Here is a 57671-nt window from a genome sequence, read left to right on the forward strand (position 1 = left end):
ATTGACCGATATTTACTTACAAAGTTTTAGCTTCTTAAAATTTTAAAGGTGCCAATTCCCTTAGCCAAGAGCTTCCCCTCGTAATTCCTAATCTCTCCTTCAGCCGAAACAATTTTATAACCTTGTTGAAGTATTTTGGCAGATGCAATAATTTTTTCACCTTCAACAGCAGTGGCGAAATAACTAATATTTAAATTAACTGTTACCAAAGGATGACCTGCAAGATTACGAATATTCACACCCATTACAATATCTAGAAGTGAAGCGTAAACCCCTCCATGTAGTGTTCCATTGGGGTTCAAGTTGGACGAAGAAACAGGCAGCTCCAGTATTATCTCCCCTCCATCTAATTGAATCATGTCAAATCCCAATGAAACATCGAAACTATTACGAAGTTCCGCCCTTTTCATCCAATTATTAACAAACATGGTATCCCCTCACTTTATTCTTTAGTTCTCCTCAATCTGTTTTGATCAACCGTGAAATATACAAGATAAAAATTTCCTGTGCAGCTTTATTTGAAATGAGATTCAACTCATTGATTTCTTAATTCAATTAGGTATCACTAACAATTATCTCTCAATAATTTTCTACTAATATAAAAGGAAAAATATCCAAACGTTTATAGAATCTATAGAATTTATAGAATCTATAAACGTCTGGACATTGAAAGATACATTAGGAAAAAACATAAAATGATACATGGATTTGAGTATTTTAATACATGGACTATTCCTCTTCCTCATCATGCAAAGCATAGTAAAGCATTTCGGTAATTTCACCAACAGCGTTTAAGTGTTCGTACTTTTCCATGATTATCCCTCCTTTTTATTATTTATTTTGTTGTAACCAGTTGCAAGGAGTTAAACCTCGGAAGAAAAAATAATCCATGTGGAACATTGAGGGAAACATTAGGAAAAATATAAAACTATAAAAGGAATTGCAGGTTTTAATGAATCCCATATAATCAGTAATGAATAAAGACCGTAATTGAGTACCGTGAAAGGTCATAGTTGTACCAAATTTCACATTACTCAATACGGTCAATTTAGAAAATTAGATGATTTACTAATTTCTAGACGGTAGTGTCGCTTCAAAAATTCCTGACACTTTTACTTCGCCTTCGCTATTCTTTGCGAATACTTCAGCCACAACAATGTTGTCTGCTTTTTTCTCTAACACCTTCCCCACAATCTGGATCGATTCACCAGGAAAAGTCATTTTACTAAAACGAACTTGTAACTTCTTTAGGTTCTTCCTGGAAACCCATGAAGTAACTCCTTGAGATAACATGCCCATAATTAGCATTCCGTGTGCGAGTATCTTCATGCCGGCTTTCTCAGCAACTTCTTCAACCAGATGAAGTGGATGGAAATCTCCTGAAGCTCCTGCAAACCTTACAAGTTGAACGCGGGTGATTGGTTCCTTTTCAAGAACTGGGAACTCATATCCTTCCTTTACATCCTCATAAAACATCCTGCATTACTCCTTTCTAATTCTATTAAATTAATGTCGATGAATGAGTGTATTTCTCGAAATAGCCACCAATTCGTCTCGTTGATTTCGGTATTGATTCTCTGTTACCACTATATCCATGGCACCTGTGCTTCCTGGCTTTATTTCAGCTTCTACCAATCTACTAGTGACGGAAAGGACATCTCCTGCCACAATATCGCCAAAAAATTCATAGGCTTGCTGACCATGTAATACTCTAGTAAGCTTAAATCCAAGCTTTTCCACTTTTTCCACTGAGCCTAAGCCGCCCCATAAGTCAATCACTTGTAAAAATGTTGGCGGAGCAGGTATATTGTCATATCCTTCTTTTTTTGCTGCTTCTAAATCATTGTAAATTGGATTATCGTCACCAATTGCGAGAGCTAATTCTTTTATTTTTCCTTTTTCCACTGCCAAGCTGTACGGTTGAAACTCAAGCCCGATTAAATCTTTCACGTTTGCCATCTTTTTTCACCTCTTATTATTTGCTCCTTCTATTTTTGAAGATCTTCCTTCCACTATTAAGAGAAATATTACGTTAAAGAGCCTCCGTTTACACCAAGTACTTGGCCATTTACATAATTGGACAATGGTGAAGCAAGGAATAAAATACTTGCAGCGGCTTCCTCAGCGCTACCCACACGTTTTTGTGGAATTTTGTTAATTAAAATATTTCGTACCTTTTCAGGGATACCCACTACTTCTCCATTGATAACTGTCCCTTCTTCTTTTGGACGAGTTAGACGTGTATCAATGAATCCAAATGCTACGGCGTTACTGTTAATGTTAAATTGTCCCCACTCTTGTGCAACAACCTTTGATAGTCCAATGACTCCGGCTTTGGCAGAAGAATAGTTTGCCTGTCCCATATTTCCTCTTTGTCCTGAACCAGAAGAAACGTTGATAATTTTTCGGTGATGAACAATCCCTTGCTCGATTTCCTGCTTCGCCACATCACGCATGTACGGAGATGCTGCACGAATGAGACGGAACGGTGCAACTAAATGGATGTTCATAATTTCCACGAACTGTTCATCTGACATTTTATGAATTAAACCGTCAAGGCAATAGCCTGCATTATTCACAAGAATATCCAGTCGACCAAAGGCAGCTATAGTTGCTTCAACAATTTGCTTCGGAAATTCTGGATCTAAAAGGTTTCCACAGATAGAAACTGCATCGCTTCCAAGTTCCTTAATTTCTGCCACTGTTTCAGCTGCCAGTTTTTCATCAAGATCTGCTATCATAACGCGAGCACCGTTTTCAGCAAACTTTAAGGCAGTTGCTTTCCCAATTCCTGATCCAGATCCTGTAACAATTGCTACTTGATTTTCCAATAATTTAACCATTTAATATCTTCCCCTCTATTTTTAAAATTATAGTTTCTTCATCTCTTCAAAACTAATGAGTTGGGTTTTCTATTACCCCATACGATACATCGTTACGACGCAAGCACCACCGAGACCCAAGTTGTGTTGAAGTGCGACCCTCGCATTTTCTACTTGACGTTTCTGAGCTTGACCTCGAAGCTGCCAAACTAGCTCTGTACACTGAGCAAGTCCAGTTGCCCCAATCGGATGACCCTTTGACATCAACCCACCGGAAGGACCGACCACCACTTGCCCGCCGTATGTGTTTTTTCCGTCATGAATAAATTTCTCTGCTCCACCTTCTTCACATAAACCAAGGCCTTCATATGTAATGACCTCACTTGGTGTGAAGCAGTCATGCAGTTCTAAAACATCGATTTCATCAGGGCCAATTCCTGCAGCTTCATACACTTGATTGGCCGCACGTCGGGTCATGTCTGCTCCTACTAAATTCATAATACTATCGTTAGTTTCGCTCATATCGGTTGTTAATGCTTGAGCTACAATTTCAACAGCTTGGGAAATACCATGCTTCTTGGCGAATTCCTCACTACATACAATCGCAGCAGCAGCTCCACAAGTAGGCGGGCAGGCCATGAAACGTGTCATATTTGGCATTAACTTAGGAGAATTCATCACTTCTTCGAGTGTCAAAGGTTTACTGAAAAGTGAAAATGGATTCTGAATCGCATGATTTCTTGTTTTCACCGCAACTCTTCCAAAAATGTCTGGATTTGCCCCGTATTTCTCAATATATTCCTCAGCAGCAGATCCAAAAAGTCGGATCGCTCTAGGTGTCTGAGGCACCTCAGGCCACAACTCCACTACTCGTTCTTGAAGCCATTCAACCGGTGAAATCCGGTCATCCCAGTGAGATTTTAATGCCCCAGGCTGCATTTCTTCAAATCCAACCGCGAGCGCACATTCGACTGCACCAGACTCAACCGCTTGTCTTGCCAAGTACAGCGCTGTGGAACCAGATGAACAGTTGTTATTAACATTTATAATTGGGATACCTGTCATCCCCACCATATATAATGCTTTTTGACCACAAGTACTATCTCCGTAGATGTAACTTGCATACGCCTGCTGAATTTCGGAATAATCTATTCCTGCATCTTCCAATGCTCCCTTTACTGCTTTAGCTGCCATCACTGGATACGATTCTTGCAGACCAGGCTTTTTAAAAGGGATCATATTTACTCCGATTACTTTAGCTTTTTTACTCATATAATCTCCCCTCCTCATTTGATTTTTTAAGTTCATTTATTAAGATTCCTAATAATACGAATCTTTATAATTATGATAATTTTAAATGAAGATTTATAAAAGGTTTGAAATATAAAGGTACGTTAGGTAAATATTAATGGTTTGATATTGCCAACAAAAAAATACTCATAAAAGCACCGGTAACTTTAAATAAAAAAGCTACAATCAAGTTGCCCAACTGTTTCAAACAATGAAAACCCAAGTCGTGTCTTATAGCTTTTAGGAAATAAACTTCTACACAATTCAAAGGCTGTCATCGTTCTTCCATATGCAACTCTCTTACCTTTAGTGAACGTTCATACTGTCTTTTCAACCGAAGATTAATTAATTCTTTAGGAATATTAATATCCTCCCCATGTCCAGGGAATACTTTATGAATATCTAATTCTAATAACCTTTTAGGTATTAAAACATACATAACAATTAAATTTGTAATGGCACACAGAATAAAAGCTGGTGAGATCACTCACCAGCTTTTATCGATTGGAATTAAATAGAACTATTCTTTTATTAAGCAGTCATCTCTTCAGACACAGTCGTTTTTTTAACGTTATCAGGTCTAACAATCAATAAATTGAGAATAGCAATTAGGAGAAATAACCCAACCATGACGTATATAGAATAATTGAAACCAAGCGCAAGATTTGCTCCGGCAGCTTGTACTAATATACCGGTAATAATTGGTGCCGCTAATTGCGCAATATTGTTACCTAAGGTCAAGATGCTTGCCATAAAACCTGCTCGTTCTGGCATCAGTTTTATCATGACTTGAACAGCCATCGAAACATTAACATAGGTGGACCCTTTTGCCACGCACAAGGCCACGAAGATCCATTGGATTGAATTCCCTACGAGCGGAATAATCGCGAGAGCTAATGCTCCAATGATAGTACTTATACATGCGACCCATACCCTCGCCATCCTATAACTCTGGGTTTTTTTGAATAAACGGTCTGAAATTGTTGAAATTAAAAATACCAATACTATGGCTACCATACCTGTACCTGAGATGGTATAGGCCATCTTCATGGGTGCTAATTTTACGACTTTTGTTAAATAAACAGGTGCCCATAACGCCACCCAAATAATAAGCCAATAAGATGCAGCTGATAAAGCAATGGTTAATACGCAAGCTGGATTACGAAGTACAGGAGCAATATCTGACCATTTTAATTTTTTGGACTTTATGGCAGTGACATTTTGATTATTCTTTGATCGATCAACTAGAGCCCAGATTACTAATAACACCAAACTGACAAAGCCCAATATCACAAAAGTCCCTTTCCAGCCAAATTTCCCAATCAATCCGACCAGGAGCGGAGCGCAAACAATCCCGCCGATAGATGCACCAGCAATAAAAACGGACACTGCAAATCCTCTTAATTCTGCAGGAAAGATTTTAGAAATGTGACTCATTCCAATTGGATTCATCGGCCCCTCAGCAGCGCCCAGCAATACTCGATATACGATAAGCATTGGCAATCCGATAATAGCAAACGATCCAAACTGTATGATGGACAAACCTGCTAAGACAATGAAAATCATTTTGGTTGTTCCTATACGATCCGACCAAGTCCCTCCAATTAGGCTTGTAAAGATGTATAAGATGAAGAAACAGCTCCCTACCATTCCCCACTGGGAACTATTTAAGCTGTATTCCTTCATAAGTGGCTCTGCTGCAAAACCAATAACCTGCTTATCTGCATAGACAATAAGACCAGCAAAAAATAATAGTATAAGATTAATCCAACGCATGAAAAAGACCCCACCTTATTTTGGTTATTCCATTTTTATAAAGAATAAAATTGAATACCTATTACAACACAATACAAGATTCTATTGTGTAATCAGCTTCTTTTCATTTGTTCTAGATTTTCCTCAACCAATTCACGACGCAAAATTTTCCCAACTCCTGATTTTGGTAATTCATCCCTGAATTCTATTACTCTAGGTACTTTGTATTTGGCCATCCTCTCTCTGCACCATTCAACGATTTCTTCTTCCGTAGCTGAATGCTGTGCCTTTAATACGATAGCTGCTTTTACTGTTTCTCCACGATAGGGATCAGGAATACCAAATGTACAGGCTTCGGCAACCGCTGGATGTTGGTACAGTACTTCGTCAACCTCGTTAGGATAAATATTGTATCCTCCAGCGATAATTATTTCTTTTTTCCGGCCGACAACGTATAAGAAACCATCTTCATCCAGCGTGCCTAAATCACCTGTATGCAGCCAACCATTTCGTAGAGTACGTGCTGTCTCTTCTGGATTTTTCCAGTAACCCTTCATAATTTGCGGACTCTTTAAGAGTATCTCACCAGGTTCACCAGTGGGCATTTCATTCAAGCCTGTTTCGAGATCAACGATTTTAACCTCAGTGTTAGGAACAGGTATGCCTGTACTCCCTGTTTTGATAACATCTTTACTAAATGTTCGAATGCAAATAGCGTTGGATTCCGTCAATCCATATGTTTCAGAAATTCGAACACCGGATTTTTGTTCAAAAGCTTGCAGCACTTCTAGGGGAATAGGAGCAGAACCTGTTCTGCATACTTTCAAAGAGCGTAAGTCATCCTCCCTAAAATCAGGATGATTTAACAATGCAACAAAGACAGTTGGTGGCACAGAAATTTGAGATGGACGATACTTTCTGATCATGTTTAGAGCATCGTCAGGACGAAAGTGCTTGATTGGAATATAGGTACCTGCATAGAAGATACAGGACAACATCAACATCAAACCCGCACCATGAAACATCGGGAAAATACCAAAAAAACGTTCCCCTGGGCGATTAAGTGCACCATCGTCTGTAAGATACGTATGATAAACGGAGGCCACAGTATTATAATGGGTAATCATAACTCCTTTTGGTGTGCCTGTTGTTCCCCCAGTATACTGGAGAACAGCAACATCTTCTCTACTATTGATTTGCAACAAGGGAAGATCATCGTTCTCTTCATCAATCCAGCCGTATAAATTTGGGTTACCATTATAATCCGTATCAATTGTAACGATTGAAAGATTTCTTCTATAACTAATACGGTCCAATTTCTCAATCTGATTACTCTCACAAATTAACCACGATGGTTCCGAATCACCCAGCATAAAATTCAATTCGTGCTGTTGATACATTGGATTCACCTGCACGACAATACCGCCCAATCGATGAACACCGAAATAAGCGATTATGTATTCTTTGCAGTTGTACAGCATAATGCCCACTCGATCGCCCTTCTTAAATCCTCTCCGATGCAAAGCAGCAGCAACTCGATCAACAGCTTGTTTAAGTTCAGTATAGGTGAGCTCCACGTCTCCATCGATGATGGCTTTATGATCAGGAAAATCTTGAGTAGCACGTTCCAGAAAATGGTAAATAGAACAATAGGGTATTTCTACTTCGAACGGTATAGTTTTCGGATAAAAGGCTTGCCATGGTTTTTTCATGATATTAACTCCCCCTAACAAATAAGATAAATGACTAGAACTAATGACGGACACAATCTATTTGTGCCAAAGGTTTTTTTGATTTGAGTAATCATTTCCCCAATCTTCCAGTAACCCTCTACTATTTTAGCTACAACCACTTATAATGGTTCATCCAATTCCTACTAAGTAAACGCTTTCCAAAATTAAGTCGATCTTAAATCTTTTCTCCCCTCTGATGTTTCGACTCGGTAATCAACTAAAAATTAAAATAGTAAGAATCTTTACAATTATAATAATTTTTTATCTCCATTTTTAATAGTTCAGGAATTCAAAGGTAGGTTCATTAAATTTTAAGAACTATACATACACAGGGAAAATATTAAATAATTAATTTTATTTTATGAATTTTGGTTATTAAACCAGCTGTGAAAACTAACTGCATTATCAGCAATTTATATTACTGATATAACAATAACTGGAATTTCCAAGAGTACGTCTAACCAATAAAAGTGTGTGGAGAGTTTAGGATATTCCTCTAAACAAAAGAAGGGATTCACTATAAAAGCGAATCCCTTCTTTTTGTTAAATTATTTTTATATTCAATAACGATCAGTTCACTGAAATTATTATTGTTTTAGATTTTTATTATGTTTAAAGTGTTTTAGAAGTAGATTTACTATCTCGATTTTTTATAATTCCTTGACTTTTTAAAACCCCTATCTGTTGGTCAGAATACCCAATTTCGGACAGCAATTCAATTGTATGTTCCCCGGACTTCGGTGCTAAGGTACGAATTACACCAGGAGTTTCTGATAACTTAATCGGCGGAGAAATTAGTTTGACCTCACCAAGTTCTGAGTCTTCTATGGTTTGAAACATTTTTCTATCAATAAACTGAGGATCTTTCTCTAAATCTCCAAGACTATTTACTGGGGCTACACAAGCCTCAACTCCATCAAATTTATCCATCCATTCCTGCCTTGATTTTTGGATGATAATGGATTGGACTTCTTCTCTCAAGTAGTCTTGTTCTTCCATTGGTACATACATTTTTTGTATTAAGTCTTCTCTTTCTATGATTTTGCAAAATTCCACCCAGAATTTAGGTTCGCCTGCTCCAACTGACAGATAAAGACCATCTTTTGTTTCGTATACGGTGTAATAAGCTTTTCTTCCAGTTAAATTTAAGTTTCCACGTTCTGGTTGTTGTCCTGTTGCAAAATAAGCTGGCAGAAAGAGTTGTAACCAAGAAAGAGCTCCATCCAACATCGAAACATCAATAAACTGTCCTTTTCCAGAACGGCCTCTTTCAATAAGGGCCATTAAAATTCCTATCGTACTCATGAGTCCGCTGCCAAGATCTGCGATTTGGACGGATGGAACCACAGGTTTACTGCCACTTACACCCATATATTCAAGAATGCCTGCATAACTAATATAATTTATATCGTGTCCAGGCATGTTGGAATAAGGGCCTGTTTGTCCGTATCCTGTTATGGCGCAATAAATTAGTCTAGGGTTAATCTTTTTTAACACCTCATAGCCGACACCGAGGCGGTCCATAACTCCCGGACGAAACGATTCTACAACAACATCGGCTTTTTCAACAAGCTTCAAAAAAATTTCTTTACCTTGTTCTGTTTTTAAATCTAAACAAATACTTTTTTTGTTACGGTTTACTGAATGGAAAATAGCGCTATCCTCTCCAATTTTGGGACTCATTGCTCTTGCATAATCGCCAGGTCCAGTGTCTTCGATCTTAATCACTTCTGCACCATAATCGGCAAGAAGCATTGTGCTAAAGGGACCTGGTAACAATCTTGTTAAATCTAATATGCGTAGAGATTCTAATGCTAATGACAAACTAATCATCCTTTCCTTATAGGAAATAACATTCTTGAACACTTTTTTAATTTTTAATAAACAAACTTTTGCTTTTCTCTCACCACTTCTGTTTTACATAGATTGTTCATAATAATTCTTAATAGTACAAATATTTATATTTATGATAATTTTATTTAACCATTTTTAAAAGTTCAGGAATTGAAAGGTATGTTCATTAAATATAAATGGTTAGACGCCACTTTATCATTATTCAAAATAAGATAGAAATCCCCCTTAAAGATAGATTTGATTAGTGCAGTCAATTTATATTATAAGAAAATTCTAAAAATATATAAAAAATAAAACTTTAATACTATGGCCATAGTAATATTTTCCTTGCCATCCATTTTACCTTCTTGTATAATAACGTTAATATATGTATTTAACATATAAATGCAATATACATCTAGGCTTAAATACTTATTAAAATATACTCCTCTGAATAAACAGTGTTTAAGATTTTTGCAAATTGGCAATAAAATCAAACATATCAAATTTAGGAGGTAATAAGTATGAATGAAGCAGTTGTTAGCCAAATCAAGATGCCTTATTTACGGATGGGAAGTGGGGAACCATTAGTCCTTCTTCACGGTCTCTCGGAATGTAAAGAAGGTTGGTTCAAACAATTTGAGTTGGCGAATCAGTATGATCTAATTATTCCTGATTTTAGAGGACATGGGAGTAATACCACACTGGAAGGAATTTCAATTAAAAATTTTGCAAGTGATGTAATTGCTTTACTTGATTTCCTCAATATTGAAAGCGCACACATTTGTGGATTTTCAATGGGGGGAGTTGTGGCTCAAGAATTGTATAATCAAGCTCCCGAGAGATGTAAATCATTAGTTTTAGCATGTACTACCCCGTATTTTTTTGATGTTATAGGTAAAATTGTCGGCAAATTATTTAAAGCGAGATCCGCCATACTTTCTGCAGAACACAGAAAAACGATTGTAGAAAGAAGTTGTTTTTATTCATGGAACAAGCAAAATTTCCAAGATTTAGAAAAAACTTTAAAACCCAATATAGAAGGCATGTTTAAAGCGATTGATGCCCTTGTAGAAAGTGATTACCGTTTTTTGTTATCGAAAATTCAAGTACCCACACTTGTAATTGCCGCTAGATATGATATATTAATCCCACTTTGGATTCCCATCTATTTGCACAAACAAATCCCAAATTCTGAATTCGTTATTTTAAATAAAGCTGGACATATTGCTAAGCTTGAAGCAGCAGCAGAATTCAATCAAAAATTGCTCCAATTTTTAAGGAAGCACACCAATATATCGAAAGTGAGTTAAAAGAAGGAGGAGGAGGTTCGCCCCCCTCCTTTTTTTCTGGTTTTTATATTTTTATTATTTAGCTTTGGACCATCAATTTAATCTATGAGCGATGACATAACCATTTATCTAATTCAAGACCAAGCTTGCCAGATAATGCGATATTAAGGTGACCAGCTTTCACTTCCTGAAACGTTTTATCTTCGCTAGAAACTAAATCCATGATGGGTCTGCTTTGATCTTGATGAACTAAAGTATCGTATATTGAGGAGATTACCAATAAATTCTCTTTAATATTCCTAAAATCGACTTTTTTTCCATGAACAGCAAACTCACCTTTAACAAGCTTGTTGTCTTTAATACAATCATTTGCAAATTGTTTATATGCTGCTCTTGTAAAAGGAACTGTATCAGTCAAATAATTATTCATCGTACACCATTTTTTTACGAATCGTTTGTCATCTGCATGATTTAACAGGTTTATATATGGAGTATAGCTGATTGGTGAATTCACAGCTTTAAACATTTGTTCTTGATAAAATTTGGGAATAATTCCATAACCATCTATAAATCTGTCTAAATTAAGTGTTCCATTTTTTATCCCTTCCAACCATTTGTCAGGAATAAACGTATTAACATCCCAATCAATTGGAGGAGTCACTAATACAAGATTTCTTATAGGTTCTTCTGCAATGGCGGTATATACAGCTGCGAGTATTCCACCCAGACAGTATCCGACTAAAGAAATGGATTCAGCACCCGAATGTCGTAGTGCACGCTGGACACCTTTTCTTAAATAATCATCTATATAATCTTCTAAATTGATATCTTTATCTTCGTATCCTGGAAATCCCCAATCTAATAAGTAGACATCATATCCAGCATTTACTAAATTTTCAATAACACTCGCACCAGGTGTAAAATCAAAACAATAAGCTCGATTCACTAACGAGTTTATTAAAAAGATTGGAACATCATATTTCTTTTCAACAGCGGGATAAAGCCATAAAGACGCTTTATTTTTTTTCCAAACCTCCTGTTTAGGAGTCTGATTTATACTTAGCGTCGGTTGATTAGAAATATTTAACACGCTATTCCAACGATTTATTTCTTTTTCTAAATCTAAATCTGGAATTATATTGTAAAGGGTAGCTCTTGACAAATTTTTTCCTCCTTTTTGTATGATCATTTAGGCTGTGATGATGCTAGTTCACTTTCTTCTTGATCTTTTTTACCTATATTTTTTTCGCTCATTATTTGTAAAAGAATTGAAATTTCTTCTTTTAAACCTTTTACATCAGCTAACTCATTTTTAATTACTCTTAGTTCAGAACGCAGCTCTTTTGTTTCTGTTAATTCTAATTTCGTTTTCGATAATTCTGTTTTTAATTGTTTTGTTAGTTTTATAATGTCATTAGAAACTCCTACAATACTTTCAATTTCTTTGTTTGTAGAAGAAACGGAGTCTTGTAGATTCCAGATTTGTTCCTCAAGTGAATCAAGTTTTTCTTCCGTTTGTAAAGCTACTTTCGCCACATTTGCAACATCATCCTTATTAGGTAAATGTAACTGATTTCCTAAAAGCTCCTGACTTTTCTTAAACATTTCTTTATACATTGCAGAAGTCTCTGTAGATTTTTGTAATAACCGAGTGAACCTAGGATTATTTGTATTTGTCATAATAAGATCATTTACTTGTTTTTCCCATTGAGTACTAAATTTATTAAACAGATCATATGGATCGAATGATTTCTGATTTGACATTTGTCGGCCTCCTAGCAATTGGTAGTTATTTAGTTATTTCGTTTGATTGTTCAATATATCTATTAAATGGTAGAAACACATTTCTAACTTGTTTTGTTATTATTTTAAAGAAGTTGTATTGATTAGTTTGAATAATAGATGCTGTTTCTTTTACATTTTTAATATACCAATTTCTATTATTTCTTCTAAAGTCAATATATTTTTCAATCGCAGCAACATATTGATCTACATATTTACTATTTTCAAATTTGGTTAAAGGACTTGTGATGAACTCTGAAGATTTATTGTGTAAATTATCAAGTTCATCATTAATTTCCTCATATGATTTAATAGGTAAAAAGGTCTGTAAGTTTATCGTTGCTGTTAATAATTCTTCTCTTGAAGTTTTTTCCCAATCAGATAATTCCTTTGAAAATTGGTTGACAAGTTCTTTTAAATTAGATTGATTCCGTTTAGCATTTTCAGCAAAAAGTTTTGCAGTTTTTAGTAGATTGTCCTCACGAATATTCTCACGTTCGACCCATGCATCCAAATTTTGGAATTCTTGATTCCAAAGAAGTTCTAAACTTGAAACATTTTTTTCTATTTCCTTCGTTTCTACCATTTACTTTTCCTCCGATTTAATAGATTTTAATCTATTTTAATAGTGACTCTATTTTTTTATTTCATCCTTTAGCAGACTTATTTTATTCTTTTTATTTTCATCTTGTTCCACTCTCAAAATCATCCGCAACTCATTCAAGTTATCAATCATGGAAGCAAGTGATTGTTTTTTTTTGTTCCAATTTTGCGTTATGCTATATAAACTGTCGTCAAAATCATCAAGTTTAGCTTCTATTGAAATATATTTTTTCGCCACGTCAGCTATCTGTTCTTTATTAGAATATCCCTTGGAATCCAACCATTTTTTCACAATAAATCTGTAAATACGGACTCGTTTTATATGGTATCTAAGTAACTTATCTACAAGCACAACGATTCGATGACAATTGAAATAGCTTTTAATTTTTCTATTTAGCATTTTTTCAAATATTTTGTATGCAATAGTGGATTCGTTGTTAATTTCCGGCATTCTATTCTCCTTATTGCATTTGCTAAATATCATCCTATCGTCATCGAATGAACTGTGCTTTGGGATTAAATTACTTGTGCAATGGTGCCGCCATCAACTGCCAATACATGTCCAAAAACATAATCAGATGCTTTAGAAGCTAAGAATAAAGCAGGACCTTTCATTTCAATATCTGAACCGAAACGACCAGCTGGGGTTCTTTCAAGTACTTTTTCACCAACATAATCTAATCCTGCTTTTGTCATCTTTGTAGGGAAGAAGCCTGGAGCAATGGCATTTACATGGACATTATATTGAGCAAGCTTAACCGCTAAATCTTTAGTAAAATTAATAACAGCACCTTTACTAGTTGAGTAACAAATAGAATCAGCTATCTTTGGATCTTGACCTCCAAGACCAAATAACGAAGCTATATTAATAATTTTTCCTGAGCCTTGTTCTACCATTACTTTTCCTACTGCTTGGGAAAATAAGAAAACACCTTTTAAATTGATATCCATAATGCGATTCCACTTATCAATTTCCATTTCTAATGCAGGTGCAACCCATGAAGCGCCACTATTATTGACCAAAATATCAATGGTTCCGAATTCTTCAACTGTTTTTTGCACAACATTTTGAATATCATCATAGTTAGATACATCGCATTGTAGTGCCAGTGACCGCACTCCAAGCTTCTCTAATCGTTCACTGACTTCTTCGCAAGCCTCTACATTTCTGGAACAAACAACAACATTAGCTCCCGCTTCTGCATAAGCGAGTGCAATTTGTTCACCAAGTCCTCGGCCGCCGCCCGTAACGATAGCTGTTTTTCCTTTTAAGTTAAATAGATCCATGATATTCATATATTTCTCCTATACTATAATTGATATACTTTCTTGAGAAAGCTTAGTAAAAAACAAATATTATAATCCTAGATTTTTAGCGATAATATTTTTCATTATTTCATTTGATCCTGCAGCAATCGGTAAAACAGCAATGTCGCGATATCGACGAGCTATTGGATACTCTTCCATAAACCCATAACCACCGTATAGCTGTAAGCAACGGGCAGCCATCCGTCTCGCCATGTCAGTAATCCACCACTTCGCCATGGAAACTTGGGTTACGATATTTTCACCTTTCATGTGCTGATTAGCTAGATTATCAAGGAAAGAGCGGGCCATTGATAATTCTGTTGCCATTTCTGAAATTTCAAATTGTGTGTTTTGGAAAGAACTAATCGGTTTACCAAATGCCTGTCTTTCTTTAACATAGGCAATCGTTGCCTTTAACATTTCTTGTGCTTGAGCAAAAGCTCCATTTGCAGCCATAATCCGCTCTTGCTGTAATTTATCCATCAAAATATAGAAGCCTTTGCCTTCCTCTCCAAGCAAATTGGAAACAGGCACACGAGCGTCCTCAAAAATAAGTTCAGCAGTATCAGAGGAACGCATACCCAATTTCTTCAATTTACGTCCACGCGAAAAACCCGGGGTATCTCCTTCAACCATGATGAGGCTAACTCCCTTGTGGGCTGGAGTTGCATTAGGGTCTGTTTTAACTACGACAAAAAATAATTCAGCATTAATCCCATTTGTAATAAACGTTTTTTGCCCATTAATAACGTAATGGTCTCCATCACGCACTGCTGTCGTACGAACGCTGGCCAAGTCTGACCCAGTTCCCGGCTCTGTCATGGCAACAGCTGTTAGGATTTCCCCATTCACACACTTAGGTAAATATTTTTTCTTCTGTTCTTCTGTTCCGTATGCCTCAAGATAAGGAACTACTATGGAACTGTGTATGGTTACCCCAGCAGTACCTCCTCCAACTCGTGACATTTCTTCAGAAAGGACTAAATTAAAGCCAAAATCAAGACCAAGACCGCCATAGGCTGGATCCACTTGTGGGCTGAGAAAGCCTTGATCGCCCATTTTCTTGTAAACTTCACGAGGGATTGAACCTTTGTCTTCCCACTCTTCATAATAGGGATTCACTTCTTTTTCGATAAATTTTCTTAGTGATGACCTAAACATTTCATGTTCTTGGCTACAAAATGGCCGATCAGTATTAAACAAGTCAAATGTTGTTTTCGTTGATGAATTTGTTGTTTTAACCATTGCTTTTCCCTCCCAATAAAATGATTATGATTCATAAATTGTGTCTGTAAGTATATTTAGATTTCAATAAACCTTTTTATACACAATTGAATTGCTATACTAAAATTAACAGCTGGATACATAAAAACTGTTTTTACATAGCTCAATTGTGAAACAGAAATTCCATAACCCCTGAAATCAAAATAATATTAATATTTACACATATCATAATTTCATATTATAATTTTTTAAAGTTCAGGAATTAAAAGGTACCTTCATTAAATATTAAGATAGCCATAAATATGGAAGGGGATAAAAATATTGAGATTCATTTTCATACTTGTGAGATAACAAATAAATGTTATACTCAATTAATCAAGACAATAATGTTAGCGCTTACTAAATAAAAAAGAAAATTTGATAAACCAACATGAATTTCGATTCGTGGACAAGGGGTTAAACTATGCGTATTGATCAACTTTTATACATTACTGAAATAGCAAAAACTGGATCTATCGCGAATACATCTGAACGACTTTTCGTATCTTCACCTACAATAAGTCAAGCGATTAGAAGCTTGGAAGAGGAACTTGGTGCAAAGATATTTGAACGCTCAAGAACTGGGTTAGAGCCTACCGCCACTGGAAAAAAAATAATTATAATAGCACAGGAGATTATAAATCGTATAGAGGATTTAAAAAATGAGGCAAAATCGGATTCAGCTGAGATTGAAGGACATCTAACGATCTCAGCAGTTTCTAGCTTTTGTAAAGAGATTATCCCTAAAACATGTGCAGAAATCAAAGCCAGATTCCCAAAAATAACCCTTGAAATTAATGAAACTAAAGCTAATCAAGTCCGAAAAGATGTCCTAAACGGCAATGCTGATTTAGGAGTAAATTTTTATCCTGCCTCAACTCTAGAAGAAAATCAGCTATTTGCTACAACACATCTTATCGATAGCCAAATGATGGTTTGTTTTAGAAATGATTCAGAATTGGCAAGTTTAAAAAATATTTACTTTGACGATGTAACTAAACATCCAATTGTTTTATCATATAAAAAAAATGATACAATAAAATATTATTCGAAGATATTTGGGAAAAATAGAGAATTAAATACTTTTATACAATCACAAAATTCAGATACAAAAAAATATTTTATTTCACAGGGAACAGCAATTTCACTTGAAACTGACTTAACTTATAAATCTGATCCGTTTTATCAAAGTAACGATATTATCGTAAAGCCAATTTTAGGAATCGAATCAAAACTCTCCTATTACTGTATTAGGCTAAAAAACCAACATTTTTCAGCTGCAGGACAGGAATTTTTGAAAGAACTTCGTGTTCAAGCAAATAAATTCAAAGAATGATTTAATAAAAATGGATTTACAGGAAGAAATACACAAAAATATAAACCAGATGCTGAAAATTATAAAAAGCAGAGATAAAATGGAGTTTTCCAGAAATCTCTGCTTTTTTCATTTTTCTTTCAAATTTATTGAATTGTATTTTTCAGGAAGACCTTTAAGTGAACCCGGATTATCTGACATACACCCTTTCGTTATCATAAATTGGAAGTTTAATAACAAATTCTGTTCCTTTTTCTAGCTCACTTTGAACTTCTATGGTCCCTCCATGTGCATAAATAATCTCTTTTACAATCGATAAACCTAAACCATTACCTGCCTTTGATGAATTCCTTGCTCGATCAACACGATAAAATCGATCAAAAATATAAGGCAAATCTTCATGCGGAATTCCCCAGCCGTAATCCCGTACTGACACGACAATTTGAGTTCGATCACTGCTCACGTTAATCACAATAGGAGTATTAGAATTTGAATATTTAATAGAATTCTCAACTAGGTTTAAGATGGCACGTTCCAAATATTTTATATCTATTTTAAGAGATGGGAGTTTTTCCTCCACATAAACATGAATATTTGAATCATGTTTGAGGAGATCTTCTACATGCATAAAAAATTCATTTGCCTGGACAATTTGATAATGAAATACTTGCTCACTCATTTCCACATGATTTAGTTCATATACTCCTTTAACAAGATTATTAATGGAATAAAGATGCTTGTGGATTCGATGCAAATACTCGTCAATTTGTTCAGAATTAATCATTTTATCATTAATCGCCTCAATATAACCCAATACCACTGTAATAGGTGTTTTTAAATCATGAGCAATGTTTGCAAACATTGCTCTCCTTGTTTTCTCCATTGTGATTAATTTATCGTTCGTTTGTTTAAGTGTTTCATTGGCTATATAAAGCTTAGTAGTTCGATCTGACACTTTTTCCTCAAGATATAAATTTAATAATTTGTAGTTTGTGATTAAGTCATCTATTTTTTTTGCCATCATATTAAAAGACTGGGTAAATAACTGAAATTCTTCCAAACGTTGGTCTTTAATTCTTACTTGAAACTTTTCCGAACTAATAGAGCTAATACCCTGTAAAACTTCATTAAAAGGTTTCGAGTAATGTTTCCAAATCATAAAGGTTACAGCTACCAAAATACAAATAATCGTGATTAGTAAACAAATAAACTGAATGGTAAATGTCCGTATATAGGTTCCTAATTGATTCTCAATAGAAGATTTAACAGAGCTGATTATTTCCTTCTTCGGGATCACATAGACAATTTTCCCATTAGTTTCTTTAACGGTTGAAACAAGAATTATTTTTTCGCTATGATTGATTTTCATAAATAAAGGCTGTTCACTATCATATAATTTTTGTATTACATTCGTTGTAAAGTATCTTAAATCTTTCTGAGCCTTTTGTTGGCTTGCAATGATCTTATGATCAGGGCTACTAATTAAGATTGCATAGGCAGAAGGCTCTTTGAAACGGAAATTTAAAAATTTATCTAAGAACTTAGGAACAGAAATATCAACGCCAATAACACCTTTGAAATCACTTTTATTTTCAAAGATTGGCATTGAGAGTGTAAACATATTATCCACTTCATTAGATGGTTTTGTCCAAACTTCATGATTTCGCTTAGCACTTGCGGCTAAGGTATAGAAAGGCCAGGTTGTAAAATCATAATAAGGTTTATATCTTCCTTTTTCTCGACTCTCTTTTACATTTTCCTTTGGATATATCCGCCAATAGGATTGGGTACCCATATAATAAATGCGTGAAATACTTTTTTCTTGATTATAAATTTGAATAAATTCTTTTTCTAGTAATTTTGATTTTAATAGTTTGTATTTTATGTCCTTTGTCAGCTCAAGAGGTGAGCTCATTCCAACATTGGAAACATCCCCTTTTATATCCTCCCAATAGTATCCTTCTTTTTCTTTTTGTAAAGATAAATGATAATCTTTTGGTAATAGAGGATTGCTGAAAACATCTTCTGCTTCAGCTTGTACTACGTGAACTTGTTTTTTAATCGAACTAATTTTTTCATTTATTATTTCAGTTTGTTTTGTTAAATTTTCCCTATGAAGAAAAATGACATAGTCTAGAAGAATATTATTAATCCGATTACCTGAAATCGATAGGGCTTTCTCTGAACTATATATAGCGAAGAAAAAAATAAATATAAGCGGACAGATGGATAGAAGTAAAAATGTTCCAAGCATTCTCCCACGAAAAGTGAAAAATAGTCTCTTTAATCTAAACTTATATCTGTTGAACTTCTTCATTAAATTTATAGCCTGCCCCTCGAATAGTCATAATGATTGTTGATTCTTTTGAATCCGCACCGAGTTTTTTCCTTAATTTACCTACATGAACAATAACGGTTTTAATATCCGCGACAGAATCATAGCCCCAAACTTTTTCTAATAAATGTTCAGCACTAAAAACTTGTTGAGGATGCCTCATGAAAAAATGTAATAATTGAAACTCTTTTGAAGTTAACCAAATTAAATTATTCTGAAAATAACATTCGTATTTTTCTATATTTAAAGTGATAGATGTGGACCTTAAGATTTGAATATCCTTTTCTATAGGAATTGGTTGGACAAGGTATTGATGGCGTCGAAGATGTGCTTTAATTCGAGCAATTAATTCATGCATACTGAAGGGCTTTCCGATATAGTCATCTGCCCCAACACTCAGACCAGTCACTTTATCAATCTCTGAATCCTTACAGCTAAGAAAGAAAATTGGAGCATTCGTCATATTACGAATTCTTCTGCATAATTCAATTCCATCCAAATCAGGTAAATACACATCTAAAATAATTAGATGCGGATTTATTTTTTCTACTTGTTCAAAAGCTTCAGATGCATTTTTTGCCTCGAAAAAATTGTATCCTTCCTTCTCTATATAAATCCCGACTATTTCTCGAATCTCTTGTTCATCATCAACAAGTAAGATATTAGAATTGTTCAACCAGAAAACCACCCTTCATTGTATCTCTAAGTCCATTTTCTAAATTTTGAATTATGGAATTTTTTAAAATTATTCTATTATATGATAATTTAATTTTTACTCAATGCATATTTCAATTATTTTAAGGTAGATTTAAAAACTTTGGACTTTTACTATGACTAGAACTCTGATTCATTTTTTGTTAGCTGTGTGAAGAATGCATATTTATCATAAATTTATCTAAATTTTTCGAATTTTTATTAATTGTTAACTTGCGTTTTACCTTTGCATTTTATAATGAACTTAGATTTTACTTTTTCAATATAGACCCAAAAACGTTTTCTTTTATTTAAGAGAGGAGAATGAGTTTAGTTACCTAGTTCGAAATATTTTTAGAAAGGAAGATAAAGATGGTAAAAAAAGTAAAATCTTCAGAAGAGATCTATGATGTTATCATTATCGGTGCTGGCTTTGCAGGCATAACATCATCACGCGAATTAAGTAATCGGGGTTTTAAATCTTTAATTCTTGAAGGTAGAGATCGCATTGGCGGTCGAACATGGACAGACAATCGTTTGGGAAGAGATCTTGAACTAGGAGGTACATGGGTTCACTGGGGCCAGCCTCATGTATGGACTGAGATTATGCGTTACGGTCTGGAGCTTACTCCGTCACCAGATCATGAAGTTGCCTATTGGTTCGAAGATGGAAAGCCAAAAAAAGGGACTAAACTGGAATATTCCGGAATCCTGGGTGAAGCTTTATCACGTTATTTAGAAGATAGTCATTTGCATATACCTTTTCCTTTTGACCCACTTAATTCTCCAACCATGGAAGAAATAGATAAAAAATCAGCACTTGATCGCTTGAACGAACTCCATCTGGACTCTGTTACATACGACAATTTAAAGAATTTTTTAGAAATAGCCTTTAACGGTCCGCCAGAATTGGGTGGATATAGTACTCTTCTTCATTGGCGTTCTCTTGCTATGCATGATTTACAATTTTTGTTTGAAATTCTTGGGAAATTTAAATTAGCAAAAGGTACTAAATCGCTTATTGAGTCAATTGCTCGTGACTCAGCTGCTTATATACAGTTTACTAAGACTGTATCTCTTGTTGAAAAAGTGGATGATGTGTATAAGGTATACACGAAAAATGGTGAGATATTCATTGCAAAAGCAGTTGTTGTAACATCGCCACAAAATGTATTGAATAATATCGAATTCAAACCAGCTTTATCAGAAATTAAGCGAATGGCATCGGCTGAAGGACAAACGAGCCGCGGGATTAAATATTGGGCAAGACTACGTGGTAAGTATGATCCATTCTCGGCCTATTCCCCTTCTGGCAGTCTAATTAGTAGTTGCTATTATGAATATGAAGTAGATGGCGACAGTATAGTTGTTGGATTTGGTTCTGATGCTTCTCGTATCGATCCAAACGACTTGCCAGCTATTCAAAATGAAATACGGAAATGGCTACCTGAAGCTGAAGTCGTTGAATGTACAGGCCATAACTGGGTGGCAGACGAATTCTCTGGTCAGACTTGGAACATGCAAAAGAGTAATCAAAAAATTCGTTATATGGCTGAATTACAACGTCCAGAAAATGGAGTGTTCCTAGCAGGCTGCGATTATGCTAGTGGATGGCCAGGAATGATGGATGGTGCAATTGAAAGTGGTCTAGTAGTTAGCCGTAAAGTTCAAGAGTATTTAACTAAGAAACCTATTAATTTGAATAATCAAGCCCACTAATTCACAAGTCAGACTTGGCATACCAAAAATGTAGATATGAAACTAAATTTTTATCTGAATGACATCACTAAAATACGAGATGTCTTTAGCTTTGTGGAGATTATGCAAATGGTTTACTCAGGTACAATCGAAGGTGCTGTTGTATGCAGTTTCATCATTAACCAACCATATAGATTAAGTAAATATAGCGAAATGACTAAATAAGCAACAAATAAAAGGTCAGGGGGGATTTAAATGGCATTAACTTATTTATGCCTTGTATTAATTCAATTTTGCTACGCAATTCCACTAGTAGTGAGTCAGGTTGCACTTGAACAAATTCCGTTTTTATTATTTACAGAAATTAGTTTTATAGCAGCTTTCGTTTTCTTACTTCCTCTAGCTATGATGAAGGAAAAAGTAAAGTGGACAAAAATCGGCAAAAAGAATTATGGGAAGTTATTTGTTAAAGGACTACTAATAAATGTTTTACTAAATGTATTTTTACTATTAGGGATCAGTCATACAAGTGCAACAGCTACTGGGATTATTAATAGCTCTGCACCAGCAGTTATACTAATCTTATCTTTCTTTTTCCTTCAGGAACGCATTAAATCTCTTTCTTTCCTTGCGATCATTTTGGCAGTTGCAGGAGTTGCAATACAATCCTTTATTAGTCTAGGAGATAGTCCAAATTCTTCATTATTAGGTGATTTATATGTATTTTTAGCAGTGCTTACTCAAGCTTTCTTCCTTATTTTTTCGAAAAAATTCGCAGCAGATGTACCACCTATTACAACTGCTACTATAGTGATGTTAGTAGGGGCTATATTATTTTTGCCTTTAGGCATTATGGATGGTTACAAGTTTGATTGGGGCTCAGTTTCAACATCAAATTGGGTAATCGATATCATTTATGGAGTAGCTGGAAATGCATTACCTATCCTCTTATATTTCTTTGTTATTAAAAAAGTTCCTGCAACTATGATTGGAATTTTTGGAGGTCTTCTACCTATAATCATAACAGTAACTGCCGTACTAGCTCTAGGAGAGCCCTTCACAGTAACTCTTATCGTTTCACTTTGCTGTGTTGTACTATCCGTTTTGTTGGGCGTTTTAGCTGAGAAAAATAGTAATAAGTCAGATGCGATAGTACATGAAAATTATGCAGATACTAAAATAAGTTCCTAAAATAAAGCAGCTGGAGAAATACGAATCGTATTTTTCCAGCTTTTTTTGATTTAAGTGCCGATTTAAGTGCATTGATTCATCCCATTAATAAAACAAATTATTACATTTTTTTGTATACGATGATCAAAATAGGTTCTCTTCTTATATATTTCTACTGTTATCTTCATCGCACCCACTCCTACAAAACTAGATTTTCAATAAAATTTTTTTCTACCTTAGTCATTCCAGTTTGCTTATTCCTATAACATGTGAAATCTAATTATTGGTTTTAGCCAGTATTAGGCATGTTCAAAATGATTTTGATATACAGAAAAAGCCAGAAGTATTAAACCTCTGGCTTTTCAGACTATTATAATGGCTAAGCCATTCTTATTTAAAGTGTCTTCTTAAATGCAGTGATTGAATCATCAAATATAGAAATCATCTCTTCAATTTCATTTTTATTGATGACAAGTGGTGGAGAAATAATAAGTGAATTTCCTGAACCCCTTACAAGAAGTTTGCGTTTAAAAGCCTCTTCGCATACTTGGTATGCAGCCATCAAAGTTGGATCAAACGGTACACCATTGTCGCGATCTGCCATCAAATCGAATGCTGCCAAAAGACCTATACCTCTTGTATTTGTCACAATAGAATGTTTGATTTCCAAGTATTTTAAACCATTCATAAGTTCTTGTTCCATGTTTTTAGTATTGGCAACAAGATTGTATCGTTCGATAAGTTCAATATTTTTCAATCCAACTGCACATGCTGTTGGATGTCCACTATATGTGAATCCATGAGCCAAAGCTCCAGGATATTGAGAGATTTCTTCTTTAATATGATCTCTAATCAGTACGCCACCCAATTGAGCATATCCACTTGTAATCCCTTTGGCAACGCTCATAAAATCTGGAACAACATCCCAGTTCTCTACACCAAACATGGTTCCGGTACGTCCAAATGCACAAATAACCTCGTCTGCGATGAATAATACTTCATTTTCATCACAAAGCTTCCTTACTGCCTGTAAATAACCTGTAGGAGAAACATGTACACCACCAGCACCTTGAACAGGTTCTATAATAACTGCAGCAATCGTTTCCGCACCTTCTCTTTCGATGGCCGCACGAATTGAGTTTTCATAGTTAGGGTCTGTTTTATCTCCTAGCTCACAATTCGTAAGATGAGGTGCAGCATGGACGACGTCATATTGTTTTGACCCTGAAAAAACAGTAAAAGGCTCAATTCCTGTAAGCGTCTGCGCGCCAATTGTCACACCATGATATCCATTTTTAAGAGAAATAACCTTTAATTTTTGGGATTTTCCTTTTAAACTCCAATAAAATCTTGCTAATTTGACAGCGGTATCATTTGACTCTGATCCACCAGAAGTATAAAAGATAGAATTCAAATCCCCAGGTGCAATTTGAGCTACCTTTTCTGCCAAGCGAATGGCTGGTTCATTGGAAAATCCGAAGAAAGAAGAGCCGAAAGCTAATTTTGACATTTGTTCATGAGCAGCGTCAGCAAGTTCTTTCTCTCCGTGTCCTACATTGACATTCCATAGCATCGATACACCATCAATATAGGTATCCCCTTTGATGTCAGTTACTCGTACACCTTTTCCTTCCGAAAAAATAAGTTTCGGACCTTGTTGAACTTGCAATAGTGGAGATGAAGAAGGATGAAGATAATGTTTTTTGTCCAATTCGCTCAGCTTTTTAATATCTTGGGATAATGTAAGCATAATTTTTAACCCTCCGTTTTTTTAATAGTAAATAAAAGTAATACAAGCTAATTTTAAAAGGTGTAAGTAAAAATCAAGTTAACAAATAATAAAAATTAACTAAATGATAGATAAAAATTGTTAAATAACCCTCTAATGATCCATCAATTTAGCTTTTTCTCTGATGCTATCGAAAACATTCTCCACAATAATGACAACCTATTGACCTCCAAAAACAAAAAAACTCAGGCAACAAGTGCCCGAGTTATAAAGATGCTCGATAAATGGCCATGGTATCATCACGATTTAGCTTATTAAAAATGCCGTACTCACCATTCGCCATCGCTCTGTCCGCCATTAAATCAAGCTTGCTGTCATCAATATCATAATCGGCTAATCTTGCCGGTGCTCCAATACTGCTCCAATATTCACGCAGATTTCGTATTCCTTCTAGCCCTATCTCTTCGGAGCTTCTTCCTTCTGACTTTACGCCAAACACCCTAACCGCCAACTGCTTAAAGCGTTCTGGTTTTACGCTAAGATTATGCTCCATCCAGTACGGAAACAGAATAGCCAGTCCGCCGCCATGTGGAATATCATAAACTGCCGATACCGCGTGCTCAAGATTATGCGTTGCCCAATCGCCGCGATAGCCCATACTTAAAATACCATTTAAAGCCATGGTGCCGCAGTAAAGAATCGTAGCTCTGTGTTCATAATTTTCTAGGTCAGCGAGTAATTTTGGTGCCGTTTCCATGACGGTAATTAGAAAGGATTCACACATGCGGTCCTGAAACTCAGTATTTTCTTCTAGATGAAAATAATGCTCCAAAACATGTGACATCATATCAACAATTCCATAAATAGTTTGGTCCCGTGGAACTGTAAAGGTATTAATAGGATCTAAAATAGAGAATTTCGGATATGTAACCGCACTTCCCCAACCGTATTTTTCGTTGGTTTCCCAGTTGGTAATTACTGAGGCTGGGTTCATTTCAGAACCAGTTGCTGCAATCGTTAATACTGTACCAAATGGAAGAGCATCCATTGCAAAAGCCTTATTAGTTACAATATCCCAAGCATCGCCATCATACTTGACACCTGCAGCGATTAATTTAGTACAATCAATGACACTTCCGCCGCCGACTGCTAAGAGGAATTCAATGCCTTCCTTTTTACAGATTTCCACCCCTTTATGTGCAGTGGAGATGCGGGGATTAGGTTCTACTCCAGAAAGTTCAAAAACCTCTGCACCAATTTCCCTTAAAACAGCTGTCACCCTCTCATAAAGTCCGCTTTGTTTGATACTGCCGCCGCCATATACTAGCAAAACTTTTTTTCCATATCGAGGTACCTCATTTTTTAATTGATCCAGCTGATCTTTTCCAAAAATCAACTTTGTCGGATTAATAAACGTGAAATTTTGCAATAAAGACACCATCCTTTTCAATCTACAGTAATTAATGTTTTTATATGTTTTTGCAAAAAAATACCACCTGGATCCCTTAGACTGACTATTTGATATATTACTTAGAAAAAATAGCTATAGAGACTGTCCACTTTATTCAGTTGGGGATCTTGCCATAAATCTTAGTTTTATGTCCAATTAAATGCGCAATATCTTGGGGTAATTTATGCATAAACAGAACCGCTAAACTTTTTATAAAAAAGCAAAAAAAGTTTATGTAGTACATTTTAATAGGTGTAAGTAAACCCCAAGTTAACAAATAGTAAAATTAAACTAAATGTTAGATAAAAAGGACAATTTTATTGATGAAAAATGGATCAGAATTTATCTTCTGACCCCCATCAAAATTCTCTTTTATGTTGCTCCTGCTGCACTTCCTGAACAGTCTGTATCAACCATTTTGTATTATTGCCACTCTATGCAAGTATGGTTTTATTGTCTTTTATTCTAAAACTCAAGTGGAATATTAACTGTCAAGTATTTACATAAAAATAAATTCTTCATATCCATCACGTTCAACTAAATCACTTCATTAAAAGAACGGTCCTCAAATAAGGATCGCTCTTACCATTTGTACCTAATTTAATATAAATATAAATATAAATATAAATATAATAAATCAGTCCTTGAAAGCCCTTGCAATTATTTCCCATTGTTCCTCGTCGGTTAATTCTCGGTAATCAACTTCTACCCTATAAATTAAATTTTCCCAAAATTTAATGAAACATTTTCCAAATTTACCCATATCAAATTCTCCTCTCCCTGTACATGCCAAACGGTGTGTCCACTATTGCTTTCAAGTGGGAACCGCAACGGCACATAAATCCAATAAATTCCAATGATTCGTGTTTCTGGCCAATTTCACTTTAGTTTCTTTTATTCAATCATAACAATCAGTCAACTTTCATTTTTGATTCAATAACACGACCCAGTTCGTCAATAATATCGTTTAACTTCATCATGCTAGTATCTTTCCTTAAAATGATAGAGGTTTTATACAGTAAAATTTTTTCTTGATCACTCACAAAAATGCCTCCTCCAATTTTTTTAAGAATACTTAAATTTAATACTAAAAGGTAAACCCAATGTTTTCTTATCTTAACTCGCCAAAGGTAACATAATCTCGATAAAGGTTCCTTCATTTACTTTACTTTGATAGGTAATACTGCCATTGTGCTGCTTAATAATTTTATGACAGATCATCAACCCAAGTCCGGTTCCCTTTTCTTTTAAAGTGTAAAAAGGCTCACCTAAACGAGGAAGCAATTCTTCTGGGATGCCACAACCCTGATCTTGAAAAGAAATAATACACTGACTATCTGAACTTTTCCGTAGGTTAATATGGATCTTACCACCATCCTTCATAGCTTCAATTGCGTTCTTTATCACATTAACAAATACCTGCTTTAATTGGTTCTTCTCACAAGTTATTATTATTGGCGAATCTTCAACATTTAGTTTAAATTGAATATCATTCATAATGACCTGAGGGGAAAATAAATCAAGCGTACTTTCTATTAATTCTCTTATATTAGTATGTTTAAGTTGGATCGCTTGAGGTTTTCCCAAAAAGAGCAGTTCACTTGTAATCGTTTCGATTCGATCCAATTCACTAAGGAGCAAATCACTATAGTCAGCTGAATTATTTCCCATCTTATAAAGTTGAACAAACCCCTTTATGGTTGTAAGGGGATTCCTTATTTCATGTGCCACTCCAGCAGCTAACTCACCTATTATGGCTAGCTTTTCAGATTGCAAAAGAATTTCTTCTGATTTTTTACGTTCAGAAATATCTCGGCTAATAATGACGATATGTTCAATGGAATGGTCTTCCTTTTTTACAGGCATACAACTGGACTCTAACTCAATCCACTCCCCATTTTTGTGCTGGAAACGGAAATCAATCGATTTATATTGTTTATTATCAAACATCCTAGTCAGCGTATAATTAAACATACCAACATCGTCAGGATGAATAAACGTAGATAAATCGAGCCCTTCCAGCTCAGCTTCTTCATACCCGAAAACAATCTTATGAGAAGGTAGAAAATAACTAATTGAATTCTCTTTATCCATCACCGCTATTAGATCAAACGTATTTTCTGTAATTAGCCGGTACTTTGATTCACTTTCCTCTACCTTCTTATACTTATATGACAACTTATTATTCAATCTATACAGCTTGGCATATGACTCTATTAAAAAGGTTGCAAAGATCACCCCTGAAACCACAAATAGTAAATGCTCGAGATAAAAGAATGGATTATCATTAATTTTGTAAAAAAATGATACAAATAATATATAGATACAAACATATGTACCAATTAGGATTATCGCTTTTTTTATTGATGTAAGTCGAGAAATATATAGATGCATGAACGAAAAACCAAGCATAACGATTGTCCAACCCAATATGTCAACATACCAATTACCACTTACATACAGTCTTGCAAGTAGTGCAAATCCCCCGGTAATTAATCCTGCCAAGTTGCCAAGATACGCAAAAACAAGGATGACGGATGCAAATCGTAGGTCAAAAGAATACCCAAGTTGCTTGATAGATAACACAACAAGGATAAAGGTAAAAATCCCAGCATATAAACCTGCCCAGAGTCGAACCTTAGTAACTTGCTTATAATTGATGAAAGAATGGATGACTAATGGAATAATAACAAATAATGAAAATACTGAAAGATTTACAATGTATTCTAAAAAAACCAACCTAATTCCCACCTATACCTTAACGTTAAATTGTATTCTTTTATGAATAGAATTTTTAGGATTTTTTCAAGCAACCAAGCATTTCTGTACTTCTCTAAAAGCTGTAGCACTTGCATATATCTCTTACAGAGTGTTATTTAATATCTTTTAGTTCCACGCCCCCTCAAATCGAAAATAATCAGATTAAACTGATTTTTCAAATCAAATTGTTAAAACCAACCTTCTTTTTTCAAAACCTTGAAGTAAGACTAATGGATCACTACTCCCTCTAAGTAAAAATCGCATGGTAATATTAAACTATTTGATTCACATTGCTTAATCTAAGTGGTTCTATTAATAAATGTTTGAAGATTAAATTAATTATAACTTATATTGCTCATATATGTAAATTACATATACAAGCCAAATAAAAAAAGATCCAGTTAATTCCCCAAAAAAAGTAAGTTGCAGGGATTCGTCCCTACTACCTTATAAAAGAATATCGGTTATAGTTGGGGTAATAATAAAGTAATCAGACACCCCATTATGAATAACAAAGGAATGTCTGATTACTTTAGTTGATCTTTTTATGAGTTTACTAGGACTTTTTTAAATTCTTCCGTAAGCAATGGAACCACCTCAAACAAATCACCAACAATACCATAGTCTGCTACCTGAAAGATTGGGGCTTCTGGATCTTTGTTAATCGCTACGACTACTTTTGAGTTAGACATCCCAGCAAGATGCTGAATGGCTCCTGAAATTCCACAGGCAATATACAAATCAGGAGTTACGACTTTTCCTGTCTGTCCGATTTGTAATGAGTAATCACAGTATTCAGCATCACATGCACCACGGGATGCTCCTACCGCACCACCCAGTACCTCCGCAAGTTCCTGAAGCGGCTTAAAACCATCTAAGGATTTGACACCGCGCCCACCAGAGATGACTACTTTCGCTTCTGACAGGTCTACACCGCCAGTAGTTTTACGTACTACCTCTTTTACAATCGTACGTAAATCTTTGATTTCTACACTAAAACGGACAACCTCAATTGTTCCACCTATTTCTTTCACTGGAATATTATTCGGACGCACTGTCGCGAATGGGATGCCAGATACTACTTTCTTTTTCTCAAACGCTTTTCCGGAATAAATAGGACGCGTGAAGATTACTTCTCCGTTATCAATCTGAACATCAATTACGTCAGATACAAGACCAAGCCCAAAACGAGCTGCAATACGCGGGGCAAGATCTTTTCCGATAGCCGTGTGAGGCATTAGAATCGCTTCTGGCTCTACAGCGTCAATTAACTGGCGCAAAGCTTGTAAATAAGCATCCGTTGTATATACATCCAGTTCTTCGTTGCCAATAATATATACTTTTTTTGCTCCATGTTGACCCAAAACATTTGCATAATGAGTCGCATCACTGCCTATCGCAACAGCAATAATTTCCCCGCCTTCAGCGATACGCTGCGCAGCAGTCAGTGCCTCAAGTGAAACACCTCTTAAATTTCCAGCTTTCGCTTCAGTCAAAACTAGTACTTTTCTCATATTCATTCATCCTCCTATGTGATTAGATTACCTTCGCTTCTGTGCGAAGAAGTGTAGCAAGTTCAGAAACTTGATCTTTGACATCACCATTCAGGATACGGCCTGCTTCCTTTTTCTTCGGAAAAAATGTCTCTGTGACAGTCGTTTTTGCATCGGCATCGTCCTCTAAAGTTAAATCATCTATCTCTAAACGCTCGATTGGTTTTTTCTTCGCTTTCATAATGCCGGGTAGTGAAGGATAGCGTGGTTCATTTAAGCCCTGTTGAGCTGTGACCAATACAGGAAGTGATACCTCGATTACTTCTTTATCCCCTTCAACATCACGCTCGATAATGGCTTTATTGCCTTCGATGTCCAGCTTTGTAATGGTCGTTACTTGTGCAATGTCAAGTTCTTCTGCAAGTCGTGGCCCTACTTGTCCAGAACCATAATCAACTGCTACATTTCCACCTAAAATAATATCAAATTCTCTATCTTTTATTACGGCCGAAAGGATTTTGGTTGTACTATATTCATCAAGATCCATATCATCGTTATCAACAATAACCGCTTTATCTGCACCCATTGCAAGCGCCGTACGTAACGCATTCTCCGCACGTTCAGGTCCTATAGTGATAACAGTTACTTCACCATCGTGCAAATCACGCAATTTAATTGCTTCTTCAATCGCATATTCATCGTAAGGATTGATGATGAAGTTTACCCCTTCTTCACTAATGGTGCCGTTTTGGAGCACTATTTTTTCTTCTGTGTCAAAGGTTTGTTTCATCAATACTAAAATGTTCATTTTTTATATCCCCTTTTCAGATTATTTTTTAAAAGGCACTACGTTAATTGAACAAGTCTTGTGTTCACTCCGGAAATTTAGCTTGAATCACATACTCTTTTTCATTTCTCCAGCATTTCTTATACTTAAAGCTATTTTTTTGAAAACCTCAAAGAATAGTTCACTACGAATCGAACCTTTTATCATTCAAAATATATTGAATATTTATAATCATAGCTCTAATGTATTGTCTAGTAAATTTAGGGTTTTTAATGGTACGTTTAGCATAATTTAATATGCCATGAACTAAGGAATTTTGTTATTGGAACTATGTACACCTAATTAAGCAATATAAATACAAAAAGGCAGAATTTCTGATTCTTTAACTTTATTAATACATGCTTTTACAGCTTTTGAATGAGTAACTTATAATCTACGTATTTGAAATTGTTTCAAGGAAAATTTCTCATTGAAATAACTTGAAGCTTGTCTTGAACAAGATAGAGGATATAAAAAAACGTGTACGGAACCTTAATCCATTCGGATCAGGGATTCCAGTACACGTCCAAGAAATACGACAAACGGTTAAATAAATACGGAAAATTAGGAAGCACTCTCGGAAAGGATACTGCCTAGTTTAAAGCCTGCGTAGAGAAGTTCCTCCCCGTTTTTTCTCTATTTTATCTGTAAGTTTCCACATTATTCAGTTAAATAAAAAGAACGACCCTCAAATGAGAATCGCTCTAATCGTTTGTACCTTAATATAAAAATAAATATTTTAAATCAATATTTGAAAGCCCTCATTATTATTTCCCATTGTTCCTCGTCGTTTAGTTCTCGGTAATCTACTTTTACCTTATAAAATGAATTCCTCCAAGATTTAATCAAACAACTTTCAGCCTTACCCATATCAAATTCTCCTCTCCCAGTACAAATTAAGCAACACTAAAAATTCTTCTGAATGTGCTAAGTTGTTATTTGAAAGCTTTTTGATAGTCTAGGTTTGATTTAAGTAACATCTTATTGGGGAATATTATACATCCAATGTTTCCTGAAAATTAGCCCTTATTCAAGAAATCATTTTAGTATCAGCCCGACCAATGCTGTATTAATCAGATAACCACGTTTGCAATCTGCCTATTAACATTATATTTGAAAACGCTTACACATTCAACAAAAATTTATAAAATTCAGATAAATAAATTGTGTTAAGAAGAAATTTTAATTCTTTAAATGGAGATGAATTGTCTTTATGGAAATATCTAGTTTATTGCCTTGAGAACTATGTCAAAACAAACTTAAAACCTAAACCTTTTGAGGAATATGGAAAACTTCTAACGTTTAAGGGCTTTAGTGAATCTTCAGCCGTATTAACCCCTTCAGCGACGGGGGGGGGATAGCGGACGTTTCCAATGCGCCTGCTATCATATAAAGAATCTTACACAGCATGAGAGTAAATGAGATCCCTCCCCAGCGCAGTCCCTGTTTTTTCTGCTTTCATTAATTCTGTTTTCTGATAATATTAAATCTTTCATTCTATTTTCTATTTATCATTCATTTTACATTTTGTAAAATGCTTCTTCTTTTAAACTAAGTGTTTTAAACACTTTAAGATAAACCCACACTGCATTTATCAGTAACAATGCACTTGTAATAAAAAATACATATCTGATACCAAACAAGGCTGCCACTTGCCCGCCTAAAACTGAACCTCCAAATACGCCTAAATACCCAGCCGACATGGTAAAACCAAAAACTCTGCCTGTAAGAGAATCAGGTGTAATTCTCTTGACCAAGATATTAACAGAAGGAATCAACCCTGCTGCTGATAATCCTAATAAAAAGCGAAGGCCTATTAATTGCCAAGGATTTTTTACAAAGGCTTGTAGTATAAAAAGGATTCCTGCCACTACAAGGGCGGTTAACATAACTTTCTGTGCTCCAATTTTATCAGAAATTTTCCCCAGTCTTGGGGCGGCAATTATATTTGCCAGACCTGAGGCTGAGAATGCCATTCCAGCTAGCAGAGCAGCATGACTGGTATCACCGGACAACTGGGTGACATATACTGTTATGATTGGTTCTACAGAATATAACGCCAGAGTTAAAATAAAAAAGGTTACAAACAATATAATAATTAAACTTTTGTTAGGAATTGTAGCCCATATTTCCTTAACACTAAGTACCTTTTTATCTTGACGAGTAAAAGATTCCTTTACAAATAAAGCAGTAATAATAAATGCAATCAGCAGCAGTGTACCTGTTATAAAAAATACATTTTGTAAACCAAAATTCTCTCCTATATAACCGCCAATCATTGGTCCAAGCAAAGAACCTCCAATCGATGCTGTTGAAAGTGTACCTAAAGCCCATCCCGCATGTTCTTTATCCGTCTGTGTAGCAATCAATGTAGTACAGGCTGTGGCATAACCAGTAATAACCCCCTGCAATACTCGTAATCCTATCAGTTCATATGCATTTTGTACAAAACCCATGCAACATATAACTATCGCCATACCAAGACTTGCTCGCAATAGCATTGGTTTTCGTCCAAATTTGTCAGCGGCCTTTCCCCAAACAGGAGAGAAAATAGCTGAAATTATAAAAGTTACGCCAAAAGTAATTCCTGAAATTTGTTCAATTAAAGCTGTATTATCAACTCCAAGTTGCTTTATATAAAGTGGCAATACTGGTGCAAGCTGGCTCATTCCCACATTTGTTACAAACATTCCAAACCAACAAATAATTAAATTTCTTTTCCAAATCGGCATGTATATAACCTTCCTTTTGCTAGGGGTGACCAACGTCCTTCATCCATTTGTTTTTTACAACACTAAGGGCCTCCAGGGAAATCATCCATGATATCTCTAATCAATATGGGGAGATAAAAGTATTGTTTACTTCCAATAATACCGACGTCATCAAAAAACTGTTTTATAAAAAATTCGCCATCCTATAAAAAGATGGCGATTTTTGTTACAATATCGACGGCAACCAAATAGCAATATTTGGAAAGATGATTAGCAATGCAATTAATACTAAACAGGCTCCGACATATCCCCATACACCCGCAAAGCCATCTTCAATTTTGGTTCCAGAAACGGCGGTGGCTACGAAAACGTTTAATCCTAGTGGCGGATGAATCATCCCAATTTCAGCCATTACTGTTGCTACTATACCAAACCAAATTAAATCAAATCCTAAGCTTTCAATTAATGGATATACTAATGGTACGGCTACAACCAAAATGATAACTTGTTCCATAAAAAAGCCAAGAACAAAGAAAACCGACAGGATTAAAGCTAAAATGACAAATCTGTTAGCATCCATAGATGATATAAGATTTACTAATTTTTGAGTAACTTGTGTCATCGTTATATAATATCCAAAAATAATGGCACCGATTAAGTTAAAAAACAACATAGAGGCGATTTGAACTGTTTCAATTGCGGCTTTACCTAATTTACGAATGGTTAGTCCATTAAAAAATGAAATGGCAATGATTAGTATTGCTCCAAATGCAGCAGATTCAACAATGGTTAACATTCCAGTGTAAATGCTAGTAAAAATCAGGGTAATTACAAGTAGGATAGGAAGTAGATTTACGAAATGTTTCCATCCTTCCCCTTTCGTTACCTCTTCCATCGGTGCAAATAATTCTGGTTTTTTCTTTGCTTTCCATATAATTAGAGAAATATATAGAATAACCTGTATAATTGCTGGCACAATTGCAGCTAGAAATAGGTTACTAATGGATTGATTTGCAATGATCCCATACATAATAAGTGCTAAACTTGGCGGAAGTAAGATGGCAATAGCACCAGCTGAACTTACTGTGCCTAATGAAATGCGAATATCATAGCCAAGTCTTCTCATTTCTGGTATGGCGGCTTTAGCTACGAAAGCCGCAGTTCCTGTACTTGAACCAGTGATTGAACCCAGACCTGCAGATGCTAAAACTGTTGATATAACCATGCCTCCAGGAATGCGACGGGTCCAAACGCGAGCGGCATCAAATATTTTATTTACTAACGAAGTTTGCGAGATTACTTCGGCAAAAAAGACGAATATAGGAAGAGAAACTAACAAATATTTAGATACTTCATGATAAGGAGTTGATTGCAATACTCCCATGAGAGCGCTTCCACCTGAAACTAAATATATCCCGAGTGCACCACTAATCCCTACGGCAAAAGCAATCGGCATTCCCATTGCCATGAAAACGAACATTAAAATAAACGGTAAATAAAGACCTACATGTTCCACAGTTTTTTCCCCCTTCTACATTGAAAGTTTATCAGCAATCGGTTCAGGCTTTTCTTCTGAATTTGGCTTAATGATCATCATAAGCTGGTCGTAAAAATCAATCATATAGCGGAGTGTAAAGACAAGTAAACCAACTGGAAGAATACCATAAGATAAGTACATTGGGAAAACTAGTTGTCCGTAATTGAGCTCATTTGTTTCAAAAGCTTCTAATGTAAGCCGAAAAGATAGATAGCCTAATAAAGCGACAAAAAGCATTGAAAGGGTTGTACTAATGAATTCAATAATCCTACCAACTGTCACAGGTAATTTTTCTACAATAAAATGAACGGAAAGGTGTTTTTTTGATCTTTGGGTAATGGCCCCACCAAAAAATACGAGTGGAAGGATTAAAAAGCTTTCGATTATTTCATTTACAGAGGGGAGTGTCGTGTGTAAAACATGTCGAAAAAGCGCATCAGCCATTACAACACAAATAGTAGCTAAGATTGATAAACCCGCGAAAAATGCTAAAAATTGCTCTAAATTATAAACAAGTTTTCTCATGGTAACGCTCCTCTCTTAAGTAAGAATGGAAGAAAATATTCTTCCATTCTTAACATACATTATTATTATTATTTTTCGGATGTAACAGCTTCTTCCATATCTTTTATCGCTGCAGTAGAGCCTTTTGACTCATATGTTTTTTCCCAACCCTTCCAAACTGGATCGAGCTTTTTCTTCATTTCGATTAATTCAGCATCTGAAAAGGTAATCGGTTTCATCCCTTTGTTCGTTAATTGTGTTTTTGTATCAGAAACTTCTTTATCCACTGTAGCACCGATGCTATTTGTTACTTCATTACCAGCTTTGATGATGGCATCTTGAACATTTTTTGGTAAGGAATTAAACTTTTTCTCTGACATAGCTAAATTGAATACAAGTGGCGCAATATTTAGATTAGTTGTAAAATATTTTGCGACTTCATTTATTTTTAAGGGCTGGACAGATGGTAAACCAATAATTCCTCCATCGACAGTCCCTCTATCAAATGAAATATATACTTCAGGTATTTCCAATGCAACAGGTGTAGCACCAAGTGCTTTAATAGTTAATTCTGGTCCACCTTTAAAACCATGTAGTTTTAATCCTTTAAGGTCATTTACTTTTGAAACTTCCTTATTAGCAAAAACCAGTTCAGAAGAGGGGCCAACTTGAGCTGCAATTGGAATAAGTCCATTATTCTTAAAATCTGTTTTATAAACCTGAGAGTTTTTATTTTGTAGTGTTTTCCAATAAGATTTTGTTGCAACTTCAGAATTTGGAGCTGCACCAGGCAGTGTGTATGAAGATGATAACGGCATGTGTCCAGGATCTGATGGTCCACCTACAGCAATGTCTGTTATTCCAGAATTTAACATATTATAAAAATCAGGTGCTGGACCAAGCTGAGAATTAGGGTATATTTGAATTGTCACTTGACCATTTGTGTATTCATTTACCTTTTTAGCGAACGGTTCTAGCAAAGCTCTGCTGGCAACATGGTTTTCAGGTGCAGGAGATGCTAGTTTTAGCGTAATTTTCTCAGTAGAAGTCTTAGTTTCAGTAGAGGTCTTGGTGCTAGATCCTTTTGAACAACCGAGTAGTGCAGTACTAGCTAGTAAAATAGTAGCTATTAATAAAAAAATTGTCTTTTTCAACAAAAACCCTCCTAAAGTTGCATGAATTGTAGAAATGACTTACGTTTTTCTGAATAATTGGTCAGTGCTATTTTTTAAACTTCTCCTCACCTTTCAATCTAATTTATCCAAGATATTCGGTGTTTTGGTACTTTTTTTGTAAATAATTATCACATTATCTCGAATAATCATAATTGTACAAAAAGTTTGTCATCATGTATAATTCCTTTTAATCATACCTACATGATTAATAATTATTTTGAATGGTGAAAATATAATTATGAATATTGAACAATTTATCCATATTGTCGAAGTAGCTAGAACGAAATCATTTTTTACCGCTGCAAAAAACCTTCATGTTACGCAATCTGCCATTAGTAGATCAATCGGTAATTTAGAGAATGAACTTGGTATTAAATTATTTACACGTTCAAGACAAGGGACAGTTGTGAGTGATGAAGGTGAATCCATTATTATTAAAGCGAATGAAATTTTATTAAAGGTGCAGGAAATAAAAGAGGAAGTGTTGATACACAAGGCCGTATTACATGATGAAATAAGAATAGCAGCAAGTCCCGGTCTATTTTCATCAGTTTTGCCCAAAACAATTGCTTCATTTAACAAGGATTTTCCCTATGTGAAAATCCAGGTAATGGAAAGAAGCAATAAAGATATACAAGAAGAATTATTGAAAAACAAGATTGACTTTGGGATATTACCTATTATTTATCCGAAAATTTGGATTGAAAATGAATTCACTATTGAACCATTAAAACAAACAAATTTAAAAGTTATTGTTAGTAAAGATTCTCTTTTAGCTAATAAAAAATTGATTACTCCCTTTGATTTAAATAATCATCCATTTGTCTTATATTCCGATAATCCTGATATTTATAAAGCCTTACTCAATGACTTGAATAAATACTTTACTCCGTTACATATTTTATTTACATCAAATAATTTTGATATCATTTTTAAATATGTGTCAGAAGGATTAGCTATTAGCTTAATGTCCGAAACTGTTTTAAAAGATAACCATTATGTAAAAAGCGGCCAGATTATTCCTTTAGAATTAGAAAGTCCTATTATAAGACCAATGTGGGTTGGAGCCGTTCATTCAAAAAAACATTATTCTACTAAAACAGCTAAAGAGTTTTTGAAGTATTTAAAAAATGAATTTGAAAACGAAGAAGAATCCTAAATGGATAGCAATTGGAACCTAATCTAAGATCGTTAAAAAGGAAGAGATATTTTCTCTTCCTTTTTTTATTTAAATATTTATTTTGCGGTTTTGAGAGATTCTTTGATTGCTTTGCATTACCCTATTACTAATTCTTCTTAATCAATGAAACGATTAAATTTACTTTTTAATTCTATTTTTAGATCTTTAATAAACTTGTCTGCATATAAGGGAAGATGTTTGTTTTTTAAGTGTATCCAACCAATTGATGTAGTCAAAAGCCTATCATAAACTAAATCGATTGCTACAATTTCTCCGGAAATCAGGTAGGGGTGAAAATTCGAATAACTGGGACCAATAGTAATGGCTAATCCTTTTTGAACTGCATTCATTACTCCTTCTGAATCATTCGAAGTAAAGAATATTTTTAGAGGTCCGTATTTTTTTGTAAAATCATCGATGAACCATTTAATAGAATCACCGTTATATAAGACTAGAGTTTGTTGAAGCAATTCTTGGGGAGTTATAGTTTCATAGAAAACTAAAGGAGAATTTTTACTTACATATATTCTCATTTTCCCCTCAAGCAAAGTCTCGTACGTTATATCATCTCTATTTTTGATTACATCATCGTAAATCGTGATTAGTCCTATATCGCTCTTTTGGTTCACAACATCCTCAATTACTGCAAGAGTAGTATTTTCGAAAATATCAATCGATATGTATGGAAAATTCTCCTTAAAGGTAGATAGTGGTTCTAGCAGTAATTTAAGAAGACCAGAAATGGTGGATATTTTTAATTCTCCTGAAATTGAATCCGTAAAAGTTTTAACTTCATCTTTTAACTCCTGAAATTTCATTATTATTTCGTGGGCTTTTTTTATTACAATCTTTCCTTCTTCAGTAGGTATAATTCCTTGGCGTGAACGCTGAAAAATTGAAACTCCTAATTCCTTTTCTAGATTTAAAACAGCCTGACTAATTGTAGACTGAGTCACATGAAGATTTTGAGAAGCAATCGAAAAAGACTCTGTTTTTGCCACCTCGAATAGATATACTAATTTATCTATGTTCATATTAATCTCCTATTAATAAAATTTATATTTCTATCGAAAAGATTAATTTTATATTAACTTATTTAATTGATAGAATAAATAAAAAATAATCAACAATATTTTACTGTTTGATTTTGGTTAAGGTGTTTGGGAATTACTCAAGAGAGAATAAGGAGGATTATGAGAATGGAACAAACTAATATTACTGCAATCACTGAAAAGGATTCAAAGGAGAAAACGAAAGGATTGCCGGTTATTGATTGTGATTTACATGAGGCTTTTACTGATCTAAAAGTTCTTTTTCCGTATCTTGATGAACAATGGAGAGAATATATTGTTCCTGGATCCTGGAGACCTTCTGGATTACCTTATGGAAGGCTGACACCGGGTGGGTATGCCATGGTAGATGCATGGCCTGAGAATGGTACTATAGCTGGGTCTGATTATTCATTATTTAAAAAACAATTGCTAGATAAGTACAATGTTAAAAAGGGCATTTTAACAGGTATATTCTGGCCTTCGGATTCAAATACACAACCAGAATTTAAAAATGCACTTGCAACAGCGTACAATGATTGGCAAAGTGATAATTGGTTAAAAAAAGATAAGCGTCTTCTAGGATCAATTCACGTAAATTGTCACGACCCTATTGCTGCTGCAGAAGAAATCGATCGAGCAGCGAAAAATCCGCAAATGATCCAGGTAATGATAAGTGTAATACCGGAAGCTCTTGGAAAAACATTCTATCATCCCATATATGAGGCTGCAGAACGAAATAATTTACCAATCGGGTTTCATCTAGGAAGTGCGATAACTACTGTATTAGGTAATACCCCTTATTTTACCGAATGGTACGCCTTAAGAATTCAGAATTATCAAAGCATTATGGCTAATATGATTGTTCATGGAGTTTTTGAGAAGTTTCCAAAACTTAAAGTGATGATGATTGAAGGTGGATTTTCATGGGTTGTTCCACTTATGTGGAGACTCGATGCGACATTCCGAACATTCCGAAGAGAAGTGCCTTGGCTAAAAAGATTACCGAGCGAATATATTCGTGACCATTTTAAATTCACAACACAACCGATGGACGATCCCGATCCAAAGCATTTGATGCAAATGATTGAAATGTTGGGACCTGAGATGCTTTGCTTCGCTTCAGACTATCCGCATTGGGATTTTGATGATCCATATCGTGCCTTTCCAACGATTATGCCCAAAGAGTGGAAACAGCGAATTCTATATGATAATGCTCGTGATTTTTATAGATTGGAAGATATGGAGGATTAGGACATATGATATATTCAGTTTGCAAAACAAATGATATGAAACCGGGTGAACTAAAAGAAATAAAAGTACAAGGTAAAAGAATGGTATTATGCTGTACCGGAGAATCCACCTTTTCTGCTGTAAGTGCAATATGTCCTCATCAGGCTGCCAATTTGGTAGATGTTAAACGGTTGGATGGAACAATTGAGTGTTTACCAAATGGGCAAACGGGATTTGTAAAATGCAATGAAATCATAAGATGCCCAAGACATGGTTATGAATGGGATGTAAATACTGGTAAAGCACTATTTCAAACGGATAAATTAAACATAAAATCATATAAATTAGAAGTTGAGGGCGAAGACGTCGTTATTTACATGTAGGTCTATAAATAAAAAGCAATTGGAAAAGTATAGTGGAAATAAAAACTTCAAATTAGTATAGAAAAGAGTAGATGATTCCATGCAAACATCATTTTTCCAAATTTCTTCTCGAACGGTCGTAAACTTTGGTGCTGGAGCTCGAACCTTGCTGCCCAATATGTTGGAGGGGCTTGGTAGTAAACGGGTGGTCCTTTTTACCGATAGAGACGTGGCCCGGTCCGGGATCATAAATCAAATCAAGGAATTGTTTGAAGAGAATCAAGGAGAGGTGCAGATTGTTGGTATTTTTGAGGATATTGATGAGGAAGCAAATAGTGAAACCGTCAATCGCTGCACCAGTTTCTTCAAAGAGAATACCGGAGACTCATTAATTGCGCTTGGAGGCACGGGAGCCTTAGATACAGTTAAGGCGGTCAAGTGGATGGTTCATAAAGATATACAAGATATATCCGAAGTCGGAAGAAGTACGGAGCGGTGGCCCGAAGCCCAGTTAATCTCGATCCCGCATGTAGCCGTCCCAACATTGACGGGAACCGGTGCTGAGGTAACAGCAGTTGCGATGATTAATAATGAAGAGATTGGGATAAAATCCAGTATTTATAATCCCTTTATTAATCCAGATATAGCCATTCTGGATCCTGAACTAACGATGTTTCTTTCTCCCGAAGTTACTGCATTTACTGGATTTACTACATTGGTGAATGCAATTGAGGCATATTTTTCACCTAAGGCTAACCCGATGACGGATGCCTATGCACAACAAGCGCTTCGAATGATTGCAGATAATCTATCAAACGCAGTCCTTGATGGATCTAATCTGGAAGCTAAGGCAAATATGCAACTGGCTAGTTTAATGGCAAAATCAGCTTTTATGCCTATCGTAAATGCCATACCTATTCATAATATGGCTCTTGCCTTTTGCGGAGAATTTGGAGTTCCGCAAATGCTTGCTAATGCCGTATTGCTCCCGAATGTGATGGAATCGTTGGACACGTTCTATTTATCAAGAATTAAGGGTTTTGCTCAGGCACTTGGCATTGCGGAGCCGTCTCCAGATGCTAAGGAATGTTTGGGTCAGGCTGTTACATTCATTCGGGATCTCCGTAAGGAAGTAGGTCTACCTGAAACCCTTGTTGAATTTGGGGTGAACGTAAATAACATGACGGATATTTTATTGTCTGTTCATAAGGAGCCTTCTGGTGTTCACTTTGAAATACCGCCTGACGCAGTCGTCAAGATTACAAGCCAAATATTTGATTTATCTGTAAACATTAATCAATAAGTAGCTGCTGCTTTTTCCTGAATAGGAAAAAGCAGCACAGATGTGTTCATAAAACGAAATAGAAAGTGATGAGTGATATGGGAGACTGGCAAATATTAGTGACAATTGTTCTTATGGCATCCATTTTGCAAACATGTACGGGTTTTGGCTTTTCTATCATCTCGATGCCCTTTCTTTTCTTAATTTATCAGCCCCATTCGGCTGTTCAAATCAACCTTATCCTTTCACTCCTTATTTCTATTATTATGATTTTCAAAGTAAAAAAGGAAGTAGATAAGATCATTTTAGTAAGATTATTGAAAGGCAGCGTCATCGGGATCCCTTTGGGCATTGGTATCTATTCGTATTTAAACATCGATTTAATAAAAGTCATTGTTAGTTTAGTTATTATTTTATTGACGGTTTGTTTATTATTGAAGGTTAAGATACACCAAACTAAAGGCAGGGATTTTTTAATAGGAGGGATTTCAGGGCTTTTAACCTCAAGCATCGGTATGCCTGGTCCCCCCTTACTCCTATATTTCTCTGGAACTGGAAAAGCAAAAGAAATGATTCGAAATACAACATTAGCTTACTATCTGTGCATTTATTTCGTCAGTTTAGTGATACAAATGGTAATTGGCGGGACGAATAAGGAGGTACTAAATTCATCTTTGGTGTCCCTTCTTCCGCTTGCGATTGGAATCCTGCTTGGGCAATGGATATTTACGTGGATCAATCAAAAAACGTTTCAAATCATCACCTATATCATGCTCCTCTTCACCGGATGTTATTTATTAGCAACCAGTTTTTAGTAGTTAACTAGATATTCAGGTGATCATTCCAATGCATCGGGTTGTAAAAATATCTAGGTAATGAGAGGGAATTTTCTGTGACCAATTTGACTCATGAAGAATTGGGATATATGTCCGCTACTGAGTTAGCTGCAAAAATTCGCGAAAAAAAGCTATCTCCGGTGGAAGTAACCCATATGTTTTTAGAAAGGATTGAAGAAGTCAATCCCAAAATCGGCGCGTTTTGTACGGTCGTTCCCGAATTAGCACTAAAAGATGCTAGACAAGCGGAAATCGCCATTATGAGAGAAGAAAAAGTTGGACCACTTCACGGGGTTCCCATTGGGATCAAAGACCTTACACCGACGAAGGGAATTAAAACCACATATGGATCAAGACTTTTTTCTGATAATGTAACAAATAAGGATGCAGTTGCTGTTTCAAGAATCAAAAGTGCTGGAGCCATAGTTCTTGGAAAGACAAATACTCCGGAATTTGGACACAAATCTATAACAGACAATGCGCTTTTCGGTAGGACTAAAAATCCTTGGAACACTCAGCGAATTTCAGGGGGTTCAAGCGGCGGATCAGCTGCTTCCGTTGCCGCAGGTCTTGTTCCTTTTGCAGAAGGAACTGATGGCGGTGGTTCCATTCGGATTCCAGCAAGCGCTTGTGGTGTATACGGATTGAAACCAACCTTTGGAAGAATTCCGAAGAGCGATCCAATTAACGCATTTAGTGACCTTAATCCCTTTCTACACCATGGCACACTCTCTCGAACGGTAGAAGATGCTGCGCTACTCTATTCCGTAATGGTTGGTCCGGATCCCTCAGATCCATTTTCGCTTCCCAATACAAGCGAGAATATTCAACTAGCTGTACATAATCCCAATTTAAAAGGATTGCGTATCGCATATAGTTCCAACTTCGGATATTATGAAATCGATACACAGGTACAAAGCGTGATGGAGAATGCAGTGAAGGTATTTGAATCCCTCGGTGGTGTGGTAGAGAGAGTCAATCCACAAATTGACAATGCAGAGGAATGGATATACAAGCCATTTGCCTGTTTGTTTAGTTGTAGAATGGCTGCAGCGTATAGTGCATTATTACCCGAAAAGGAAGAGTTGTTTGACCCAACTTTCGTTAAAATCATCCGTATGGGACTTACCTACTCAGCGATGGATTATAAAGCGGTAGAGATTGCACGGAGCAAGGTTTGGCACGCCTTTCAAACCATTTTCAAAGACTATGATTTGTTGATTGCACCGACTCTTGCGCTTCCGCCGTTTTCAATTGAGTTACCTTCCCCTCCTGAAATAAACGGGAAAATGATAAATCCGGCTCAGGGCTGGGCTCTTACAAGTCACCTCAATCTGACTGGCCACCCAGCCGCCTCCATTCCAGCAGGTTTTTCAACCGACGGTCTGCCTATTGGAATGCAGATAATTGGAAGAAGATTTGACGAATGGAATATTTTAAGAGCTTCCGCTGCCTTTGAAGAAGCATCACCGTGGGCAAATTATAGACCAACTCTTTAAAGTTACAATACTTAAACCGGCTGATTCAAAAGGAAGTTAAAAACCTCTTTTTGAGCCAGCCTTTCTTTAAATGATTCCGGTTAAAGATTTTTGAGAAATATTATATATGAAGTAAAAAAATTCCTATTAATCTTTAATTAATAAAAGTGATGGATTATTATTTCTAATCCATCACTCATCTTTTTTCATAATAACCGGTAATAGCAACTTACATAAAAATCTATTTGTGTAACCCTTTTCCCAACCATGCTAATGCTGCTTCAAAAATACTTTCTGACAATGAAGGATGCGGATGTATCAAACTTCCAAGCTCCTCAACAGTTCCTTCTAAATGCATAAATGCCGCTACTTCCGAAATCATTTCCGTTACATGTGGTCCAACCATGACCGTGCCCAGAATTTCTCCATATTTCTCCTCAGCGATAATCTTCACAAATCCTTCTCTTCCATCCATCGAGTGCGCTTTTCCGTTTCCAACAAGGTGATGGATTCCAACTTTTACAGCATACCCTTTCTCCTTAGCTTCCCTTTCCATTAGTCCAACACTCGCAATTTCAGGTAGAGTATAAACACACCTAGGTACAATAGAATAGTCTATTTCCTGTATTTTACCCACAGCATTAGCGGCAGCGACCATTCCTTCTGCACTTGCAACATGGGCAAGTTGCCAACCACCTACTAGATCTCCTACAGCGTAGATTCCAGGGATGCTTGTTTCCATATTTTTATTTACAGAAACGTAAGAGCCTTCCATTTGTATAGACAGTTCGGAAAGAGCGGATAGATTTGGTTTTCTCCCGATCGCAACTAATATTTGTTCACATGCGATGCTTACTGTACTCCCGTCTTTCGTTTGAAAAAGGACCTGTTTATCCGTTCCATTTTGTCGAAGTGCTTCTACTTTTGCATGAGTTTGTATTTTTATGTTCTTTTTCTGTAATGCTCTATGAAGCACCTTAGCCGCATCAGGATCTTCATTAGGTAGAATGCTCTCTGCCATTTCTATTATGGTGACCTCTGTATTTAAACTAGCAAAAATGCATGCAAATTCTACCCCAATGACACCTCCCCCAATAATAACAAGTGAGCTTGGTATTTCTTTTATACCAAGTATCGTATCACTGGTATGAATATTGACTTGATTAAATCCATTTATATTTGGCACAAAAGGAGTCGACCCAGTAGCAAGAATGATCTTTTCTGCTAATATATTTTCTACTTTATCACCTGATTGAACAGAGATTGTATTATCGGCATGGACTGATCCGAAACCTTGAAAGTGTTCTATCTTTCCTTCTTTTAATAAGGACGCGATACCTGTGCGTAAACGCTTTATCACTTGGTCTTTGCGTGCGTTCATCTTTTCAAATGAAAAACGCATTTCCCCTGTTTCGATTCCCCAACTACTCGCTTTTCGAATTTGTTCGATTATTTCTGCATGATGAAGAAGGGTTTTAGAAGGAATACACCCTCGATTTAAACAAGTTCCTCCCAGTTGATCCGCTTCAACTAGAGCAACTGAACATCCAAGCTTTGCAGCCCGAATGGCCGCTACATATCCTCCCGGTCCCCCGCCAATCACGACAACATCATATTTCTTCATATTTTCACCTTATATCATCATTTGATAGGGATTTTCGAGAATTGTTTTTAGGTCTGTTAGAAATGCTGCTGCTGGTGCTCCATCAATTATTCTATGATCAAAGGAAAGACTTAAAGTCATCATTGGGCGCAGCTCAATCGATCCATTTACTCCAACTGGCTTCTCATGGATTCGACCTACGCCAAGGATTGCAGATTCTGGTTGGTTGATAATTGGTGTAAACGCATCCACTGCATACATTCCTAAATTACTAATCGTAAAAGTTCCGCCTGCCATTTGATCAACTGAAAGTTTCCCATTACGAGCTAAAGATCCGACTTCCTTACACTCCTCTGTTAACTTAGCAAATCCCTTTTGGTCTGCATTTCTTACTACAGGTACGATTAATCCTGAAGTTGCATTCACAGCTAGCCCGATATTTATTTTCGGATGCAAGATTATATTGTCTCCTTGGAGAGATGCATTGATCATCGGATGTTTCCGTAAACTAAGTGCGACTGCTTTTACAATGATCTCTGTATAGGAAAGACGATAGCCGGTCTGTTTTTCCACAATTGGAAGCAGTTGGTTTCTTAGGGCAATCCCCTCAGTCATGTCCACTTCGCTAACGATAGTTACATGTGGAGCAGTATTTGCACTTTGAGTCATTCGTTGGGCGATAACTTTTCGAATTCCTTCCATTTTTAGCGATTTTGCTGTGTTCGACTCTTCTTGAGCCTCTTTATTTCTAACGATGTTTTTAACCACATCATTACGAAGGATTTTTCCTTGTACACCGGTTCCTGCAATTTGTGTAAGATCTACTTGATTTTCCTTTGCCACTTTTTGCGCCAACGGAGTAGTTTTTGATTGTTGTTTTAATGCATCAACAAACTTCTCCACATCACTACGGTGGATACGTCCGTTAAAACCTGATCCCTTCACATGTTGCAGATTGACACCAAGCAAATTAGCCAATTTTCTTGCGGCTGGTGTTCTTCTCACTTTATTTTCCAAATGGTCAGTTTTTCCTTCGTAACAGGATGCATCCACTTCATTGGCTTCATGCATAGATTTGTTAGCAGCAAAATTTAATACACGTTGTTGTTGAACAAAACCAGCTACTTTCTCGTTTGCATCACCGATATATCCTACAACCTGATTGACAGGTACGGTCTCTTCCTCTACACAATTAATTTTTAATAGCGTTCCTGAAACATTCGCTTCAACTTCTATATTAATTTTATCGGTCATAACTTCTAAGAGAGGGTCCCCGGCTTCAATGAATTCCCCTTCATTTTTGAACCATTTAATGATGGTTCCATTTTCCATCGCCGCTCCTAACTTAGGCATCAGCACTTCTGTAGCCAAAGTACTCCCCCCTTTCATTTAAAATTCAAGGTTGATGTTACTGCTTTAATAATATCATCTACTTGAGGAATCGCTTTTTTCTCTAAATCAGGGTTATATGGCAAAGGAACAGCTAACCCTCCAAGGCGTACAATTGGGGCATCCAAATAATCAAATGCCTCGCTTTCGGCGATGATGCTCGCAATTTCTCCCCCAATTCCCCCTCGTTTAACTGCTTCATGAACAACGATTAGTCGTCCTGTTTTCTTAACAGAGTTGATAATTGCTTCTTCATCTAAAGGAACGATTGTACGAGGATCGATCACTTCTACACTTACCCCTTCATTCTCCAATAGATCTGCCGCCTTAAGAGCTTTCCTCACCATAATCCCGGTTGCTACAACCGTTACGTCGGTTCCGGCTTTTTTGATATCAGCTTTTCCTAAAGGGATTGAATAGCTTTCCTCTGGGACTTCTCCTTTTTTAAAATAAAGCAGTTTATGCTCATAAAACAATACTGGGTTATTGTCATCGATGGCAGCTTTAAGTAGCCCTTTAGCATCGTAAGGGGTAGACGGCTGAACTACTTTTAAACCTGGGATATGTGCCATCCAAGCTTCTAAACTTTGTGAGTGTTGAGCGGCTAATCCTGCACCTCCGCCACTAGGTAATCGTACAACGAGAGGAACACTTCCTTTACCACCGAACATGTAGCGTAATTTTGCGGCTTGATTGACTATATTATCAATTGCGCATGTGATAAAGTCAGAAAATTGAAGTTCTAGAATTGGACGCATACCCGTCACAGCAGCACCTACCGCACAACCACTGATCGCATCTTCTGAAATCGGTGTATCACGTACCCGTTCTGCACCAAACTCTTCAAGCATTCCATTCGTAACTCCAAACGCTCCACCGTATTTCCCGATATCTTCCCCTAAAATGAAAACGCCTTCATTTATTCTCATTTCCTGACAAATGGTTTCTCGTAATGCCTCAGCATAAGTAATTACTCTCATCTGAATACCTCCTCTACTTTAACTATTAAGCGTATACATCCATTTCTAGGGATTCTAGTGAAGGCTGTGGGCTATTTTCCGCAAAATTTACGGCTTCGTCCATTTCAAGATTGACTCTTTCTTTGATTTCTTTATCCAGTGCTTCTGTTAATATGCGCTCTTGCATTAAAAGGTGATAGAATAGAGCAATCGGATCTTTATTATTTCTCCATTCTGCTTCCTCTTCTCGACTTCTGTATTTTCTAGCATCAGTTCTTGCATGTCCTTTCCATCTATACGTTTTTGCCTCAATTAGGATTGGCCCTTCACCTTTACGTGCTTTTTCAACTGCTTCAGCTGTTGTATTTAATACTTCAATTATGTTATTTCCGTCGATTGTTTTACCTGGTATGCCGTACGATAATGCACGGTCAGCAATATTTTCTACATTCATCATTTCTTTAACTGGACCAGACATTCCATATTGATTATTTTCACAGAAAAAAATAACAGGAAGTTTCCAAATCGAAGCTAAATTTAACGACTCATGAAAAGCCCCTTCATTTGTTGCACCATCCCCAAAGAAACATACAACTACGTAATCTAATTTTTTCATTTGGGCAGTTAATGCAGCACCTGTTGCTAAAGTGATACCTGCCCCGACAATTCCGTTCGCCCCGAGTATCCCTTTATCTAAGTCGGCAATATGCATGGATCCGCCTTTTCCGTTACAAACGCCTGTCGAACGTGCTAGCAATTCTGCCATCATAGATTTGACATCAGTACCTTTGGCAATACAATGTCCATGTCCTCTATGCGTAGTTAGAATTTTGTCTTCGTTTTTAAGAACAGCACATGCCCCAACTGCGGTCGCTTCTTGGCCAATACAAGAATGCATCGTACCATGAATTTTCCCTTGCTGAGCTAGCTGCTCAGCTTTTTCCTCAAAACAGCGAACAAGAAGCATTTGATAGTATAAATCCAAAATATAAACTTGTAGGTAATCCGGTTATCAGTTAGAACACGGCCTAATTTACCTCTATCAATAATGCAGTTCAACTAGCGGATTAACTTGAGGTAAGCGTATAGGAGTTTTATGAACGCAAATAAGGCCCTATCGGTTAAGAGAAGGGCCAAGCGTTGGCTAATGTTCTTGTTTGCTTTAAAGGAACTCTTTTTTACCACTAATTATTCGGTATTGGAAGTTCTTATCTATTAACAAACGCTTTGTAAAAATTCTAAAAGTTTTTGATTGTATTCTTCTTTATGTTCTATGTTTGGGAGGTGACCCGCTTTATCAAATATATGAAGCTCTGCTTTTGATTTATTCGCATTTCGATACGATTGCTTAGCATACCTGACAGGTGCTAATTTATCATTTTTACTTCCAAGTATGAGGATTGGAACCGGCAAGGTAGATAACATATTTAAGTAACTAAATCCTTTTGGTAAGGACACTAGTGTATTTGCGAAGCCTTTTTCATTATAAGTTAGGGCTGACTTTGCATTTTCAAGGAGATCTTCATTTTTATTGTTATATATAATTCGTTTAACAGCTTTTGAAATGATTTCATCCCCATCCATTTTTGTATATTTTTTCAACCGATATTTAAAATAGAATGTAAAGAGGATATTAAATACATTACTTATTTGTGAAAACGTGTTTGATAAGATCAAAGAACTTACACGGTGGGGCTGTTGTTTATAAATTTCTTGAACAATGATTCCCCCCAACGATAATCCGCAAAAATGAGCTTTATCGATATTTAATTCATCTAATAAATCTAGTACGTCTTTCGCAAATTGTTGTATTGAAATATTTTCAAATACCACAGACTTACCATGGCCTCTTAATTCAGGAATGATCAAACGGTAATTTTCAGCTAGATCAAATTGACAAGTCCATGATTCTTTATTACTTGAAAATCCATGAACAAACACTAACGTTTCTCCTTGTCCCATATCAATATAATTCATAAATTCGCTCCTGTTTTGTAGTGAATTTAAACAATGATTTACTTATCAGTAAATAAAAAGAACGACGCTCAAATGAGCATCGCTCTAACCGCTTGTTCATTAATAAAATAAATATTTAAATCAATATTTGAAAGACTTCATAATTATTTCCCATTGTTCCTCGTCAGTAAGTTCTCGGTAATCTACTTTTACATTATGAAATAAATTCCTCCAAGATTTAATTAAACAACTTTCAGCTTTACCCATATCAAATTCTCCTCTCCCAGTACAAATTAAGCAACACTAAAAAATCTTCTGAATGTGCTAAGTTGTTCTTCGAAAGCCTTTTGATAGTCTAGGTTTGATTTAAGCAACATATGATTTAGGATATATTATACACTCAATGTTTCCTGATAATGTGCTCTTAATCAAGAAATCATTTTAGTATCAGTCCCACCAATGCTGTATTTATCAGATAGCCACGTTTACTATCTGCTTATTAACATTATAATTGAGAGCGTTTACAAATTCAACAAACATTTATAAAATTCAGATAAATTTATTTGTGTTGGAAGAAAAATTGCCTGTACTTTCTGGATTAGTAGGGATTGCTCTCTATTCATAAATTGATGTTCATCTTTAAAGAAGCAGGTCATATGCCAAATATTGAGCACCAAGATAAATACAATCAATTACTTTTAGATTTTTGCACCGTGCGGGATAAGTGGAATATAAACTGGTATAAAATCCGGGTGAATTCTTAGTAGAAATCACCCGGATTATATTTAGAGTAGGACTTTTCATTAATTTGTGCCTTATGGATTATAAAATAATACGTAATCCCCAGGTCCAATTAGGGCCACCCCAAGGACAACAGCAATCAAAATGAAGTTGTATTCATAGCCTCCTTCAGTAAGCCAAAAGCCATTTTTAAGATGGACGGTAAAAATCGCGTCAATCATAACGATAATGATTAGTATTGCCCCAAGCCATGTCAGCAAGCCAGCCGAAAAAAGGAGACCTCCAATTAGTTCGAATAATCCTGCTAAAATCGCCCAAGTTATTCCACCCGTCTTGATTCCGATCGACCCTAACCATTGACCGAACTTGACTGGACCCGGTCCACCGAACCAGCCAAATAACTTTTGGGCTCCATGTCCTACAAACGTAAGACCAACAGCCAAACGAATAATGAAAAGACCTAAATCTGCCATTTTTTAATCCTACTTTCAATGGAAATTAAATGAGTGGACCTTGATTTCCACGACTATTCTTTAACTCGTGACCGTTTAATAAAGAATGATAGAATCAAAGCTACAAATGCAATTCCCGTTGCAACCATAAAGGTATCATTAATTCCATCAATTGTAGCTTGTTGCATGGTCTGACCATAAATCAAAAAGGTGGCAAGCTGCCTTCCCGCATCAGCCGGCATGTGTGTTAAAGCCCCCAAACCCTGCCCAAGATGTGCAAAATTACTAGCTATAAAAGGATTGGAGGTTGTGATGACGCTACCATATTCACCTGCGTGCATCCCTTGCCTTGTCGTCATGACAGTAACAAGAAACGCCGTCCCAATACTTCCAGCCACCTGCCTTGCCGTATTTGAGGCAGCCGTTCCATGCGCCCCCAGTTGTCGAGGTAATTGGTTAAGACCTTCTGTCATGACTGTCATCATGATGAAGGACATACCAAACATCCGCATCACATATAGAAAAAGAATATGGCTATAGCTTGTAGTCATACTAAGACTAGTAAATCCCCATGAAGTAATTACCGTAATTGTTAAGCCGATTACCGCAAGCCATTTTGAACCGATTTTATCAAAAAGAGCACCGGCAATTGGTGACATAATTCCCATCACGATTGCACCTGGAAGCATCAATAAACCGGATTGTAATGCCGTAAAGCCGCGAATATTTTGCAAATAAATCGGGAGCAAGATCATTGCACCAAACATAGCCATATTAACAAACATACTTATTATAGTCGTCAGCGAGAAAATATCATATTTAAAGACCCGTAAATCAAGCATTGGTTTCTCGGCAGTCAGTTCACGCCAGACAAAGGCGATAAATGAAATGGTACCTATGATTAATGTTGATACTACGATAGTACTTGTCCAGCCATTATTCCCTGCTTCACTAAAACCATATAACAAGAACCCGAAACCTAATGTCGAAAATAAAAATCCTGGGAAATCAAATTTAGGATTCGTTACCTTGGTTACGTCTTTCATCCACATGAAGCTAAGAATTAAATCAAGGAATCCGATTGGAATGACAATGTCAAACAATAATCTCCATGAATAATGTCCAATGAGCCACCCGGATAATGTAGGACCAATTGCAGGAGCAAATATCATAACTACACCCATAATTCCCATTGCCTTTCCTCGTTTTTCTGGAGGAAACAATGCGAAAAAAACAGTCATTAACAGGGGCATAATAATACCAGCACCACACGCTTGGATGATCCTTCCAATCATCAGCATACTAAAGTTGGCTGATAAGGAACAAACTAACGACCCTAAGGTGAATAGAAAAATAGCCGCAATCATTAGCTTCCTTGTTCCAAACTTTTCAATAAGATAAGCTGATATAGGAATAGCGATCCCGTTCACTAACATATAACCGGTTGAGAGCCATTGAACGGTACTTGCTGAAATACCTAAATCACTCATAATATGTGGGATGGCCACATTAAGTAAGGTTTGATTTAGAATGGCAACAAAAGCACCGATCAGCAGAGCCGCAAGTAATTTCCCTGTTCCTGCATCGTTTTTTGCGTCTTTAACTTGTTGTATTGGCTGGTTCATTTTTTCTTTCTGCTGAACCTCAATTTCTACGTTTTTCAATGCTGATTCAGAAATAGCTGAATCTTCCAGCGTTTTTTCCAATTGATCTGATAAATCTTGTTGATCATTCTTCTGGACTTTTGTATCACTCTGTTCCGTTCGAGTACTACTTTCCTTAAACTCTTCAACCTTAAAATCAGCTTTACCAATATTCTCCCTAACCTCTTGCCTCATCATTTTCGTTTGATCATGGTTCGGTTTTTTTTGTTTCATCATCCTAAAATTGATGAAAAGCAATAACAACATGGCTAGTGCAACATAAACCGTGATATATATTGACATATTATCACCTACTTCTGAATTCGCACGGTTACGTTCATGCCGGGAACAATTGCAACACCTTTATTATCATCTATCGTTACTTTAACTGGAACGACTTGAGTAACTTTTGAGTAATTACCTGTCGTATTTGAACTTGGTAATAGAGAAAATGTTCCCGCTGTCGCTAAGCCGATTTGTTGGACTTTCCCTTTTAACGTGCTATTTGGAAAAGCATCCACATAGATATCGACATCTTGACCTACAGCAATTTCGTCGATGTCCGTTTCGTCAATATTTGCAGTAACCCATAATTTAGTTAGATCATATACTTGTGCCAGCGGCGTTCCTGCAGCAACAAAGGAATTTTGCACGGCATTATTTTGTACAATCGTTCCATCTGTTGGAAGGGTAACTTTCATATTTTCAGGTGTTCCATCTTTCCCTGTTGTTGTGATTGTTCCTATAGTAGAATCCTTCGTAAAACGGTCACCAACATTGCCCTTCCAATCAGTTAATTTCCCAGATGCAGGAGCAGCTATGGTTACTTGTTGGCCAGCAATTTGCGCATTATCTGTCGTTAAATAGTTGGCAGTTCGATTGTAATAGGCATACCCCCCTACACCTGCTCCGACTAATACAAGTAACATAATAATGTTCAATAAAAGTAAACGTTTCGTGCTCATTAACCTTACTCCTCCTCTAAAGCGCTTTGATAAAACCCATTTTTGCAAATGTATTAGTTCATCCATTCATACCTCATAGCTAAATAAGAATTTTCCATTTGTTGGTTACGTTCTTTTCTCTGACATGTACATTATTCTCCTTTTTTATAAAATTTGTACTTAAAGTATATTTTTGTACTTTAATTATAGAACCTATCTTACCATTTTCAGAATACTCAAGCAACAAATAAATGAACCATTAGTACAAAAGTATACTAATGGTTCATTGTGGTATAATAAAAATAGAGAAAAAGTCAGACTTGACATAAGGGGAAAAAGGATGAATAAGAAAAAAAGGAATGTTATAGATAAAGCACATGAACTTTTTATTGAAAAGGGTTATCACGCTACATCCATTCAAGATATCTTGAATCATAGCGGAATTTCAAAGGGGTCTTTTTATAATTATTTTATTTCTAAAGGGGAATTGTTTAAAGCGGTTTATAATCTTATACTAGATAACATGAAAATGGAGAGAGATAAATTACTCATTGGGGAAGACATTACAGACAAGGACATTTTCATTGAACAGGTCCATTTTATGATAGAACATAACAGAAAAAATAAATTAAATCAGCTCATTGAGGATGTGCTCGTATCTAATGAACCAGAGCTGATTAAATTTATAAAGCAAGGGAGATATTTATATTTAAAATGGATATATGGACGTTTTTTAAATATTTTCCCAAACAACCAAGCAAAATACATGGTCGATTGTGCCGTTCTTTATTTAGGAATGATGGAACATATTTTGAATACAAGTAATGTATTGCACAGAACAATACCATTACGGCAAATTGCTGCTTACTGTTTGGAGCGTGTTATGACGATTCTGGATGATATAAGTAGAAAGGACATCCAATTATTCGTACCAGAGGATATAAATCAACTACTTCCAAAATCAGATTACCATGATTTTTTTAATAATGAATTTTCCATGGCCACATTGAATGTAAAAAAAGTGATTGAAAAGAAATTTGAAGCGGAAAATCCTAAAAGTGCCACGTATATAAATTTGTTATATTTTATACAAGAAGAACTGATGAATAATAAAGTAGATCCTAGAGAATTTTTAATTGAAAGTGCATTAACTACATTGAAAACAGTAAGTGAAATAATTAACACAAATGAATTTAACAGGTACGAGCAAATGTTAGCAAAAATGAATTTTTACCCAATTGTATAGAAGCTTCACAGAAAGAGCATGTTTTGAAGATTTTGTTTCAAACCATGCTTTTTAAATTAGGCTCTTTTCTAATAGTTGTGTTTGTAGTTTCTTTTCCGCTAAATCAGCTGTAAATAAATGCTTGACAACTCCTAGAAAGATTTTAAACGAAATCTAGGATAGTCTAAAAGGAAGAAACGTTTTCTCTTCCTTTTTGATTATTTAAAAAAGAACGACACTCAAATGAGTATCGTTCTATCCGCATGTACTATAATAAAAAGTAAATATTTTAAATTAATATTTGAAAGCCTTCGTAATTATTTCCCATTGTTCCTCATCCGTTAGTTCTCGGTAATCTACTTTTACATTATAAAATAAATTCCTCCAAGATTTAATCAGACAATTTTCAACTTTACCCATATCAAGTTCTCCTCTCCCAGTACAAAATTAAGCAACACTAAAAATTCATCTGAATGTGCTAGTTGTCCTTGAAAGTCTTTTGATATTCTAGGATTGATATAAACCAGATATGCCACGTTTGCTATCTGCCTATTAACATTATATTTGGAAACGCTTACACACTCAACAAAAAATTTATAAAATTCAGATAAATTAATTGTGTTAAGAAAACTTTCATCCTGTAAAGGAAGAGTTTTCTCAATTATAAATTTTCTTATCTTATTTATGAATGGATAAAATCGACAAAATTTGAAACTCCAATGCTTTGAAATCTCTGAGGTTTTTTGACCAGCCATAAATTTCTTTTTATTTCTATCCCTGTCATTTTTATTTCATATAAAAAGCCTTGTTCTAATTCTCTTGCCACGGTTAGCCTTGGTAATATGCTAATTCCAAGTCCCGCCTCTACGGCACTTTTAATTGCTTGTGTACTGCCAATCTCCATATAGCTTTCCATTCGATCTAAAACTCCATAATCCCTTAACGCATTTTCTACGATTAGTCGTGTTCCTGAAATGGATTCACGCCAAATCATTCGTTCATTTGCCAATTCTTCTATATTGATTTCTGTTCTATTCCTCCACGGGTGATCAGCAGGATATACAAGAACCAATTCATCATCAGCAAATTTCTCTACAATAAAATTCTTATTTTCAACCATACCTTCTACCAACGCTAAATCGATTACATTATTCGCTAAATCCTCTAAGACACTTGGTGTATTTTTAATGGTTAATGTTACTTTTATTTCTGGTGCTTGTTTTTTAAAACTACCTAATAAGCTTGGTAATAAATACTCACCAATTGTCAAGGAAGCGCCTACCCTGAGGCTCGCATTTGACTCGCCAGTTACTTGATTAATCACTTCTTTAGATCGGTCGAAGTCATTGACGATTGCTTTTGCAAAAGGATAGAGCATCCTTCCTGTTTCTGTTACTGTCAATTTCCCCTCTGATCGGTCAAACAACAACGTTCCATAATAATTCTCCAATTGATGAATCTGCCTGGTTACTGCAGGTTGTGACACATAACTTAATCGTGCCGCTTGGCTTATACTGCCTTCATCTACTACCAAACAAAACATTTTCAAGTTTTCTATGTTCAATGAAATCAACTCCAATAATTGAAAAGCTTCGTATATATGATTGTAACATACAAATAAATGAGAAAATTTTTCTTAAGTATAATAATCTGTTATACCCCATGCATTTCTTGCAATTTACCTTTTCTGATTCACCTGTTAACGTAGGGAATAAGAACTGATACGTAATTAAAGATGCCAATAGAAAATAACCAGGAAAGAAGTGAATTGAATGGAGAAAGAATGGAAAAAGTTGCTTCAAATTTTTTGGACTTTTTTTAAAATAGGGCCTGTTACATTCGGTGGTGGGTTTGCCATGATTCCATTAATTGAAAAAGAAGTGGTAGATAAAAAAAAATGGTTAAAAAGCGAAGATGTTACGGATATATTTGCCTTAGCTCAATCAGTGCCAGGCGCGGTTGCCATTAATTCTGCAACATTTATCGGAAAAAGAATAGGTGGGATAAGAGGGGCAATTGCCGCCCTGCTAGGTGTTTCCTTGCCGACCTTTTTAATTGTCCTTACGCTAGGAATTTTGTACAGTTTATTCCAGAGTAATCCCAAAGTAGCAGCTGCCTTCCTTTCAATTCGAGCTTCTATCGTTGCCCTAATCGTATATGCGGCTATCAAAACTGGAAAAACAGCGATTGTTGACAAATCTACATTCGGGCTTTTTGCGGTAGGGATTCCTATTCTTTTCTTTATTCATCCTATATTTGCAA

At 35.8% G+C, this 57671-nt stretch carries 49 protein-coding genes and 1 pseudogene (1 of these 50 only partly in view); 13 read left to right on the plus strand and 37 right to left on the minus strand.

What is annotated here, in order from left to right; translation table 11 throughout:
• Positions 1-26: 26 nt before the first annotated feature.
• The 8 genes from COE25_RS07355 to COE25_RS07390 all read right to left on the minus strand — a co-directional run bounded on the left by COE25_RS07355 (position 27) and on the right by COE25_RS07390 (position 9424).
• On the minus strand, positions 27-428 hold the full coding sequence (locus COE25_RS07355) for a PaaI family thioesterase (RefSeq protein WP_098932121.1): 402 nt from the start codon (positions 426-428) through the stop codon (positions 27-29).
• A gap of 640 nt (positions 429-1068) precedes the next feature.
• Positions 1069-1476, minus strand: a complete 408-nt coding sequence (locus tag COE25_RS07360; RefSeq protein ID WP_098932122.1) for a MaoC/PaaZ C-terminal domain-containing protein — start codon at positions 1474-1476, stop codon at positions 1069-1071.
• A 30-nt stretch (positions 1477-1506) separates the two neighbouring features.
• Positions 1507-1959, minus strand: a complete 453-nt coding sequence (locus tag COE25_RS07365) for a MaoC family dehydratase N-terminal domain-containing protein (RefSeq protein WP_098932123.1) — start codon at positions 1957-1959, stop codon at positions 1507-1509.
• A gap of 68 nt (positions 1960-2027) precedes the next feature.
• Positions 2028-2843 (minus strand): SDR family NAD(P)-dependent oxidoreductase, encoded by an 816-nt coding sequence (locus COE25_RS07370; protein WP_098932124.1) that lies wholly within the window; start codon positions 2841-2843, stop codon positions 2028-2030.
• Positions 2844-2915: 72 nt separating this feature from the next.
• The gene (locus COE25_RS07375; RefSeq protein WP_098932125.1) at positions 2916-4094 is read right to left on the minus strand and encodes a lipid-transfer protein; all 1179 of its coding nucleotides are present in this window, start codon (positions 4092-4094) and stop codon (positions 2916-2918) included.
• 549 nt (positions 4095-4643) lie between these two features.
• Positions 4644-5888 (minus strand): MFS transporter, encoded by a 1245-nt coding sequence (locus COE25_RS07380; RefSeq protein ID WP_098932126.1) that lies wholly within the window; start codon positions 5886-5888, stop codon positions 4644-4646.
• Positions 5889-5980: 92 nt separating this feature from the next.
• The gene (locus tag COE25_RS07385; protein ID WP_098932127.1) at positions 5981-7579 is read right to left on the minus strand and encodes a long-chain-fatty-acid--CoA ligase; all 1599 of its coding nucleotides are present in this window, start codon (positions 7577-7579) and stop codon (positions 5981-5983) included.
• Positions 7580-8212: 633 nt separating this feature from the next.
• Positions 8213-9424, minus strand: a complete 1212-nt coding sequence (locus tag COE25_RS07390; RefSeq protein WP_257208721.1) for a CaiB/BaiF CoA transferase family protein — start codon at positions 9422-9424, stop codon at positions 8213-8215.
• A gap of 533 nt (positions 9425-9957) precedes the next feature.
• On the opposite strand from COE25_RS07390, the gene COE25_RS07395 reads away from it, so the two are divergent.
• On the plus strand, positions 9958-10746 hold the full coding sequence (locus COE25_RS07395; RefSeq protein WP_098932129.1) for an alpha/beta fold hydrolase: 789 nt from the start codon (positions 9958-9960) through the stop codon (positions 10744-10746).
• A gap of 82 nt (positions 10747-10828) precedes the next feature.
• On the opposite strand, the gene COE25_RS07400 is transcribed toward COE25_RS07395, so the two are convergent.
• From COE25_RS07400 to COE25_RS07425, 6 genes are all read right to left on the minus strand, one after another.
• Entirely contained in the window at positions 10829-11887 is a 1059-nt protein-coding gene (locus COE25_RS07400) for an alpha/beta fold hydrolase (protein ID WP_257208722.1), read from the minus strand.
• 23 nt (positions 11888-11910) lie between these two features.
• On the minus strand, positions 11911-12489 hold the full coding sequence (locus COE25_RS07405) for a polyhydroxyalkanoate biosynthesis repressor PhaR (protein ID WP_098932131.1): 579 nt from the start codon (positions 12487-12489) through the stop codon (positions 11911-11913).
• A 25-nt stretch (positions 12490-12514) separates the two neighbouring features.
• The gene (locus COE25_RS07410) at positions 12515-13093 is read right to left on the minus strand and encodes a hypothetical protein (RefSeq protein WP_098932132.1); all 579 of its coding nucleotides are present in this window, start codon (positions 13091-13093) and stop codon (positions 12515-12517) included.
• Positions 13094-13141: 48 nt separating this feature from the next.
• Entirely contained in the window at positions 13142-13561 is a 420-nt protein-coding gene (locus COE25_RS07415) for an MPN domain-containing protein (RefSeq protein ID WP_098932133.1), read from the minus strand.
• Between the two features lie 65 nt (positions 13562-13626).
• Positions 13627-14406, minus strand: a complete 780-nt coding sequence (locus COE25_RS07420) for an SDR family oxidoreductase (protein ID WP_098932134.1) — start codon at positions 14404-14406, stop codon at positions 13627-13629.
• A 60-nt stretch (positions 14407-14466) separates the two neighbouring features.
• Positions 14467-15663 (minus strand): acyl-CoA dehydrogenase family protein, encoded by a 1197-nt coding sequence (locus tag COE25_RS07425; RefSeq protein WP_098932135.1) that lies wholly within the window; start codon positions 15661-15663, stop codon positions 14467-14469.
• A 442-nt stretch (positions 15664-16105) separates the two neighbouring features.
• Between COE25_RS07425 and COE25_RS07430 the strand changes: the two genes are divergently transcribed.
• On the plus strand, positions 16106-17017 hold the full coding sequence (locus COE25_RS07430) for a LysR family transcriptional regulator (RefSeq protein WP_098932136.1): 912 nt from the start codon (positions 16106-16108) through the stop codon (positions 17015-17017).
• Positions 17018-17186: 169 nt separating this feature from the next.
• Here the strand turns inward: COE25_RS07430 and COE25_RS07435 are convergent, their stop codons facing one another.
• Together COE25_RS07435 and COE25_RS07440 are read right to left on the minus strand one after the other, a co-directional pair.
• Positions 17187-19250: a sensor histidine kinase gene (locus COE25_RS07435; protein ID WP_180247434.1), complete on the minus strand. Its 2064-nt coding sequence runs from the start codon at positions 19248-19250 to the stop codon at positions 17187-17189.
• Between the two features lie 40 nt (positions 19251-19290).
• Positions 19291-20007 carry a response regulator transcription factor gene (locus tag COE25_RS07440; RefSeq protein ID WP_098932138.1) on the minus strand — a complete coding sequence of 239 codons (717 nt, stop codon included), beginning with the start codon at positions 20005-20007 and terminating at the stop codon, positions 19291-19293.
• Positions 20008-20396: 389 nt separating this feature from the next.
• Here COE25_RS07440 and COE25_RS07445 point away from each other — a divergent pair, with 389 nt between their 5' ends.
• Together COE25_RS07445 and COE25_RS07450 are read left to right on the plus strand one after the other, a co-directional pair.
• Entirely contained in the window at positions 20397-21743 is a 1347-nt protein-coding gene (locus tag COE25_RS07445) for a flavin monoamine oxidase family protein (RefSeq protein WP_098932139.1), read from the plus strand.
• Between the two features lie 234 nt (positions 21744-21977).
• Positions 21978-22913 carry a DMT family transporter gene (locus COE25_RS07450; protein ID WP_098932140.1) on the plus strand — a complete coding sequence of 312 codons (936 nt, stop codon included), beginning with the start codon at positions 21978-21980 and terminating at the stop codon, positions 22911-22913.
• A 373-nt stretch (positions 22914-23286) separates the two neighbouring features.
• Here COE25_RS07450 and COE25_RS07455 read toward each other — a convergent pair whose 3' ends face one another.
• From COE25_RS07455 to COE25_RS07475, 6 genes are all read right to left on the minus strand, one after another.
• Positions 23287-24642 (minus strand): aminotransferase family protein, encoded by a 1356-nt coding sequence (locus tag COE25_RS07455; RefSeq protein WP_098932141.1) that lies wholly within the window; start codon positions 24640-24642, stop codon positions 23287-23289.
• Between the two features lie 244 nt (positions 24643-24886).
• Positions 24887-26050 (minus strand): iron-containing alcohol dehydrogenase, encoded by a 1164-nt coding sequence (locus tag COE25_RS07460; RefSeq protein ID WP_098932142.1) that lies wholly within the window; start codon positions 26048-26050, stop codon positions 24887-24889.
• Between the two features lie 932 nt (positions 26051-26982).
• Positions 26983-27114, minus strand: a complete 132-nt coding sequence (locus COE25_RS31410) for a hypothetical protein (RefSeq protein WP_257208723.1) — start codon at positions 27112-27114, stop codon at positions 26983-26985.
• A gap of 73 nt (positions 27115-27187) precedes the next feature.
• Complete coding sequence (locus COE25_RS07465; RefSeq protein ID WP_098932143.1) at positions 27188-28810, minus strand: ATP-binding protein; 1623 nt, start codon at positions 28808-28810, stop codon at positions 27188-27190.
• A 566-nt stretch (positions 28811-29376) separates the two neighbouring features.
• Positions 29377-30345: an electron transfer flavoprotein subunit alpha/FixB family protein gene (locus COE25_RS07470; RefSeq protein WP_098932144.1), complete on the minus strand. Its 969-nt coding sequence runs from the start codon at positions 30343-30345 to the stop codon at positions 29377-29379.
• A 22-nt stretch (positions 30346-30367) separates the two neighbouring features.
• A complete protein-coding gene (locus tag COE25_RS07475) occupies positions 30368-31132 on the minus strand; it encodes an electron transfer flavoprotein subunit beta/FixA family protein (RefSeq protein WP_098932145.1) in 765 nt (254 codons plus the stop codon).
• Positions 31133-31642: 510 nt separating this feature from the next.
• Here COE25_RS07475 and COE25_RS32195 point away from each other — a divergent pair.
• Positions 31643-31771, plus strand: a pseudogene (locus tag COE25_RS32195) (IS3-like element ISBth8 family transposase); the annotation flags it as partial.
• A gap of 899 nt (positions 31772-32670) precedes the next feature.
• Here COE25_RS32195 and COE25_RS07480 read toward each other — a convergent pair.
• The 4 genes from COE25_RS07480 to dctP form a co-directional block, all read right to left on the minus strand.
• Positions 32671-33882: a multidrug efflux MFS transporter gene (locus COE25_RS07480; protein WP_098932146.1), complete on the minus strand. Its 1212-nt coding sequence runs from the start codon at positions 33880-33882 to the stop codon at positions 32671-32673.
• A 205-nt stretch (positions 33883-34087) separates the two neighbouring features.
• Positions 34088-35377: a TRAP transporter large permease gene (locus tag COE25_RS07485; protein ID WP_098932147.1), complete on the minus strand. Its 1290-nt coding sequence runs from the start codon at positions 35375-35377 to the stop codon at positions 34088-34090.
• A 15-nt stretch (positions 35378-35392) separates the two neighbouring features.
• Positions 35393-35923, minus strand: coding sequence for a TRAP transporter small permease (locus tag COE25_RS07490; RefSeq protein ID WP_098932148.1), 531 nt, complete (start codon positions 35921-35923; stop codon positions 35393-35395).
• Between the two features lie 68 nt (positions 35924-35991).
• Positions 35992-37056, minus strand: coding sequence for a TRAP transporter substrate-binding protein DctP (gene dctP / locus COE25_RS07495; protein WP_180247435.1), 1065 nt, complete (start codon positions 37054-37056; stop codon positions 35992-35994).
• A 259-nt stretch (positions 37057-37315) separates the two neighbouring features.
• On the opposite strand from dctP, the gene COE25_RS07500 reads away from it, so the two are divergent.
• Positions 37316-38236 (plus strand): LysR family transcriptional regulator, encoded by a 921-nt coding sequence (locus COE25_RS07500; RefSeq protein WP_098932150.1) that lies wholly within the window; start codon positions 37316-37318, stop codon positions 38234-38236.
• A 137-nt stretch (positions 38237-38373) separates the two neighbouring features.
• On the opposite strand, the gene COE25_RS07505 is transcribed toward COE25_RS07500, so the two are convergent.
• Entirely contained in the window at positions 38374-39291 is a 918-nt protein-coding gene (locus COE25_RS07505) for a LysR family transcriptional regulator (protein ID WP_098932151.1), read from the minus strand.
• A gap of 165 nt (positions 39292-39456) precedes the next feature.
• Between COE25_RS07505 and COE25_RS07510 the strand changes: the two genes are divergently transcribed.
• The 5 genes from COE25_RS07510 (at position 39457) to COE25_RS07530 (ending at position 44518) form a co-directional block, all read left to right on the plus strand.
• On the plus strand, positions 39457-40560 hold the full coding sequence (locus tag COE25_RS07510) for an amidohydrolase family protein (protein WP_180247436.1): 1104 nt from the start codon (positions 39457-39459) through the stop codon (positions 40558-40560).
• Between the two features lie 5 nt (positions 40561-40565).
• Entirely contained in the window at positions 40566-40922 is a 357-nt protein-coding gene (locus COE25_RS07515) for a Rieske (2Fe-2S) protein (protein WP_098932153.1), read from the plus strand.
• 79 nt (positions 40923-41001) lie between these two features.
• Positions 41002-42204 carry an iron-containing alcohol dehydrogenase gene (locus COE25_RS07520; RefSeq protein WP_098932154.1) on the plus strand — a complete coding sequence of 401 codons (1203 nt, stop codon included), beginning with the start codon at positions 41002-41004 and terminating at the stop codon, positions 42202-42204.
• Positions 42205-42281: 77 nt separating this feature from the next.
• Positions 42282-42998, plus strand: a complete 717-nt coding sequence (locus tag COE25_RS07525) for a sulfite exporter TauE/SafE family protein (RefSeq protein WP_098932155.1) — start codon at positions 42282-42284, stop codon at positions 42996-42998.
• Between the two features lie 77 nt (positions 42999-43075).
• The gene (locus tag COE25_RS07530) at positions 43076-44518 is read left to right on the plus strand and encodes an amidase (protein ID WP_098932156.1); all 1443 of its coding nucleotides are present in this window, start codon (positions 43076-43078) and stop codon (positions 44516-44518) included.
• A 220-nt stretch (positions 44519-44738) separates the two neighbouring features.
• Here COE25_RS07530 and lpdA read toward each other — a convergent pair whose 3' ends face one another.
• From lpdA to COE25_RS07570, 8 genes are all read right to left on the minus strand, one after another.
• A complete protein-coding gene (gene lpdA / locus COE25_RS07535; RefSeq protein ID WP_098932157.1) occupies positions 44739-46121 on the minus strand; it encodes a dihydrolipoyl dehydrogenase in 1383 nt (460 codons plus the stop codon).
• 9 nt (positions 46122-46130) lie between these two features.
• Positions 46131-47471 carry a dihydrolipoamide acetyltransferase family protein gene (locus COE25_RS07540; RefSeq protein WP_098932158.1) on the minus strand — a complete coding sequence of 447 codons (1341 nt, stop codon included), beginning with the start codon at positions 47469-47471 and terminating at the stop codon, positions 46131-46133.
• Between the two features lie 14 nt (positions 47472-47485).
• On the minus strand, positions 47486-48469 hold the full coding sequence (locus COE25_RS07545) for an alpha-ketoacid dehydrogenase subunit beta (RefSeq protein ID WP_098932159.1): 984 nt from the start codon (positions 48467-48469) through the stop codon (positions 47486-47488).
• A 25-nt stretch (positions 48470-48494) separates the two neighbouring features.
• Entirely contained in the window at positions 48495-49415 is a 921-nt protein-coding gene (locus COE25_RS07550) for a thiamine pyrophosphate-dependent dehydrogenase E1 component subunit alpha (protein ID WP_098932160.1), read from the minus strand.
• Between the two features lie 248 nt (positions 49416-49663).
• A complete protein-coding gene (locus COE25_RS07555; RefSeq protein WP_098932161.1) occupies positions 49664-50425 on the minus strand; it encodes an alpha/beta fold hydrolase in 762 nt (253 codons plus the stop codon).
• A 794-nt stretch (positions 50426-51219) separates the two neighbouring features.
• Positions 51220-51618: a DoxX family protein gene (locus COE25_RS07560; RefSeq protein ID WP_098932162.1), complete on the minus strand. Its 399-nt coding sequence runs from the start codon at positions 51616-51618 to the stop codon at positions 51220-51222.
• 53 nt (positions 51619-51671) lie between these two features.
• The gene (locus COE25_RS07565) at positions 51672-53222 is read right to left on the minus strand and encodes a DHA2 family efflux MFS transporter permease subunit (RefSeq protein WP_373605345.1); all 1551 of its coding nucleotides are present in this window, start codon (positions 53220-53222) and stop codon (positions 51672-51674) included.
• Between the two features lie 329 nt (positions 53223-53551).
• Positions 53552-54205, minus strand: coding sequence for an HlyD family secretion protein (locus tag COE25_RS07570; RefSeq protein ID WP_088086766.1), 654 nt, complete (start codon positions 54203-54205; stop codon positions 53552-53554).
• Between the two features lie 319 nt (positions 54206-54524).
• On the opposite strand from COE25_RS07570, the gene COE25_RS07575 reads away from it, so the two are divergent.
• A complete protein-coding gene (locus tag COE25_RS07575) occupies positions 54525-55430 on the plus strand; it encodes a TetR/AcrR family transcriptional regulator (RefSeq protein WP_098932164.1) in 906 nt (301 codons plus the stop codon).
• A gap of 273 nt (positions 55431-55703) precedes the next feature.
• On the opposite strand, the gene COE25_RS31415 is transcribed toward COE25_RS07575, so the two are convergent.
• Together COE25_RS31415 and COE25_RS07580 are read right to left on the minus strand one after the other, a co-directional pair.
• Positions 55704-55829, minus strand: a complete 126-nt coding sequence (locus COE25_RS31415) for a hypothetical protein (RefSeq protein ID WP_257208724.1) — start codon at positions 55827-55829, stop codon at positions 55704-55706.
• Positions 55830-56091: 262 nt separating this feature from the next.
• Complete coding sequence (locus COE25_RS07580) at positions 56092-56973, minus strand: LysR family transcriptional regulator (RefSeq protein WP_098932165.1); 882 nt, start codon at positions 56971-56973, stop codon at positions 56092-56094.
• A 208-nt stretch (positions 56974-57181) separates the two neighbouring features.
• Between COE25_RS07580 and COE25_RS07585 the strand changes: the two genes are divergently transcribed.
• Positions 57182-57671 carry the 5' portion of a chromate transporter gene (locus COE25_RS07585; protein WP_098932166.1) on the plus strand. It continues 131 nt past the right edge of the window, so the window shows 490 of its 621 coding nt (coding positions 1-490); its start codon is at positions 57182-57184; the stop codon falls past the right edge of the window.

Source organism: Bacillus sp. AFS031507 (assembly GCF_002584635.1).
In the GTDB taxonomy this organism is placed as follows: Bacteria; Bacillota; Bacilli; order Bacillales; family Cytobacillaceae; genus Neobacillus.

Bases quoted from the DNA above. Each gene is read 5' to 3' on its own strand.
- COE25_RS07370 (WP_098932124.1), bottom strand. From the start codon at position 2,843: ATGGTTAAATTATTGGAAAATCAAGTAGCAATTGTTACAGGATCTGGA.
- COE25_RS07425 (WP_098932135.1), bottom strand. From the start codon at position 15,663: ATGGTTAAAACAACAAATTCATCAACGAAAACAACATTTGACTTGTTT.
- COE25_RS31415 (WP_257208724.1), bottom strand. From the start codon at position 55,829: ATGGGTAAAGTTGAAAATTGTCTGATTAAATCTTGGAGGAATTTATTT.
- COE25_RS07380 (WP_098932126.1), bottom strand. From the start codon at position 5,888: ATGCGTTGGATTAATCTTATACTATTATTTTTTGCTGGTCTTATTGTC.
- COE25_RS07365 (WP_098932123.1), bottom strand. From the start codon at position 1,959: ATGGCAAACGTGAAAGATTTAATCGGGCTTGAGTTTCAACCGTACAGC.
- COE25_RS07410 (WP_098932132.1), bottom strand. From the start codon at position 13,093: ATGGTAGAAACGAAGGAAATAGAAAAAAATGTTTCAAGTTTAGAACTT.
- COE25_RS07355 (WP_098932121.1), bottom strand. From the start codon at position 428: ATGTTTGTTAATAATTGGATGAAAAGGGCGGAACTTCGTAATAGTTTC.
- COE25_RS07385 (WP_098932127.1), bottom strand. From the start codon at position 7,579: ATGAAAAAACCATGGCAAGCCTTTTATCCGAAAACTATACCGTTCGAA.
- lpdA (WP_098932157.1), bottom strand. From the start codon at position 46,121: ATGAAGAAATATGATGTTGTCGTGATTGGCGGGGGACCGGGAGGATAT.
- COE25_RS07550 (WP_098932160.1), bottom strand. From the start codon at position 49,415: ATGCTTCTTGTTCGCTGTTTTGAGGAAAAAGCTGAGCAGCTAGCTCAG.
- COE25_RS07510 (WP_180247436.1), top strand. From the start codon at position 39,457: ATGGAACAAACTAATATTACTGCAATCACTGAAAAGGATTCAAAGGAG.
- COE25_RS07570 (WP_088086766.1), bottom strand. From the start codon at position 54,205: ATGAGCACGAAACGTTTACTTTTATTGAACATTATTATGTTACTTGTA.
- COE25_RS07430 (WP_098932136.1), top strand. From the start codon at position 16,106: ATGCGTATTGATCAACTTTTATACATTACTGAAATAGCAAAAACTGGA.
- COE25_RS07525 (WP_098932155.1), top strand. From the start codon at position 42,282: ATGGGAGACTGGCAAATATTAGTGACAATTGTTCTTATGGCATCCATT.
- COE25_RS07445 (WP_098932139.1), top strand. From the start codon at position 20,397: ATGGTAAAAAAAGTAAAATCTTCAGAAGAGATCTATGATGTTATCATT.
- COE25_RS07545 (WP_098932159.1), bottom strand. From the start codon at position 48,469: ATGAGAGTAATTACTTATGCTGAGGCATTACGAGAAACCATTTGTCAG.
- COE25_RS07475 (WP_098932145.1), bottom strand. From the start codon at position 31,132: ATGAACATTTTAGTATTGATGAAACAAACCTTTGACACAGAAGAAAAA.
- COE25_RS07560 (WP_098932162.1), bottom strand. From the start codon at position 51,618: ATGGCAGATTTAGGTCTTTTCATTATTCGTTTGGCTGTTGGTCTTACG.
- COE25_RS07455 (WP_098932141.1), bottom strand. From the start codon at position 24,642: ATGCTTACATTATCCCAAGATATTAAAAAGCTGAGCGAATTGGACAAA.
- COE25_RS07480 (WP_098932146.1), bottom strand. From the start codon at position 33,882: ATGCCGATTTGGAAAAGAAATTTAATTATTTGTTGGTTTGGAATGTTT.
- COE25_RS07565 (WP_373605345.1), bottom strand. From the start codon at position 53,222: ATGAACCAGCCAATACAACAAGTTAAAGACGCAAAAAACGATGCAGGA.
- COE25_RS07420 (WP_098932134.1), bottom strand. From the start codon at position 14,406: ATGAATATCATGGATCTATTTAACTTAAAAGGAAAAACAGCTATCGTT.
- COE25_RS07500 (WP_098932150.1), top strand. From the start codon at position 37,316: ATGAATATTGAACAATTTATCCATATTGTCGAAGTAGCTAGAACGAAA.
- COE25_RS07575 (WP_098932164.1), top strand. From the start codon at position 54,525: ATGAATAAGAAAAAAAGGAATGTTATAGATAAAGCACATGAACTTTTT.
- COE25_RS07405 (WP_098932131.1), bottom strand. From the start codon at position 12,489: ATGTCAAATCAGAAATCATTCGATCCATATGATCTGTTTAATAAATTT.
- COE25_RS07505 (WP_098932151.1), bottom strand. From the start codon at position 39,291: ATGAACATAGATAAATTAGTATATCTATTCGAGGTGGCAAAAACAGAG.
- COE25_RS07450 (WP_098932140.1), top strand. From the start codon at position 21,978: ATGGCATTAACTTATTTATGCCTTGTATTAATTCAATTTTGCTACGCA.
- COE25_RS07360 (WP_098932122.1), bottom strand. From the start codon at position 1,476: ATGTTTTATGAGGATGTAAAGGAAGGATATGAGTTCCCAGTTCTTGAA.
- COE25_RS07515 (WP_098932153.1), top strand. From the start codon at position 40,566: ATGATATATTCAGTTTGCAAAACAAATGATATGAAACCGGGTGAACTA.
- COE25_RS07375 (WP_098932125.1), bottom strand. From the start codon at position 4,094: ATGAGTAAAAAAGCTAAAGTAATCGGAGTAAATATGATCCCTTTTAAA.
- COE25_RS07555 (WP_098932161.1), bottom strand. From the start codon at position 50,425: ATGAATTATATTGATATGGGACAAGGAGAAACGTTAGTGTTTGTTCAT.
- COE25_RS07395 (WP_098932129.1), top strand. From the start codon at position 9,958: ATGAATGAAGCAGTTGTTAGCCAAATCAAGATGCCTTATTTACGGATG.
- COE25_RS07490 (WP_098932148.1), bottom strand. From the start codon at position 35,923: ATGAGAAAACTTGTTTATAATTTAGAGCAATTTTTAGCATTTTTCGCG.
- COE25_RS07520 (WP_098932154.1), top strand. From the start codon at position 41,002: ATGCAAACATCATTTTTCCAAATTTCTTCTCGAACGGTCGTAAACTTT.
- COE25_RS07415 (WP_098932133.1), bottom strand. From the start codon at position 13,561: ATGCCGGAAATTAACAACGAATCCACTATTGCATACAAAATATTTGAA.
- COE25_RS07470 (WP_098932144.1), bottom strand. From the start codon at position 30,345: ATGAGAAAAGTACTAGTTTTGACTGAAGCGAAAGCTGGAAATTTAAGA.
- COE25_RS07435 (WP_180247434.1), bottom strand. From the start codon at position 19,250: ATGCTTGGAACATTTTTACTTCTATCCATCTGTCCGCTTATATTTATT.